Source organism: Candidatus Dependentiae bacterium (assembly GCA_016871815.1).
Lineage (GTDB): Bacteria > Babelota > Babeliae > Babelales.
Window position 1 is genome coordinate 1 of sequence record VHBT01000001.1, and the last position, 57,671, is coordinate 57,671.

The 57,671-nt window shown below is 38.4% G+C and carries 43 protein-coding genes and 4 tRNA genes (1 of these 47 running past the window's edge); 18 read left to right on the top strand and 29 right to left on the bottom strand.

Annotated elements, in window-relative coordinates; genetic code table 11:
* A partial coding sequence (locus FJ366_00005) for a tetratricopeptide repeat protein (protein MBM3893976.1) occupies positions 1–1,773 on the bottom strand: 1,773 nt, incomplete at its 3' end.
* Between the two features lie 139 nt (positions 1,774–1,912).
* Between FJ366_00005 and FJ366_00010 the strand changes: the two genes are divergently transcribed.
* The 5 genes from FJ366_00010 to FJ366_00030 all read left to right on the top strand — a co-directional run bounded on the left by FJ366_00010 (position 1,913) and on the right by FJ366_00030 (position 6,707).
* The gene (locus tag FJ366_00010) at positions 1,913–2,671 is read left to right on the top strand and encodes a hypothetical protein (GenBank protein ID MBM3893977.1); all 759 of its coding nucleotides are present in this window, start codon (positions 1,913–1,915) and stop codon (positions 2,669–2,671) included.
* A gap of 15 nt (positions 2,672–2,686) precedes the next feature.
* On the top strand, positions 2,687–3,889 hold the full coding sequence (locus FJ366_00015; protein ID MBM3893978.1) for a tyrosine--tRNA ligase: 1,203 nt from the start codon (positions 2,687–2,689) through the stop codon (positions 3,887–3,889).
* An 11-nt stretch (positions 3,890–3,900) separates the two neighbouring features.
* Positions 3,901–4,572, top strand: coding sequence for a hypothetical protein (locus tag FJ366_00020; protein MBM3893979.1), 672 nt, complete (start codon positions 3,901–3,903; stop codon positions 4,570–4,572).
* Between the two features lie 144 nt (positions 4,573–4,716).
* Complete coding sequence (locus tag FJ366_00025) at positions 4,717–5,859, top strand: hypothetical protein (protein MBM3893980.1); 1,143 nt, start codon at positions 4,717–4,719, stop codon at positions 5,857–5,859.
* On the top strand, positions 5,856–6,707 hold the full coding sequence (locus FJ366_00030; protein ID MBM3893981.1) for a hypothetical protein: 852 nt from the start codon (positions 5,856–5,858) through the stop codon (positions 6,705–6,707). The genes FJ366_00025 and FJ366_00030 overlap by 4 nt, the downstream gene beginning before the upstream one ends.
* 38 nt (positions 6,708–6,745) lie before the next feature.
* On the opposite strand, the gene FJ366_00035 is transcribed toward FJ366_00030, so the two are convergent.
* From FJ366_00035 to FJ366_00045, 3 genes are all read right to left on the bottom strand, one after another.
* Positions 6,746–6,823 (bottom strand) — tRNA-Asp (locus FJ366_00035).
* 1 nt (position 6,824) lies between these two features.
* Positions 6,825–6,900: transfer RNA gene (locus FJ366_00040), tRNA-Asn, on the bottom strand.
* 79 nt (positions 6,901–6,979) lie between these two features.
* Positions 6,980–7,055 (bottom strand) — tRNA-Val (locus FJ366_00045).
* A 210-nt stretch (positions 7,056–7,265) separates the two neighbouring features.
* Here FJ366_00045 and FJ366_00050 point away from each other — a divergent pair.
* From FJ366_00050 to ftsZ, 6 genes are all read left to right on the top strand, one after another.
* Positions 7,266–8,627 carry a hypothetical protein gene (locus tag FJ366_00050; GenBank protein MBM3893982.1) on the top strand — a complete coding sequence of 454 codons (1,362 nt, stop codon included), beginning with the start codon at positions 7,266–7,268 and terminating at the stop codon, positions 8,625–8,627.
* Between the two features lie 18 nt (positions 8,628–8,645).
* Positions 8,646–9,095, top strand: a complete 450-nt coding sequence (locus FJ366_00055; protein MBM3893983.1) for a hypothetical protein — start codon at positions 8,646–8,648, stop codon at positions 9,093–9,095.
* An 86-nt stretch (positions 9,096–9,181) separates the two neighbouring features.
* Entirely contained in the window at positions 9,182–9,925 is a 744-nt protein-coding gene (locus tag FJ366_00060) for an RNA methyltransferase (GenBank protein MBM3893984.1), read from the top strand.
* Between the two features lie 96 nt (positions 9,926–10,021).
* Complete coding sequence (locus tag FJ366_00065) at positions 10,022–10,744, top strand: hypothetical protein (GenBank protein MBM3893985.1); 723 nt, start codon at positions 10,022–10,024, stop codon at positions 10,742–10,744.
* Positions 10,741–11,997 (top strand): cell division protein FtsA, encoded by a 1,257-nt coding sequence (gene ftsA / locus FJ366_00070; protein ID MBM3893986.1) that lies wholly within the window; start codon positions 10,741–10,743, stop codon positions 11,995–11,997. Before FJ366_00065 ends, ftsA begins: the two co-directional genes overlap by 4 nt.
* A 29-nt stretch (positions 11,998–12,026) precedes the next feature.
* On the top strand, positions 12,027–13,181 hold the full coding sequence (gene ftsZ, locus FJ366_00075; protein ID MBM3893987.1) for a cell division protein FtsZ: 1,155 nt from the start codon (positions 12,027–12,029) through the stop codon (positions 13,179–13,181).
* A gap of 35 nt (positions 13,182–13,216) precedes the next feature.
* Here the strand turns inward: ftsZ and FJ366_00080 are convergent, their stop codons facing one another.
* The 8 genes from FJ366_00080 to FJ366_00115 form a co-directional block, all read right to left on the bottom strand.
* Entirely contained in the window at positions 13,217–14,251 is a 1,035-nt protein-coding gene (locus tag FJ366_00080; GenBank protein ID MBM3893988.1) for a hypothetical protein, read from the bottom strand.
* 20 nt (positions 14,252–14,271) lie between these two features.
* Positions 14,272–15,387 (bottom strand): hypothetical protein, encoded by a 1,116-nt coding sequence (locus FJ366_00085; protein ID MBM3893989.1) that lies wholly within the window; start codon positions 15,385–15,387, stop codon positions 14,272–14,274.
* 115 nt (positions 15,388–15,502) lie between these two features.
* Positions 15,503–16,363, bottom strand: coding sequence for a hypothetical protein (locus FJ366_00090; GenBank protein ID MBM3893990.1), 861 nt, complete (start codon positions 16,361–16,363; stop codon positions 15,503–15,505).
* A 119-nt stretch (positions 16,364–16,482) separates the two neighbouring features.
* Positions 16,483–17,544: a DNA double-strand break repair nuclease NurA gene (locus FJ366_00095; protein MBM3893991.1), complete on the bottom strand. Its 1,062-nt coding sequence runs from the start codon at positions 17,542–17,544 to the stop codon at positions 16,483–16,485.
* A gap of 12 nt (positions 17,545–17,556) precedes the next feature.
* The gene (locus tag FJ366_00100; GenBank protein ID MBM3893992.1) at positions 17,557–19,485 is read right to left on the bottom strand and encodes a hypothetical protein; all 1,929 of its coding nucleotides are present in this window, start codon (positions 19,483–19,485) and stop codon (positions 17,557–17,559) included.
* Positions 19,486–19,635: 150 nt separating this feature from the next.
* A complete protein-coding gene (locus FJ366_00105; GenBank protein MBM3893993.1) occupies positions 19,636–21,135 on the bottom strand; it encodes a leucyl aminopeptidase family protein in 1,500 nt (499 codons plus the stop codon).
* Positions 21,136–21,147: 12 nt separating this feature from the next.
* Positions 21,148–21,516: an iron-sulfur cluster assembly scaffold protein gene (locus tag FJ366_00110; GenBank protein MBM3893994.1), complete on the bottom strand. Its 369-nt coding sequence runs from the start codon at positions 21,514–21,516 to the stop codon at positions 21,148–21,150.
* Positions 21,516–22,742 (bottom strand): aminotransferase class V-fold PLP-dependent enzyme, encoded by a 1,227-nt coding sequence (locus FJ366_00115; GenBank protein ID MBM3893995.1) that lies wholly within the window; start codon positions 22,740–22,742, stop codon positions 21,516–21,518. The genes FJ366_00110 and FJ366_00115 overlap by 1 nt, the downstream gene beginning before the upstream one ends.
* Positions 22,743–23,060: 318 nt before the next feature.
* Here FJ366_00115 and FJ366_00120 point away from each other — a divergent pair, with 318 nt between their 5' ends.
* Positions 23,061–24,290 (top strand): alpha/beta hydrolase, encoded by a 1,230-nt coding sequence (locus tag FJ366_00120; protein ID MBM3893996.1) that lies wholly within the window; start codon positions 23,061–23,063, stop codon positions 24,288–24,290.
* A gap of 38 nt (positions 24,291–24,328) precedes the next feature.
* On the opposite strand, the gene metG is transcribed toward FJ366_00120, so the two are convergent.
* Positions 24,329–26,287 carry a methionine--tRNA ligase gene (gene metG / locus FJ366_00125; GenBank protein MBM3893997.1) on the bottom strand — a complete coding sequence of 653 codons (1,959 nt, stop codon included), beginning with the start codon at positions 26,285–26,287 and terminating at the stop codon, positions 24,329–24,331.
* Positions 26,288–26,457: 170 nt separating this feature from the next.
* Here metG and FJ366_00130 point away from each other — a divergent pair, with 170 nt between their 5' ends.
* Positions 26,458–28,635: a hypothetical protein gene (locus FJ366_00130; GenBank protein ID MBM3893998.1), complete on the top strand. Its 2,178-nt coding sequence runs from the start codon at positions 26,458–26,460 to the stop codon at positions 28,633–28,635.
* A 71-nt stretch (positions 28,636–28,706) separates the two neighbouring features.
* Positions 28,707–29,783, top strand: coding sequence for a tRNA 2-thiouridine(34) synthase MnmA (mnmA, locus tag FJ366_00135; protein ID MBM3893999.1), 1,077 nt, complete (start codon positions 28,707–28,709; stop codon positions 29,781–29,783).
* Here the strand turns inward: mnmA and FJ366_00140 are convergent.
* Entirely contained in the window at positions 29,714–30,853 is a 1,140-nt protein-coding gene (locus tag FJ366_00140; GenBank protein ID MBM3894000.1) for a glycosyltransferase family 4 protein, read from the bottom strand. The genes mnmA and FJ366_00140 overlap by 70 nt on opposite strands.
* An 85-nt stretch (positions 30,854–30,938) precedes the next feature.
* On the opposite strand from FJ366_00140, the gene FJ366_00145 reads away from it, so the two are divergent.
* A complete protein-coding gene (locus FJ366_00145) occupies positions 30,939–31,856 on the top strand; it encodes a hypothetical protein (GenBank protein ID MBM3894001.1) in 918 nt (305 codons plus the stop codon).
* A 45-nt stretch (positions 31,857–31,901) separates the two neighbouring features.
* Here the strand turns inward: FJ366_00145 and FJ366_00150 are convergent, their stop codons facing one another.
* Both FJ366_00150 and FJ366_00155 read right to left on the bottom strand, forming a co-directional pair.
* Positions 31,902–32,819, bottom strand: coding sequence for a DUF1732 domain-containing protein (locus tag FJ366_00150; GenBank protein ID MBM3894002.1), 918 nt, complete (start codon positions 32,817–32,819; stop codon positions 31,902–31,904).
* Between the two features lie 15 nt (positions 32,820–32,834).
* Positions 32,835–33,554, bottom strand: coding sequence for a YebC/PmpR family DNA-binding transcriptional regulator (locus FJ366_00155; GenBank protein ID MBM3894003.1), 720 nt, complete (start codon positions 33,552–33,554; stop codon positions 32,835–32,837).
* Positions 33,555–33,687: 133 nt separating this feature from the next.
* Here FJ366_00155 and FJ366_00160 point away from each other — a divergent pair, with 133 nt between their 5' ends.
* Positions 33,688–34,602: a hypothetical protein gene (locus tag FJ366_00160; protein MBM3894004.1), complete on the top strand. Its 915-nt coding sequence runs from the start codon at positions 33,688–33,690 to the stop codon at positions 34,600–34,602.
* 2 nt (positions 34,603–34,604) lie between these two features.
* Here the strand turns inward: FJ366_00160 and mutS are convergent, their stop codons facing one another.
* Positions 34,605–37,163, bottom strand: coding sequence for a DNA mismatch repair protein MutS (gene mutS / locus FJ366_00165; GenBank protein ID MBM3894005.1), 2,559 nt, complete (start codon positions 37,161–37,163; stop codon positions 34,605–34,607).
* Positions 37,164–37,543: 380 nt separating this feature from the next.
* Positions 37,544–37,852 (bottom strand): hypothetical protein, encoded by a 309-nt coding sequence (locus FJ366_00170; protein ID MBM3894006.1) that lies wholly within the window; start codon positions 37,850–37,852, stop codon positions 37,544–37,546.
* Between the two features lie 34 nt (positions 37,853–37,886).
* Between FJ366_00170 and FJ366_00175 the strand changes: the two genes are divergently transcribed.
* Positions 37,887–38,288 carry a hypothetical protein gene (locus FJ366_00175; GenBank protein ID MBM3894007.1) on the top strand — a complete coding sequence of 134 codons (402 nt, stop codon included), beginning with the start codon at positions 37,887–37,889 and terminating at the stop codon, positions 38,286–38,288.
* A 77-nt stretch (positions 38,289–38,365) separates the two neighbouring features.
* Positions 38,366–39,265: a hypothetical protein gene (locus tag FJ366_00180; GenBank protein ID MBM3894008.1), complete on the top strand. Its 900-nt coding sequence runs from the start codon at positions 38,366–38,368 to the stop codon at positions 39,263–39,265.
* A 24-nt stretch (positions 39,266–39,289) separates the two neighbouring features.
* Here FJ366_00180 and FJ366_00185 read toward each other — a convergent pair whose 3' ends face one another.
* From FJ366_00185 to secD, 11 genes are all read right to left on the bottom strand, one after another.
* On the bottom strand, positions 39,290–40,276 hold the full coding sequence (locus FJ366_00185) for a hypothetical protein (GenBank protein ID MBM3894009.1): 987 nt from the start codon (positions 40,274–40,276) through the stop codon (positions 39,290–39,292).
* Between the two features lie 10 nt (positions 40,277–40,286).
* On the bottom strand, positions 40,287–44,057 hold the full coding sequence (locus tag FJ366_00190) for a hypothetical protein (GenBank protein ID MBM3894010.1): 3,771 nt from the start codon (positions 44,055–44,057) through the stop codon (positions 40,287–40,289).
* 3 nt (positions 44,058–44,060) lie between these two features.
* Positions 44,061–44,906 (bottom strand): hypothetical protein, encoded by an 846-nt coding sequence (locus FJ366_00195; protein ID MBM3894011.1) that lies wholly within the window; start codon positions 44,904–44,906, stop codon positions 44,061–44,063.
* 13 nt (positions 44,907–44,919) lie between these two features.
* Positions 44,920–46,170 carry a hypothetical protein gene (locus FJ366_00200; protein MBM3894012.1) on the bottom strand — a complete coding sequence of 417 codons (1,251 nt, stop codon included), beginning with the start codon at positions 46,168–46,170 and terminating at the stop codon, positions 44,920–44,922.
* 137 nt (positions 46,171–46,307) lie between these two features.
* On the bottom strand, positions 46,308–48,848 hold the full coding sequence (gene uvrA, locus FJ366_00205; protein ID MBM3894013.1) for an excinuclease ABC subunit A: 2,541 nt from the start codon (positions 48,846–48,848) through the stop codon (positions 46,308–46,310).
* Between the two features lie 86 nt (positions 48,849–48,934).
* The gene (locus tag FJ366_00210; GenBank protein ID MBM3894014.1) at positions 48,935–50,467 is read right to left on the bottom strand and encodes a hypothetical protein; all 1,533 of its coding nucleotides are present in this window, start codon (positions 50,465–50,467) and stop codon (positions 48,935–48,937) included.
* Positions 50,468–50,550: 83 nt separating this feature from the next.
* Positions 50,551–54,315: a hypothetical protein gene (locus FJ366_00215; protein ID MBM3894015.1), complete on the bottom strand. Its 3,765-nt coding sequence runs from the start codon at positions 54,313–54,315 to the stop codon at positions 50,551–50,553.
* A 95-nt stretch (positions 54,316–54,410) separates the two neighbouring features.
* Positions 54,411–55,109, bottom strand: coding sequence for a peptidase E (locus FJ366_00220; protein ID MBM3894016.1), 699 nt, complete (start codon positions 55,107–55,109; stop codon positions 54,411–54,413).
* Positions 55,106–56,848, bottom strand: a complete 1,743-nt coding sequence (locus FJ366_00225) for an ATP-dependent DNA ligase (protein ID MBM3894017.1) — start codon at positions 56,846–56,848, stop codon at positions 55,106–55,108. Before FJ366_00225 ends, FJ366_00220 begins: the two co-directional genes overlap by 4 nt.
* A 21-nt stretch (positions 56,849–56,869) precedes the next feature.
* Positions 56,870–56,946: transfer RNA gene (locus FJ366_00230), tRNA-Met, on the bottom strand.
* Between the two features lie 9 nt (positions 56,947–56,955).
* Positions 56,956–57,671: the final stretch of a protein translocase subunit SecD gene (gene secD / locus FJ366_00235; GenBank protein ID MBM3894018.1), read on the bottom strand. Its footprint extends 931 nt past the window's final position; 716 of the gene's 1,647 nt are visible here — the last part of the coding sequence; the start codon falls outside the window, past its right edge — the gene reads right to left on this strand; its stop codon occupies positions 56,956–56,958.

Consider the following 57,671-nt stretch of genomic DNA (forward strand, 5'->3'; position numbering starts at 1 on the left):
CAGTATTGCATTTTTTAAATACATTTCAGACGCTTCATAATCTCCCTTATTAAGGCACAAAGAACCTAAATTATTATGTGCCTCGGCATACTCTGGATTGAGCTTAACCGCTTCCTTCAGACAACTAATCGCACGGTCATTATCGCCTTTAACAGAAAAAACAACCGCCGCATTGCTCCATGGATCAGAATAAAATTTATCAAGAGTAATCGCCTTAAAAAAATACGGCGACGCTTCTTCGTATCTGCCCGACTCTGAAAGCGCAACTCCCAAATTATTATGCCCCCGAGCTTTGTTGGGAGCGCGTTCAACAATATTCAACCAAAAAGAGACCGTCGATTCCCACACCAAATTACGAGAATATGCTGAAAATCCAAGCCCAATCATACACAAAAAACTAAATGCCATAGTTTGCGATCTGCGCGTAAAAACATTTGCAGAAAAAAGTTCATACTCACAAGCCAACTCATATAATTTGATAATCACAATGGCCATCCCAACAAAAATGCCAATCGACGCTAAGTATGATTTGTAATCACAAATCAATTCAGGAGATGGCATGATTGTGGAACGAGGAGCAACGGCTATCAAAAACCATGCCAAAGAAAAAGTATACATCGACAACTTATCTTTTACCCATCGATAAATCGCAAATGCAATCAACATCAATAATGCACACAAGGGCAAAATACAATCGGCCGAAAAAAAACTTTTAACCAGCACCCAATCATACTCAACACTCAACTTAAATGGGGCAAAATAAATAGCCAAATAATGTAAAATTACTTTAAATTCAGAAATCAAAAACTTCCACGGGGTAATCATCTGTGAATACGATCCACTCAGAACATTTCCACGATTATTTGCAACTGAAGCCTTCATGCCAACAATCTGCATAAAAAAATCAGGATTAATATATTTCATCAACGTGATTAAGACGACCAACCCAAGAACCAGATGAAAAAACCAATTTTTAAAAACTTTTTTCACATCACCTTTTGCAAAGAAAAACAAATCAACTAAAACAGAAAGAAGCGGCAAAACAATAACGATTTCTTTTGTTCCGCATGACACAAAGGCAACAAAAAGAGCGCACACTTGAAAAAAGTATTTTTTCCAAACAGTTTCTAGTTCAAAACTTTTAACCATTAACCATAAAACAACCAACACAAAAAGTGTCGCCATGCCTTCTAGTCGAGCTTGAATCACATATGAAACCGTTTGTGTTTGCACCGGATGCAATAAAAACAATCCCGTTGTTAACGCTGCTATCGCATCTGCATATTTTTTTAAAAATGATTTTTCAGACAATCGGCTAAACAACCGCCTAAATAAGACAAATACCATCAATCCTGTTGCGATATGCAAAAACACATTCACTAAGCGGTAATAAAAAGGATCAAAACCACCTCCACCATACCTGAAATACTCACCCATTTTATAATTCAAGCGATTCAAAACTTCCCCGACCCATCGTGAATACTTAAACAAATGATCGCCTAAATCAAAGAAACGAATTTCAAATTTTTTACTGATGTTTGCAAGGTCATCAAACTGAAATGGGTAGGAAAGCGAAGGATAATAAAACAAAAAAGTAAGCACCGAAAGAACTACCGGTGGAACAACACTCCAATACCACAATAAAGGGGTACCATTTTCTACAACTTTTTTTTGAGCCTGGTTGACTGAATTGTGTAAATCACTTTTTTTCATCTGCTGTTTACCGATATTCATTCTCGATCTCCATGCATCACGCAGTGTAAAACCCAACATTCAAAATTAATTGTTGGATGCCAATCGCGCATAATGTAATAAAAAATCACAAGAAGTAAACGATTACGCACTAATTGACCCTCTTTTAAAAGTCTTTTATGCTCAACGTATTCTTTTTAGCAATTATTAATGGTGTTTTATGAATCAAATTATTACCTTAATTGCGCTTATATTTCTTATTTCGTTTCCACACTATTTGCTTCTCTTCTCATTCAGCAATATGGTGAGCGCACTTATCGCAAAATTTTTTGGGGACAAAGAACCTGAACGCGAAGGTTTTTTAAGCTTTAATATTGATAATCATGTCAACATTGAAAACCTTGCTCTTTTTATTCTCATGATGTCTCTTGCAAGTAGCTTGCTCTACGGAGATGGCACTAATTCACTTGCGCGTTTTATGGTAATATTATTAAGCTCTTCGGCCGTATTTGAACCAAGAATAAACCCAGAAAACTATAAGAATAATTTTCATGCTGCACTTGCTATTTTAGGAAAACCACTTGGTCGTTTTTTCTATTCATTGATTTTGTTGATTATCATGCAGACTATTCCAATAAATATTGCCCTTGTTTCAACTTCTGGTACTTGGCAAAGCCTTATTTGGCTTTTTTTAGATCAAGGAGTTAATCTCAGCCTATATTTTGCGCTCGTAGAACTTCTCCCGTTTCCTCTTTTTGCTTCTGGAAAAATCATCGAAATGCTTATGACAGAAGAACAAAAAAAATCATTCGATTGGTTCTTTGAATATGGCAACATGGTATTTATGGCATTAATTATTCTTCCTGGTATTAGTTCTTTATATTTTATGTGGATGCACAAAAAAGCATTTATTATAAAACATCTTTTAAACAGTTTCATCATCGGAACCAGTAAAACAATCTCTCTTCTTTTTTCTTAATTTTGGCGAATAACTATGGAAAACAAAAAAATTTCTCCCCTTGAACAAGTAAAGCTTCTTTCAATCGGCGTCGATCGATTAGTTGACGCAGATTTATTATTAAAAAAATTACAAGAAAACCGTCCACTCAGAATTAAATTGGGATGCGATCCAACCGCTCCCGATCTTCACCTTGGCCACACAGTTGTTCTTTCCAAGCTTCGTCAATTTCAGGATCTTGGACATGAAGTAATTTTTTTGATTGGTGATTACACAACAAAAATCGGCGATCCTACCGGAAGGTCAAAAACTCGTCCTCAAATTTCAGACGAAGAAATTCGCTCAAACGCGACAACATACCTTGCTCAAGTTGCTCGCGTCTTGGATCCCAAAAAAACAACCGTCGTGTATAATTCTGAATGGCTATCAAAACTCACGTTTGCAGATGTCATTTCATTGTGTGGCAAAGTTACAGTTGCTCGCATGATTGAACGAGAAGATTTTAGAAAACGACTAGATGAACAACAACCAATCAGCATGCATGAATTACTCTACCCGCTCATGCAAGGATACGATTCAGTTGCACTTAATGCAGACGTTGAACTTGGCGGTACCGACCAAACATTTAACCTGCTTATGGGGCGACACCTCCAAAGTCACTACGGACAAGAAAGCCAAGTCATCATCACTCTTCCCCTCCTTGAAGGTCTTGATGGCGTACAAAAAATGTCAAAATCCTACGGGAATTATGTCGGATTATTCGAAACAGCAGAAAACGCTTTTGGCAAATTAATGTCGATTTCAGATGAATTGATGTTTAAGTACGCACAGCTCCTTTTACACACATCAAGCGAGATCCAAGAAAACCAAAAAGAATCAATTAAAAACGGATCATTGCACCCTATGAGGCTGAAAAAACAAATTGCCCATGACATCGTTGCGCGATTTTGGGGAGCATCAGAGGCTCAAAACGCGTTAAAGCAATTTGAAGAGCTTTTCCAGTCCAAAGATTATTCAAATGCGGAAGAAGTAGCTCTCTTAAAATCTAGTGAATATTGGATTGTCGATCTACTCAAAGAAATTGGGGCCATAAATTCATCATCAGATGCAAAACGAATGATAGAACAAGGTGCTGTAACGATTGATGGCGATGTTATTTCTGATTTTAAAGCAATTATCAACCCCACGTCTGGTATGATTATCAAAGTCGGTAAAAAGAAAATTATTAAAATAAAGTAGATGAGTTCTTTATGCGTATTTTAAATGTTTTAATTTTATTGTTATTTGCAGCAAACTGCTCGCTCGTGAAATGTATGGAGACTAAAGGCCCAACTCCGCCTTCTCGCAGGGCTGCTATCGCAGGAATCATAGCAGGTGCAGGCGCAAGCGCTGATACCGTTGCAACAACACCAGAAGTTACTGACAAAACTCCTACGATAATTACTTCATTCGGTGATATTTTTGCTAAAAAACTTTCATCGTGCGTGGTTCAACTGGGAGCTGCACTTTTTGAAGTTTCAGCACGAAACAAAGAGGATTGTCCGTATCCAGTCTCTCTTGCTTCATACGATTTTTACAGTTCATCTTTTTATGTACATGTAATTTGCAAAAATTATACAGAACTAACCCGTGACGAACAAAGACAATCATTACCTGTGCATAAAAATAGCGATGGTACATATTTTGTATTCGCAACTTTTACTATAAATGAATACGGGACTCTACTCGCAATAACACCCGATAAAATAGTTGTAAATCCTCAAAATCCAACCGGTCGACCTGATATTTATACTCACTCGAGAATCCCTACCGCCGAAGAGATTTGGGAAGAAATAAAAAGCACTGGTGCTTCATACACTATTCTGACTCATGCGTATTGGTCCCAACCAGAATCTGACATGCGTTATCATCGGCTTTGGTAAATGTTTTCAGCCTGGATATTAAAAATTCATATTTTCGTACTTTTTTGCTGTTTTTAGAGAAAACCAAAGGCATTTGATCGTCTTTGGTTTTTCCCGCTACTCTATGATTTATACAAACAAAACACGAATAAAGCTGACTTAAACATGAATATTTTTCCTAAGAACACTTATTTTTATTATTTTTTTATAGGAATGCTCAGCATTGCCACGCCTGTCTTTGGCGCTCCGGCAACAACCGCAACCGTTAGTGCATACAGCTTTGAAGTTAAGGTTCAAAAAACAACCAAGCTTCCTGTACCAAATAGCAAAATTTGGTTTGATGCAGACTTATTTTTATCTGATTTTGCAAAAACACAATCGTACGTTACTGTTCGTAGATTGGAAAACAATGAACTACAAAATTATTTAACTCACCTGCAAGAAACAGCCCGCGATTTGTTAAAAGTTAAAAACAACAGAAAAACAATCATTGACCAGACGGGAATCATCTTTTCTGGAGAAGAATCTTCTGCGGTGATAAAAACCATCCTAAGAAAATCAGATTCTCAACTACACGTTGCCATTACTGCGTACGTTCACACCGCAACTGATGCAGAAATAATCAAAGCAATTTGCAACTTATGTAACGCGCTATTTCCGCAGTTAACATTTATGCAAAAACACGGAGCTGTTGTGGGCACGTGTGCAGTTATCTGCCTTGGAGTTCTTGGCGTTAGTCAACGAAACGTAATAAGACGAAAAGCAGCTGAAATCAAACAGCACATGCCTCTCTATCGGCTTCTTGCAACTAAAAAATTAACAATACACAAAACCCCTAGCAATACCTTCTGCACAAAATGTAATACAAAAATATCTGGCTCATGTAGTTATAAAATTACTGGGGATTTTTATCCGGAAGATGCCTATTTTCACTCTTCATGCGCATTAGAGCTAATCCCTCTTATTAAAACTCTTATTAAAACTCTTATTAAAATAAAACAAGATAAATCAACCAGGTCAGAGTGCCCTATATGCACAGAAAGCGCTCCGTTATATCGTTTAAATAACAAAAACTGCGAAAAACACGATGGTTACCAATGCTTTAGTTGCTGGCTAACCCTGTATTTAAATTCTAAAAAACAAACCAATTATGAAATTGATTCAATTGATTCTAAAAATGGAAAGAAGCGCGGTTTTCTTCATACAGATGAAAATGGTTTGCCCGTAAGGGATGGGGATGGACAGCTAATAATTGATTGGATCATTCCATTTGCCTGCCCAATCTGCAGAGAAGAACCTTCAAAATGAACCTATCAAAACATCTTTTTACACTTATTCTTGTAATAACTTCACCATGTTTCCTTCACCCTCAAAAAAACTTCTCCGGAGTATACTCCCTTGAAGTTACACATAAAAAACTTACCAAGCTTCCAGAAACACCAGACCATTACACCCTTAGTTCGGCTACATTATTTGACCATTTTTCTGCTCCGCAGCCATCACAATCTTTGGTAAAGATCGATCCGGAAATCGAAAAATGCTCACAATTTTTTATAAAAGAATGCAAAAACTTGTTACTCGCCCGGCAAGTTCGCAGATCAATTATTGCAAGCGCAACACTTAACCTGCCTGATGAAAAAACGACACTTGGCATCAAGCTGGTTCTCAGAAAAGCTGACACTCAGCTGTTTGCCGCGATCACCATTTTAAGCACGGGGTCTGTCGACAAAAAAGTACTCACAGCAGTTGCCAATATGTGCAAATCACTGATTCCACAACTTTCATTTATGCAAAAACATTGGGGGAAAACACTCACGGGAGGCATAGCTACTATCGGCATAGCAAGTGCTATTATCTCTCGCTCAAAAACGTACCAAAAATGGTATCGAAGAAAATATTTAATAACCTTTAAAAAAACATCAACATCTGAAGACTCTTCAAATAAATGTCCAGTATGCCAAATGGAATTTGAAGAAAATGAAGAACAATGGTCAACCAAGGGATGTACATGCAAAAATAGCTACTGTCATAAAGAATGTATCTTACAAGCTGTTTTATCACAGGAAGACAACGTATGGGAAGTACAAACGACTGATGGCACAGCACGAATACCAAAACCAATCGACAATCCAAGATGTCCCGTGTGCAGAAATTAATCGTATAAAAAAGTACAAAAAAACCCGCCAGCGAAAACTGGCGGGGCTGACGGGGCTCGAACCCGCGACCTTCCGCGTGACAGGCGGACGCTCTAACCAAACTGAGCTACAGCCCCATGGCTCCCCGGGCAGGACTCGAACCTGCGACCCAACGATTAACAGTCGTTTGCTCTGCCGACTGAGCTACCGAGGAATACCGTAAAACCTGCGGCTATAAAAACCACAAGAATACGAACCAAAATTGCATTGCGAAATAAAAACGTGCTAAAAAATGGTGGGCGAAACAGGGCTCGAACCTGTGACCTCCTGCTTGTAAGGCAGATGCTCTACCAACTGAGCTATTCGCCCCCGGCCATCCAGCAACGGAATATGCTTTGAATGTTACGTCATTTTATGAAACAAGTCAAAAAGAAATCTAACTTATTTTAAAAAAGATTGTTTTTTTCATATCTTTCATAAAAAAGCAATTCAGCGTACTGCTTTTTTGTTCTCTTGCAACAACTGGCTTTAACATTTTAGATTCTGCCAAGAACAGCAAACCATCTCTCAGAAAAAAATATGAAAAAAATAATTCTTCTTTTTTTATTAATCTCTCATTCAATCCTTCCATTCATAAATATTCAAAAACCTAAATACAATTCAGCAAAAGAAGCACTGAGCGAAAAACTAATCAAACGACTCTCTCCGTTAGACTTCAACTCGCTCCTGCTGTCAAATATTCCAGAGCAAATCATAGAGCAAGCACAAAGCGTTCACCCAGTTGATGAGACATCAACCCCCGATGATTTTTTAAAAATATGGCCAATTAATGGAAAGACAGCATTTACCATCTTTTTGGATGAGCAAAACCTTGGTGAACATATCAAAAAATTTAGAAATAAATTCTTAGCTCCATTTTGGAATATTTTACAGCTCTCTCACCTCATGAAAACAGAACCTAAAGTTGGAAAAAAAAGCTCACGATACAAAACTCAACTTAACGAGCTACGGGCAATCTGGAATCAAATTCTTAAAGTAGTAAGCGAAGAAGAATTAACAAAAAAAATAGAATTTGCAAAAAAAGCCAATGACCTTTTATGTAAATTATACGCAGCACGAGTAACTTCATTTCTTTCAACACTCCCACCACTTACAAAAACACAACGGCTTATTCGCAAGCTTGATATCGTAGATTTTTTAAATAACTACAACATGGATCTTGTTTTTTCTCATCCAATACTTATTCGCATGAATGTTGTCGATCCAGAATCTGCTGAAAAAATACTTCTTCCGATCTACAAAGATATTAAAGATCTCTGGTTTTTACGGAGCATGAAAGCTCATTTTTGGCCTGCTCAAATACCGCTACGCGACGACTATCGCTTGCGCTTAAACGCCGCGTTCAAAGCACTTGATGTTCACTCCCATATCAAACAAATTATTAAACAAATGCGCGGCTTGACGATCAGATCGGCGCAAGAAGCTCTTGAACAAATTGTTTCAAGCGTAACCATTATCCCTGAAACAATTAATGATGTGACTCAAAAAGTCGGTCCATTCAAAGTACAATCAGACGAACTTACCAGTGCCGCTGAACCTATCTTGAAAAAACTTAATGAGCTCAAAGGAAGCGTTCACGCATTTGTTGAAAAAATGGAAGGACAGGCAGAACCCGTCAGCTCAAGCGCAAGTACTGTTGATGCTAGCATCCTAAAAGGACCCGCGCCCCTTCCGGTAACAACTGGAAATGCTCAATTCACGATGGGACAACCCGTTACGACATCTCCCCAAGACGAATCTATCACAGCACCAGTCCCCGCTCCTGTTCTAGCGCCAGCAGTATCACCAGAACCACAAACAACGAGCACGCCGCCAGAAAGTCCATTACCCGCAAAAATACTTCCCTCAACCCCTCAACCCATGAAACTTGTAGTAAAATAAAAAAAAGAAAGGTTTTTTATGAAAAACGTATTTGGTATTATCGCTCTTTGCGCATCAATGACTTTAATTACTGCACAACCAGCAGTAAGCGCTGAAACTCTCATTTCACAGGGAAAAAACATCATCAACAATTTTGCTGAACCAAAAGCAATTTTAGACGCTCTCAACCAGCTCAAGGCAGGAATCTCGTTTAACACCCCATCTATGACTGAAATTCTTAACAAATTAAAAATCAGCTCGTCAGAATCTGCTGAAGCTGTTTTAGAGACTCCATACCTTAATGACAACAAAACAAACTCTATTGTAAACTGGAGCCGAAGATATGAAGAAAACAAGGCTGAATACACACAAGCAGAAGAATCGTCAGCGCTTGCTCAAATTATGACCCAACTCAAAACAATCAGCGATACACAAGATGAGGCTGCAGACCTTTCAGCAAGACTAAAAACCGCATTTGATTCAAAATAATCGCGATTTTAACAATAATTTTTACAAAAAATCACAGTTAAAGTATCATTAAAAAATCTTGTTTTTCTTAAAAAACTGAGCTTTTTGTGAAAATAACCAAACAAAAAAAAACTACCGAAAAAACTGGTGAGCTCCTTTTTGGAGCTCATTCCATTATCGAAGCCCTCAAGGCAAAACGTCGTAAACTTATTTCTATTTACACCACAGATCCAACCCCGAAATCATGGGATAGAATTAAACCATTCTTGCCAAAATCCGTACCAAACATCCAATACGTAAATACAAACGTGCTCAGCAGTATGGCAGAAGGTGGAAAACACATGGGCGTTGTTGCTTGGTTTTCACCATTTCCATACAGATCAAAAATGTTCTCACCAGAAACACATCCTTTTATCGTGATTCTTGATGGCGTTCAAGACGTTCAAAACCTTGGGGCTATTCTTCGATCAGCTCATTGTGTTGGCGTTAATGGTGTGATTTTAAGTGCAACGCACTCAGCTCCCCTCACCGGTGGGGCACACAAAGCTTCCGCAGGGCTTGCAGAACACGTAGAAATTAAAATTGCACCTTCAGCAAAACAAGCAATCGCCGAAGCAAAACAAGCTGGCTACACCATTTGCCTTGCTGTGGTAAACGGTGGAAAAAATGCGATGGAAGTTTCATACCAAAAACCAATCTGCTTGGTTATCGGAAACGAAGAACTCGGTATTTCACAAGACTTGCGGAATGAGGGATTAAAAATTTCTCTCCCTCAAAAAAGCTCCGACATTTCATTCAACGCTTCGGTTGCTGCTGGAATTTTGATGTTTGTTATTCAAAACAAACAATAATTAAATCCTACATCACATTAAGATTATTGCCCCTCTTGCGGTAAATTCACTACGGTCAAAGTAGTAGAAAAAACCATCATGAGGGGCGTTACTTTTATGAGTAGACATAATTTTGAAAAAAAAAAACAAACACTTTCCGCACTACTCAAGGGTCAGGCTCTTAAACGAATTGTACGATCTGTACAACTACCTCTTTTTTTTCTATCGTTCTGTTTTCTCGCTTTAAAATCTATCCCTTTTTTTGAATCTGCCTTTGAATCTGTCTCAAATGCTATTTCCATTCACAATCCAGGATACGAATGTTCATTCATAAATTTAGAATCACCTGAGACAATTGCTTCGATTAATGAAGAAATAACAAAACAAACAGATTCTTTTTCTCTTTTCACCGGAACTGAAAGGCTCTCTAAAAACCTGCTAAAAAAAATACCTCTCATTGAAACAATTACCTGTTCTCTTGACAGACACAATAAACTTCATTTCGTAATTACGGGCAAAGGAGAGAAGGCGTTGCCTGTTGATCACACAACAGCTCAACCTATACAGGAATTAATGCCTATGCAGGTGCCACAGCACCATACCACTCTGATAAAAAACAATAAAAAGTCATCCAAAGATTTTTTATCTGTTTTTGATGAGATGGATACATTTTTACGCTCAACGTGCGCTATTCATACTTATCCACAAAGCACACCCTTTAAAGACCATTATATTGACGCTCTTGCACCTTTTTCAGACAAAAAAAATTCTTCTTTTTTGCAACCATTTCAAAATGAGGTGAAGTCAGAGCTTATTTCACGCCAAGGAGAACTTGTATGAAAAATCTTATCACAGGAAAGGTTTTTACCGCTATTGATATTGGCACCACCAAGATTTGTGTTGTTATTTGCACGGTAAATGAAGCCCTCCAACTAGAAATTCTTGGAATTGGAACCCACCCTTCGTATGGGATTAAAAAAGGAATTATTGTTAATATCAATATGACTGCCCATGCTATAAAAAAAGCGGTTGATGAAGCATGCACTCAAGCTGGCTTTTCAATTGATGGAGCAACGGTTGGGATCTCTGGATGCCACATCCAATCGTTTAACTCTATTGGTGTAATTCAAGTTCAAAATAATGAAGTATCTCAAGAAGATATCGATCGCGTAATTGCTATAGCCAAAGACATTCCTCTTTCTGAAGACCGTGAAATTATTCACATTATTCCTCAATATTTTAGAGTTGATGGACAAGAAGTTGTTGAAGAATCTCACGGAATGCATGGATCTAGACTAGAAGCACAAATTCACATCGTTACCGGATCGATTTCTTCTGTAAAAAATATTATTAAAGCATGTGAACTTGCTGGAATAACCGCGAATGACATCACCCTGGAACCAATCGCCTCAGCAGAAGCTGTTCTTTCACCCTCAGAAAAAGAACTGGGTGTTGGAATCTTAGACATTGGCGGCGGAACTGCCGACTTTGCAGTCTATAAAAATGGAAAAATAACTCATTCAAAAATAATTCCAATCGCTGGTAGCCACTTTACCAACGATCTTGCTATCGGGCTTGAAGTACCAATTCATGTTGCTGAAAAAATTAAACAAGAGCATGGCTGCGTATTTTCGGCCGCTCCATTGCTTCTTCAAACTGATATCGAAATTGTTGATGATGCTGAACATATCAAAAAAACCGTTTCCTTAGAAAAAATTTATACCATTTTAAATGCTCGCGCGGCAGAAATGTACGACCTTCTCACCGATGAAATATTAAAGCACAATCTTCGTCCACAGCTTGCATCTGGAATTGTTATCACCGGAGGAGGAGCACTCCTCAAAGGCATGCGAGAACTTGCAGTAGACCAAATGCGTCTTCCTGTGCGCGTCGGACGACCCCATATTTATTATGGATCTCCACTCAGAGGAAAATTACCAGAAGCTCTGCAAACTCCTATCCATTCAACGGTGTATGGAATTATCATGTGTGCAATTCAAGAAAACAATTCACACTTTGAACGACATGCAAACGACACTCTTTCATCGAGAATCTTCAAACAAATGAAGAGCTGGTTGTACGATTTCCTATGAACAAGCTTCTTTCATGAAAAGGATTTTTTATGTCGATTGATAACAACAATAACCTAAAACTGAGCGCAACGCTCAAAGTTATCGGTGTTGGCGGTGCTGGTTGCAACGCTGTAAACAGCATGATTTCAGATAGTGATTGCACGGAAGTTGAGTTCATTGTTACAAACACTGACGCACAAGCACTGGAACTTTCAAAAGCTCCTATAAAAATCCAGATCGGAACAAAAATTAGTAAAGGCCTTGGCGCTGGATCTAATCCAGAAATTGGACGCAGGGCTGCCGAAGAAGATCTTGATGCTATTTTAAAATGCCTTGAAGGCACTGAAATGGTATTTATCACCGCAGGACTTGGTGGCGGAACTGGATCTGGGGCTGCTTCAGTTATTGCTCAAGCAGCAAAAGAACGTGGCATTCTAACTCTGGCAATTGTTACAAAACCCTTCGCGTTTGAAGGCCGCAGAAGAATGAAGCAAGCAGAAGACGCTGCAAGCATCCTCAAGGATTCCGTTGATACTCTTTTGATTGTTCCTAATCAAAAATTGTTAGAATTTGTTGATCCAAAAATCTCCATGCTTGATGCTTTTGCATTCTCAAACAGCATTCTCAAACAAGCGATCAAAGGAATTAGTGACATCATCAAAAAACCCGGCTTAATCAACGTAGATTTTGCGGACGTAAGAACTGTCATGAAAGATATGGGAATGGCCGTCATGGGCACAGGAAGAGCTTCTGGCGAAGGAAGAGCACGAAATGCTGCTATGCAAGCGATTAGCTCACCAATCCTTGAAAACGGAAGTATTGAAGGCGCTCGTGGCATCTTGCTCAATATCACAGGAAACAATTCTTTGGGGCTACAGGAAATTCATGAAGCTGCAAGTATTGTTCATGATTTGGTAAGCGAAGATGCTAATATTATTCTTGGTTCAGTCATCGATGAAGAAGTTGGTGATGATATTATTGTTACCGTTATTGCAACCGGATTTGACGAAGAAGCAATGAAAATTCAACAACCATACAATCGTCAAATGCACTCAGCTATCAACCCTCCGCACCGAACTCCGCTACAACAAAAACCAATGCCTCAGCCTATTCATCGACAAACCGACACTCAAAATTCACCATTCTCTGGAACAGACAACCTAGATACCCCAACATTTATGAGAAAAAAAGAATTCGAACAATAAATCACAAAAGGGGCTGCATTTAGCAGCCCCTTTTATTACACGATATATTTTCTTACAAAAGCAGCAATTGCTTTCTGAAATCGCATTCGGTCAACTCTTTGTAAATATGTTAAGTACTTACAATGCTTCAATCCCAATCTGAATGTTAGCTTTTTACTTTTTATATTTTTTCGCACCTGTGTATTTTTATGTACAACAGAACGCTTCCAAGCCCAATTGTGGCCACCGGTTTCCATATCTAAAAACTGCACCGTTTTTGAATATTTTTTTTGCTGACCAAATGCTTGAGCTAGCAATTCCCTGTTTTTAAAATAAACAACTCTATCATTCCGATTCGAAACAATTAAGGTCGGCAATGTAGATGCAAAATCTCCATTTTTCACCTGCTGCAAGGGTGATGATCCAAACGGGTTATACGAAGGAGCATACAATAAGTTAAATCCAATTCGAGCAAATAAATCTCCTGCCCAACGACCAACTTTTGCCATCGTAGAAACTGCGCTCAAATCAGCGTATGGGGCCAATAAAACTAACCCCCTTACGTTGTAAGCTAAATTTTTGTGATAGGAAAATAATGATAATAATGTTGCACTTCCATTCGAATGGCCAACACATAAAATCGGTAATCCCGAAACAGCATGTCCTTGAAGTGTTTTGGATACACCCTTCCCCTGAACCTTATCAATCAAAAATTCCAAATGCAAACGAGCTTGATAGACATCACTTTCCTGTGAAAACGTTTGAACATCTTTTGTTTGAATAAATCCAGGATGATATACCAAATAACTCATTCCACGCAAACCAGGAGCCATCCGATGAACAAATTCATTCCAAGAATCTTGACCTGAAAATGAATTAAATCCCAAAAAACCATGTGCAAAAAAAACAACAAATTGCGGCGCCATTCCATCTGGCCCAACTTTATGCACAACAGCTTTTTGTTCAATTTGATTCTCAACATACACTTTTATTTTTTGATATTGCCTGTGCGAAACGCCAAGAAATCGTCCCCATAAAAATACTATCCCCACAAGAACTGCGAGCACTAAAATAAATCGCAAATAATTCATCGTATCACCACAATATTTCCTTAGTAATCAATAACAGCAGAAGACAATGAACCAAACAATCCTAACTGTGCAGAACGCGGCTTAAGCAAGTGCTCCGACACAAAATGAGTTACATCTTGCCTCAGTTTTTCGCGATCTTCTTTTTTCGACTTTACACTAAAAGATCCATGTGCCCCCAAATCAAAAGGATGCGCATGAAACAAACTGCCAAATTCATGCTCTTTAAAAAGAGACTCAAAGGCTACATAATTTTGATCAAACGAAATAACTGGATCATTTTTTGCATGAATAAGAAACACTGGCATCCGAGGAAACAAACCCTCTTTGAGATAATCAATTGGAGCTCGCTTTGAACCATCATATCGCGTACCAATTACAAGCGGGACTCTATCAACAAGGGCTGAGGATCCCCCTTGCAAAGAAACCTTATGAATCATATTTGTTTTTCTAATATCGGCATATGGCGCATACAACAGCGCCCCAAAAATCTTTTTACTTAATTCTGGATAAGATCCCAAAAGACTTATGATTGTTGCAGCACCATTTGAATGCCCCGCAATGATCACAGGCAACCCAAAAAACGTTGATTGTGGATTTGCAACTCTTTCAAGCACCTTATCCAAATGCAGCTTGATCTGATTAATATCACTTTCCTGAGCAAACGATGTATACAAAGGCCCAACTTTTAATAATGGATGAACGGCAACATATTTAAAAGCTTCTAAAAAAGGAGCTACATGTCGAGAAAACCTATCACTTGCATATCTTTTTGTTGGTAGATACGGACGATATCCATGCGCAAAAAAAACAATAAACTGTGGTCGTTCATTTGTTGTCATATTTTTATAGGAGTATAAAAAACGATCATCGTAACCAGCTTCCCACTGATGCAACGCAAAAGCTTTTATTTCTTCTGCTGTATTTGCATGAATTTTTTTTATTTTTTGAGATACAGCATCCCTTAGAATCCTTGCGCGACTAGATGCTGCAGTACCTAGCGCGCCAGCTTTTTTGATAAATCGATTACTGGAATTTTCAATTAACTCAACGCCAGCAGCGCTTACAGTCAAAAAATAGTTATTAAACACCGCAGAAACAAACATAAAAAAAATAATGTTTTTTAATTTTTTATTCACAAAAAAACCCTTGCGATCCAGAGATATCAGTTCTAGGATAGCGCTTTGCAGGGCGCAGCTTCAAGTTCAACGGTTTTTCATGGAATCAAAAAGGCTTTTGATAAATTTTATAAAATCATTCAACATTCAAAGCTTTTTGGCTAAGAGCATCATAAAAAAGACAAAATTCGATTAATGCTTGCTTGAATGCTTTATTATCAATTGTATTATCAGCCCCCACGTATGGATTTTCAGATAAAAACACCTTAAAGTTCTGATATTTTTGTACAATCTCAGGATCGAACAATTCAGAACCCCACTCAAGCAAATAATCACAATTCTTAAGGATTTGATCAAATTTTTTAATATAATCTTTTTTCATGATTCTGAATGAATATGCCCCCAAAAGAGCCCCTACCAATGCCCCTGTCAGAAAACCATTTCTTTTTAGATGAAAAGAACTCGGTTGCTGAGCGACAAAACCAAAACCAATTACCCCAAACATCAAAGGTATAAATCCAAAACACGCCAAGTAGTCAGTAACAGCAATACCAAAAAAGGCCTGAAATATATCATTTGGCGTCCATACGGTATAAGATTCGATAGTATCAAAATCACTCAGTACAAAAACTACATAATTAATATTTCTGTATAAAAACAAATGGATCAACACGTCACGCTCTTGATCGGTAACATTTGCAAAACATATCATCAAATATTGTGTAAGCCTTGAACTTGGATGGTTTATTGAAGTCATTCCATTTCTTGCTAAAAACGAATTGCTCAAACGATCTTCATAAATCTTATCTGAATTCAAAACAGCTTTAACTTCCTCAAAACAAAGTCCTTTTATCCCAGTGCGACCATATAAACGCATATTTTCCGCCACATCATCTTGACCAGATGAGGTTGTTGAAGCATAAAGGGCACCTTTTTTGCCTACAGTAGAAGAAAAAACGGCAAATAAGAGTATAAATAAGAAAAAATTACGATTCATCAGAAAACACGATAAAAATAGGCTTTTTTATAATAAAAACATAATTTTTAAAAAATAACACCGCCCTATAATCAGAGGGCATTGTTACGCATTTTTATCAATTTTTTATAAAAATAACATTACACAGGGATAATTTTTTTTCTAAAATTTTTGTTCTTAGTTGAATTATACCCTTTTTCTTGTTCGGCTAACGCAAAAATTAATTGACGATCATTTTCTGTGACCACAACATGCATGTGAGCCTCGGTAAGAGCCACAGGATACCCAAACCCCTTTTTCACCTGATCGGATAAACTGAAAAAAAGCCGTTCAAAAAGGTCCTTATGCTCAAAGATCCATAAAGGAAACTCCAATTTTACAACATCTTCTCCCATCTTGAGATATACAAAAACCGGCATATCTAAACCAGAAAGCTCGTGTCCAAATAACTCATTTTTTTTATACCCAAGAACCGGGGAAATCTCACCTTGGCTCATACTCTGAGACAACAAATCAACATCTGTTCCCTCAGAAAACTCAACCGCAGTTGCCCACAAAAGAGACCGTGGACTGCTCGTGTACCAACACACAGGAATGCTCTTTTCACGAATTATTTTTAACAGTTCCACGTATTTTTTCATAACAAATTGCTGAACTGCAGCGTTTTTAAGCATTAACCCCTGGGGAACCATCGAGCCATCAAACAACAAAAAACCAAATAAAGCCCCTGGTTTTTGCAAAAAACGACCTACGCCACACTCTATTTCACGTAAAAAGCGGATACAATCGATTATTTCTGGACCAAAAACAAGATTCGGAGCCTGGTTGCAAAACTCTTCTTGAACAATAAACTCAGTTGTTATAAATAAATCCGCAAACCCGTTGTCTTTTTCATATAAAAGCTGAATACCTCCAACATTAATAATGGCGGTATCTCCCCCAAATAACTGCGGATCTGGATATACCTGAGAGCCATCAACGCCCCAGACTAAATATTCTTCAACCGATTTATTTTTTAATGATGAAAAAGAAGATCCTTCTGCAATCACGCAATACTGAGAACCAATAAAATCACCAACCTGCAAGCCGGCAAAAAGTTTTTGCAAGGCTGGAACAAAAAAACGACGTACAGATTGTTCGCGTTGTCGCAAACCACCTGTACGTCGAATAATTTCTTGAGCTATTTTTTTATGATCGAGCACATTTTTCCTAAATTAAAAATCATACCCCATTCGCACATACAATCCATATGCAGGATCTCGACCCAATCCATTATTAGTTACGACAACAGATTGAGACGGAACGCCACTGGTTGATTGTACAAATTGGTTTTTAACAACTGCCGAGTTAATATTTGGTTTACCAGCAGTATCACCATACAATGTTCCAGGGAAAAATGCACCCGCACGAACACTCAATTCGCAATCGCGAGTCACTTTATAATTAACAACCATATCAAGCTCTACACCCAAGAAAGAACTTGCTCGAGTTGTTTCTTGCCATCCAACAATTCCAGTGGAAGACGCTGAAGCTCGAATAGAGTCATTATCTCCAACAAATCCAGGCTGAGCTGCTGTTTTATTCCATTTCAACGGCGGACGAGGCATACCACAGAAAAACATTGCGGTTGCAACTGAAAGTTTTTCTTTCTGTGCAAGAGGACGCCATGTTCCCCCAAATCCAAACAACATTAAATTTGTTGCACAATCACTGTCGTTATACGTTGTTAAACCATTCAAATCAAAATCTACAGGACGCGGAATTACTCCAGCACTAAACATAACTAACGGACTACACCACATACCCCTGTATCCCCAATCTCGCAAAGGTAAAAAACCTTTAAAGACTTTGTCTTTTCGACCATCTGTTGCAGTTTGTGCTTCACGCAGCGTTGCAAAATCACCCATCTGTGCATGATACTGACCAACGGTGTCGTTATACGGATAATCTCCTCCAGAGAAATAAGCAATCGCCATCGCAGGTTCTAACGAATATTCTTCCATCTGATATTTCATATCAAACATGAACATGCTTCCACCAAGCTTAATTTTGTACCCAGGATGATATTCTGTGACCGTTGTTCGCGTATCAATCCATGGTAAAACATCTTGATATCCATGCTGCGTTGCCATTTCTAAATTGCAACTGAGCTGTCCCACGGCAACATCAATCATCGTTCCAAAAGTTGTAAAACTTATAGGCGAATCAGAAGGCGATTCGACTGTTTGACGTTGCGATTTATAGTAGACCATATATGGCTCTAATCGAACGCTAGAATCTTTTGCAGGCTCGGTTAAATAGGCCATAGAAAATGAAAACAAATGTCTACCATGCGCACCCTTATCATCCATATCAACAATATGTTGATTACGACTTACATCCTGAACATACACAGATGCATTTTCGCTCACAAATGGACTGTAATAAAAATCCCACGAAAGATGCTGTGATGGAATTTCAGCATGCAGCAAAACACCTGGAGCATATTTAGGCATATAATTTTGAACATTTTGTCGCGAAAAACCCATGTAGGTAACACCGCCATAGGAGCGATCACCCATCGAAATACCACGACCAACACAATACGGGAAGAATCCAGCCTTAACCGACACTGGCATCGTATCAAAAGCCGATGTAAGCGTTTCTAAGTTAAACTTAAACCATGCTTCATCAATGGCTAAAGTCACCGGAGGATTAATAAAATCTTGCTTCATTGGGGCATCATAAATACCAAACTTTTTTGTAAAAACTGAACGCCAAAACAATGTTGCGCCAGCAATTAACGATGCTTCTGCAATTGGAGTTCCATTGAATTCTTTTTTTCCAAAATTTGATTGCACTCCCAACTTTATTCTTTGACGCCATTGATTAACCTGATCATCAATATTTTTTGTCAAACGAACTCCATTGCGCACTTTATACATGTCAATTTTAGTGTTTCCGCCAACATACAATTCCATGTCTTTTTCTTGGATCGGAACCAGGAGCTTGAATGTATCATTTTTCTGAAAATTACTTACTAAATCAAACGCATTTCCAACCGAAGAATTTTTTTCATCAGCCGTAACTGGACTAGCCTGCACCACTCCCAAAAAAACAACTGCTGCACCAAGCAACACACCTTTTTTTATTATTCGAATCATTTTCTATCCTTGCTGCAGTTTGTTTTTGTATCAAAACAAACATAATTGCATCTACCACCACAACAACGCGGTAAATATCACAATCTTTAAATGCTACGCAAGAAAAAAGCCCCGATTTTAATCGAGGCTTTTAAAAAGATCTTAAATAATTTATCCAGCTATTTGCTTAATAAATTCGACAAACAATCGAACACCTGCTCCGGTTGCTCCAGATCCAACATAGCTGACGCCAGGAACACCATCTGCAACACCAGCAATATCCAAGTGTGCCCATCGCGCATTTTTTACAAAATGACGTAAATAAACACCGCCAATAATAGTACCTGCGTAATAATTTTTCTTACCACTATTTGCAATGTCTGCAACATCAGATTTTACACCTTCGTTGTACACTTCATCAAACGGTAAGCGCCAAACTTTATCACCAACAAATTTACCAATCTTAAAAAGTTGATCCGCCAAAGCATCATCATCGGTCATCATACCTGCATAAAAAGTACCCAACGCATGTGAGCATGCTCCTGTTAATGTTGCAATATCAATCATAAAATCTGGCTTGAAAAACTGTTCTGCATAACAAAGTGCATCACCAAGAATCAATCGACCTTCAGCATCTGTATTTTCGATTTCTGAAGTCACGCCGTTCATATGAACAATAATATCATCTTGTCGTGATGCAGCACCATCCGGCATATTTTCCGTTAATGGAGTAATACCAACAACATTCACCGCAGGTTTTAGTTGCGCAATAATTTGCATCGCCCCAAAAACCGCAGCCGCTCCTGACATGTCATATTTCATTCCAGTCATGTAGTTTGCTGGTTTTAAACTGACACCACCAGTATCAAACGTAATTCCCTTGCCGACCAATGCGATTGTTTGTGTAGCACCAGGAGCAGAGTATTCCATCGTTACAAACTTAAATGGTTGAGCAGAGCCAGCACCTACAGCCAACAGTCCACCCATCCCAAGCTCTAGTGCTCGCTCTTTTCCAAAACAGGTATATGAAAGACCATACTGATCTGCTATTTTACGAGCTTCTTCAGCTAAATAAGTTGGCGTTGCAATATTTGCAGGAGCATCTGCATATCGACGAATTTTGTTGATCGCTTGAGCAATAATTGTACCATCAGAAATTGCTTGCGACTCATCAAATCCACAGAATACAAATTGAACGTTCCATGATTTTTTTTCTTTTTTAATGTCTTTGTAATCATCGAAAACATATGTTGCCATTGTTGCAACAATTGTTGCTTGTTGCGCTACCTGCGCAGATGTCATACCAAAATCACTTCCACCAGAAAGACCAAGTGAAACAATTTTTGCATCAATTTTTTTTGCAAATTTTACAACATTACCAAGCGCATTTCGAAATACTTCAAAATCAAGCAATCCTGAACTATTTTTTTTACCAAGTCCAACAAGAACCATATAAAAAGGTTGATCCGCAGACACTGTTGAAAGTGAAACAAAATCACCCTTTTTTCCAGTAAATTTATGTGCATTCAAAAGAACTTCAGGATTTTTGAAATGTTCATTCAACTGCGCCTGAAAACGACTTTCTATCGATGCATTTTCTGCAACAAAAAGAACTTTAACATCCGCAGCAACATCTGCCACATTTTTAACAGACCCCACACATGAAATCATATATCATCCTCTCTAACTAGAGCCAAGCATTGCTTGCACTGCCTCAAAACCCAACATCGCACATCGACGCCGACCATGCGATATCTCTCTTGACTCAAGCATATCCAAAAGATTTTCTTCCGTTAATGCCAAAACATTCAAGACCTGCATGCCTTTTATATTGCACAAAAAAATCGATGTTGCCGCACGACACAGCATACAACCTTCTGCACTAAATCCAACTGCAGAAATAATACCATCGACAAGATGCAAAGAAACTGTCACAGCATCACCACATGACATATTTTTTATTGTTTTTTGATGTGATGGAGAATGTAATAACTCGTAAAATCGAGGATTTTTGGCATGATCCACGAGCAATCTATTATCTATAAGCGCCATTACAATTCTCGCAATCGCGCAATTGCGTCTGCAATTTCTGAACACAACTGTACAACCTCATGTTCAGTTGTATACCAATACATACTCACCCGTAACGCAGCACTACAATTTAAATAATCAAACAATGGATGAGCACACATTTTCCCAGCTCGAACGTAGACTTTTTTTGCACTCAATATCTCTGCAATATCATGCGCATGAAGCCCATCTACAAGAAAAGAAACCAAATGGCCGTCGGATTGTAACAACGCTTCATTTCCTAAAACAGTAACACCTGGAATTGTTTTTAAAAAAATAATGAATTGAGCCATAAGACGAACTATACGCTTATACTCAATATCAACATCAATAGTGGGTATTACTTTTTTTAAAACCTCTCCGAATGAAATAATAGCAGCAACTGGAGGAGTTCCAGATTCTAGGAAAAAGGGCATCTTTTTATACATCGGTGTATCATTAAAAAAATAATCTAATGCACCGCCACCAACAAACGCTGGTGAAAGCTGAGAATGAATACGCTTGTTTACAAACAAAACACCAACACCCTGTGGCCCAAGCATTTTATGAGCAGAGAATGCATAAAAATCAGCATCCATTTTTTTTAGATCTATTGAATAAAAAGGCGCTTGCTGAGCTCCATCAACAACAACGATAATTCCAAGCGAATGAGCCCTTGATATCAAATCATACAATTCCTGTTGATCTTTCCAAATCGGACCAAGAACATTTGAATACGCAGAAACAACAAGAACCTTTGTTTTTGGAGTAAAAACAAAATCTTTTTGATCGAACAAATATGTTTCTTTATCAAATTTTGCCCACGAAATAGTTGCCGTTTTTCGTCTTGCGGCCTCTATCCATGGTAAACAACTTGAATGATGCTCTGCGATTGAGATGATAATTTCATCTCCTTCTTTCAGATTCTTTTCTGCCCAAGAGAGCGCTGCGATATTAAATCCAGCTGTTGCGCCAGAAGTAAAAACAATTTCAGATCTATCAGCATTCATTTTTTTCGCGATAAATTGTCTAACATTTTCAAAATTTTGAGTCGCCTGACTTCCGGCAAAATGAGAACTTCTATGAACAATATCAGTTGCAAAGGATGCTATTTTTTGCTCAGTTGCAGCAAGCAAATCTGGCTTTAAAGAAGTTGCCGCACTATCAAAAAAAAGCTCTTTATCATTTTTTGAAAAAAAAGAAAAAAAATGACGAATCAGTTCGCTCACAAAATCCCCTCACCATTACATTTTACTATTTCACCAGTAAAAAACCCTTATAAAAAAATAATATCATCAAAAGTCTCAAATCCAAAATTCAACCCATAGAATAAAGAAAACCTAAAAAAGACTAAAAATGCTTAAAAACCGCCCTCTTTAAAAATTTCTAACCGACTCAAACTCTTTTCCATTTGACACAAGTCATGCAAAAAAGGCTTTTTTTAATAAAATTTATCTTTTTTTACACAATATCCCCATCAATCGGCAAACTCCTTTAAACTAGGGGTAAGAGAGTAAAAAATTATTAATACGAATATTGAATCAAAAATGAAAAATTTTAGGTATTTATACTTATTTTTAGCATTTGCTGCGATTTTTGCCCCGGGCGAAAGTCGATGCGATGATATAAAAATAATTCCTATTCCTAAAAATCAAGTTTGCCTCAAGACAGTTCAAAATGGTTACTCGCCAATCGAAAAAACTGTATTAAAAGCTATTTTTGAAGAATACGATCTTCTAGAAAACCTTAATAAAACACTTTTTAATACAGCTATTTTAAAAAAACCAGAAGACACCCGGGTGATCTTGGATCAACTCCCAATGCACCTTGGATCTGGTTCTCGCGGCGCTGTCTTACTTAAAAGTGATCCTCGGAAAAAAATTCCCTACACCTATTTCAACCGCGGCAGCAATGAGCTTGTTGTAATCGGAGGCGGTTTTGCAAATCCCCGCGAAATGCTTGCCCCACTGTTAGGGATCTTTGTCGACTATGACGTTGTTATTTTTGATCACATTGGACACGGACTAGACTATAGCACATCGTATATTCCTGGCTGGATACTCAAAAAAATGCTTGATATTGATTTCACCGCACTTGAGGGCGGACAGCAGGAAGAAGATGAAATTTTAAGTATTACTGAATACTTTAAAACTAAAAAAACATATAAAAACGTCTATGGCGTGGGATTTTGTTATTCAACGGGATTATTTATTCGAACTGCTGCCAACAATCCAGGATTATTTAAAAAATTAATTCTTGATGGTGCCTGGGAAAATGGCCAGGCTCTTATGAATAGATTTGCTGAAAAGCCAGAGCTTTTTTATGACCCACAAAGAGGAAATCCATCAGAAACAACAATGTCTTGGCGAACATATCTTTTATACCGTGCGTATATGTACCTCAGTAAAACAACACTTATGCAACGACATATTCGAGGAAGTGCTGCAAACCTAAACCATAACCAAGAAGCACTCAAAAAATTAGAAAACACGCCTATTTTGTATGTTCATGGATCAAATGATTTGGTTATTTCTAGCAAACAATTTAATGGCGTTTGGGAACATAAAGCCGGAAAAAAAACCGCAATCATAACAGATGCAAGGCACCTACAAAATCACATTAAATACAAGCAACTTTTTTCCTGGTCCGCAAATTGCTTTCTAGATCTTGGACCAGATGCACTTGAATACTCCTTGCAATCACCAGAAAAACTTAAACAAACATATTCGCTTCTTGAGCAGGTAAAAGAAAATAAGCAGCTCAGTAAAAAAAGATAATTTACCAAACTGCTTATTTATAAAAAACGATCAATTATTTATTTTACACGCGCGCCATTTGGCATCTTGCAAGAAAGAAGAAGTGTCGAAAACCGTGTATCACTATCATCAACCCCCACAAGCATACCTTGCGATAGTTCTCCACCCATCTTACGTTCGGGTAAATTACATACAAAAACAGCCTGCAACCCAATGAGTTCTTCCGGCTTTAAATACTGAGCTATCCCAGAAACAATCTGACGTTTTCCTCTTGGACCAAAATCAACCTGTAATTTTAATAATTTTTTTGAATTTACCATCGCAACGCATTCAAGAATGGTTCCAACAAGCATTTCAACTTTTGCAAAATCATCAATAGTGATGGCACTCGCCTCAGCAACTACCGGAGCCACCACCGCTGTTTGAGCAGATGCAACGGGCTGAGCAACTTCTGGCTGTGCTGGTTGAGCAACTTCAATTCGAGGGAACAATGTTGATGAAAGCATTGTCAATTTAAATGTCTTATTCCATGTCATCTTGCGTAATTGTTCTGTAGCATCAGACCCAACCAGAATCGGTTGATTAATACCCAATGCCGCAAAAACTAATTTCATTTTTTCAGGCATAACTGGCCACAACAAGGTCGAAACAACCTGTAAACCATGACACGTCATTGAGATAATTTCAAAAAAACGTTTTGTATCTGTTTTTACAATTTTCCATGGCTGCTGCTCGTGAAGATATGCATTGAGCTCTGCAATAAATTTCCAAATTGCAGCCATTGCCAAATGATAGTTATAGTGAGCCATCTCATCACAAACCGACGCGATACACTCATGAGCCTTCTCTCGTAAAACAACCCCATCATTTTCCAGGCTTTCCATTCCTGGGACAACAGCCCCATTGTTAGCAAGCGCGAGAGATAAAACACGATTAACCAAATTACCAAAACTATTTGATAAATCTGCATTAACAACAGTTAACAATTGATCCAGGCTCACATTTGCATCTTGAGCAAATGACGTATATCGCATCAAAAAGTACCGTATCGCTTCAGCGCCATAGGTATCTGCAAGCACCATTGGATCGAGTACATTGCCACGCGATTTTGACATCTTTGTATCACCCACCAAAATGTATGAATGTACAAGTAATTTTTTTGGACAAGGTAAATTTACTGCCATCAAGAAGGCTGGCCAATATACCGCATGAAACCTAACAATATCTTTTCCCATGATATGCAAGTCTGCAGGCCACCATTTTACAAGCAATTCTGAATCCTCAGCAGAGTTACCACCAAAACCAACCGCACTTATATAATTTGTCAGTGCGTCACCCCAAACATACACGGTATGCTGAGAATCTCCTGGAAATGGAATCCCCCAGGTAACGGTTTTTCGTGAAATACTTAAATCCTTAAGCCCACCTTTAACAAACTCTATGACCTCATTAAATTTTTCTTTTGGTTGAATAAAATTTGGATTTGCCGCATAAAACTCAAGCAACTTATCGGCATATGCCGAAAGTCTAAAAAAGTAATTCTCTTCTTGAACCACCTGCAATGATCGTCCGCACGATGGGCATAACGGCGCCTGACCATCAACATCTCCAGCAACAAAGGTTTCATCTGGAACGCAATAAAATCCTTGGTACGTTGATTTATAAACATCATCTGATGCCATTAAACGCTCAATCAATTCTACAACAGCTTTTTCATGAGCCTTGTCTGTTGTTCGAATAAACTTTGTATACTCAATTCCATACCGCTGCCATGCCGCCTTAAACGGAGGAATCATCGAATCAACAAACTGCTGGGGTTTTTGACCTAACTGTTCTGCTTTTTCAGCAATCTTTTGACCATGCTCATCTGTTCCTGTCAAAAAAAAGACCTCTTTTCCGCGAAGAGCATTCCATCGGCACGCAACATCTGCAATAACCGTTGTGTACAAGGTTCCCAAATGAGGCGCTGCATTCACATAATAAATCGGAGTCGTACAATAAAATTTATTTTTAGCCATGTCAGAATTCTTAATTTGATAAAAAACAATCGATATTACAAAGTTTATAACAAATCCCTACTCTATCAAGACTCTACACTCATCGTTTCTTGCACAATCAAAACGGTTCCTGGCATTTTGTTTGCATAAGCCTAACCCTTGTATGCAAAAATTATGGGAGACAATTTCACATGCCAAAAATGTCCCAAGTCGCCTGCGGCGTGATAGCTGCAATATTTACTTTCAATATATTTTTTCTTAAATCTTATGGGACCGATGCTTATGGGCAAGTGCTCACATCTCCTTACTCATCACCAGCCTACGCGACAGGATCACCTCAATACGGCACATCAACAGGATATCAACAAGATCTTATGGCCGATGAGCTCGCGATGCTTCGCGCAACTGCTGCTGCTGTTGGAAGTACAGGAATGTCTTACCAAGCAACACCTCCCTCTGGACTTTCAACGTATCCTAGCTCGTACGGAACAATGGCTGGGGGATACTCTATGCAAAGCCCCGGAATGGGAGCTTTCCCTGCGGGAAGAATGCCTACTTCATCAATGACACCGCCCTACTCCATGACAAATTCAACGGGAATGCAACCATCATATGGTGTTACTCCAGTTAGTATCGCAGAGGCAGAAAGTGCATTTGACGATGCTGCATTAATAACCCTCAGAACTCCAAAAGAAGATATTGTCAGCACCTGCCTTAAATTAGAAAAAGTGTTTAAAGGGTGTAATTTTGCAGCAACTGCAGCTTCAACCGAAACCGGAGCGTCAACCTCTGCGCTTATCAACAAAGCTGTTTCAGGCATTCAAAAGCTCATGAACGCAGTGAGCCCCGGATATAAAAGGGTTATCAGAAAAGTATCCAAAAAAGTTTCTGGCGACATTACACCTCTCCCAGAAGACGCGGCAGAACAAGAAAAATTTATTGCTATGGCATATATGATAACTGCCGCAGAACGTAATCCATCATTCAAAAAAGGACTTACGTCTCACACCGTAACTCCTTCTGCTAGAATATTTTGGCAAATTCACCAACAAATTTTTTATGTTCAACCAGTTTGTCTCAGAACAACAGCCCCAGATGGAACATTTACTGAAAACCAGATAGAAAAAAACTATATTGATAAATTATTTCAAATCGAAGGCATTCTTTCAGAAGCTCGCTCTCCTGATGTTGAATTGCTAGAAGAACGAGCATTTATACGAGGTACTCGTATGCTCAGCTCACTTATTGTAGATCCTACATTTATTCAACAAACATCAATGGGACTGAAAACCTTTGCGTTTCTTCTTTTTAAAGATGGCATTCTCAGGTGGCTCAACGGCCTAAAAGGCAGTGAGCGATCGCATGATGAATTGTGGATTGTTGCCGCAGAAACATTCAACTTAATGTACAACGCGATTGTCGGAGGACAACTTATTCGACCAACAAATCTTAATAGCCTTGGAGTCAACAGGGCAAATGCATTTGCAACAGACCATCTTTTATGCAGCCCAACAAAAGGATCGGTAATGTATGAACTGCAAACAACAACCCTTGGTATGTACACCAAAGATCTTACTGCTATTGCCAATTATTTTACAAAACGAACCACAGATGTTGCATCTCAAGCTGGATTTCTTGCAAAAAACGATTCTGATCTTCTGCTTATTTGCCTTGCAGCAGAAGCATGCGAATATATGATGGAAGAATCAACCGCCGCTGATGGAGCAAACTTGATTGGATACTTCTTTGAAAAGGGCTACATGATGAACAACCGCCCTGTAAACTGGAATAGCGCATCAAATTCCATTGCAAACTTTCCATGCATTGTTTTAGACCGTTTATTTCAAAAAACTGCTACGTCTTTTTTATCCTCTGTAAAACTTATTGGCTCAAAGTCTGGCTCAAGCAGCACATTTGGTGGCGACTACACCGCAGATTCTGTTTTACAAGCACTGTTGCTCAACACCACAATCGCTATCGAGTCAGCAGGTAAAAGTCCTGTTTTAGCAACAAAAGCTAGCAAAAGTCTGGCTATTTTAAGAAAAAATAAGGCTTCTTTAGTTAAAAATTCAAAACTTAAAGGATTTAAACTACGACCACGAAATTTTGCAAACTCTCCAATGCAAATGCCGTTACTTCCCGCTCCATCGATGGCTCGACCTGGAAGTATGATGGACGGAACAGGAACAATGATGACAGGAGCTGGAACTGTACCTGGACTCAGACCTCAAGCTCCCTACATGCAACCACAACAACGGGGCATGGTTCCTGGAATGGCAGGAAGAATGCCAATGACAAGCTCACAATACCCACAGCAAATGAGGGGACGCCCTCAAGCGGGATACCCAACAACAAGAATGGGATATTAATCGCATTTTTATAAAGCATGTTTTATTGATATACTCAATAGTATCAACCGTGTTATTTGTATCATTATCACATGAAAATTGCTGTTTTAGTTTCTGGAGGAGTTGATAGCTCCGTATCTTTGGCGTTGCTCAAACACGCTGGCTACGATGTTACTGCTTTTTATTTAAAAATTTGGCTTGAAGATGAACTTTCTTTCCTTGGCGAATGCCCATGGGAAGAAGATCTTTTATTTGTAAAAGAGACCTGTGCTTTTCTTGACGTTCCCCTTGAAATAATCTCTCTTCAACAAGAATATTGGGATGCTGTTGTCTCATACACCGTCAAAGAAGCCAAAGAAGGCAGAACCCCCAATCCAGATGTTTTGTGCAATCAATATGTTAAATTCGATGCTTTTTTTAAAAAAATCTCTCTTGAGTATGAAAAAGTAGCAACAGGTCACTATGCCCAAACAGTTACAAATGATGACGGAACAGTCGATTTACTCTGTTCGCCAGACACCGTTAAAGATCAAACCTATTTTCTCTCTCACCTAAGCCAATCACAATTAAAAAGAGCACTATTCCCCATCGGAAAATACACGAAAGAAGAAGTACGTAAACTCGCTGATTCATTTAACCTACCAACCGCAAAGCGCAAAGACAGCTATGGCATTTGTTTTTTAGGCAAAATTAGCTTTGATGAATTTCTAAAACACCATCTAGACACAAAAACAGGTGATTTAATTGAGTTTGAAACAGGAAAAAAACTAGGAACGCATAACGGCTTTTGGTTTTACACCATAGGACAAAGAAAGGGACTTGGTCTTTCTGGTGGTCCATGGTACGTCGTCACAAAAGATCCTACCAAAAATATCGTTTACATATCATGCAAATATCATGCTCCAGAGATGGAACGTAAAGAATTTTTAGTTGAACGACTGCACTGGATCAATAAACCACCAACAACTAATGCGCTCTCTGTAAAATTACGCCATGGACCAGAACAAAATCCGTGCTCAATAACCATAAACGGAAACAATGCTATTGTTTGTTTACAAAATAATGATCAAGGAATTGCACCGGGTCAATTTGCCGTTTTTTACGATAAAGAAACATGTCTTGGGTGCGGCGTTATCTCACTGCCAACAGCTCCAACTTTTTCATCATAATCAACAAGCCAACCAACCGTTTTATTGTGAATAATTGGAACCCCAACCGCCATATATTCTAAAGCTTTTGTTGGACGAGAAACCCAATTAACCACATGTGTAAGCCGTAAAAGTAAACCAAAATCAAACGTACTTATCATGGGAAGCAAATCTTTTTGCGGAACATATTTTACAATCAGCCGAGTATTTGAAATTTTTAATTCAGAAATAAGAGCTTCAAACTCTATAACATCGGTTGTAACTATCAATCCATATGTATTTTGATTTTCTGCAATTTTATCTGCAAGAAAAAATAAGGTTTCGCGCGCGCACTGCCATTTCTTGCATGAACCACTATACCCATAGACCACGGCATCTGCTGGAATTTTTAGATAACCCCTAAAATCTTCTCGCCACTGCTGCACCAATTCTCTTGAGACAGGCTCTGTAATATCAAGCTCTTCCAGAACGACAAAATCCTTGTTCGCTCCAAACGAACTCACCAAATAATCTTTTAAGGCTTCACTCACTGCTGTAATCTTCATCGGTACTTTCCAAGATTTTTTTTGATATACAGCTTGCTCAATTGCGGTCAACGTTGAAACTCTTAATGAAAAGAGCTTTTTTAAAAACCATGACCGCGAAGATTTTGCATTAAACGTGAATAACGCTTCTTGAGCAGCCAAACCTCTGGCTTGAATAGTCACAGGAACTGACCACGTCGAATCAAGAACTCGTATAAACCAATGAATTGCAACATTCAAAACATATGCAGCAAGAGGTCCTCTCACCAAAATTTCATCATACCACTGACTCCAAATGAATCTTGCTAAAACAGGCGCATGAATCCACAATGTCGGTTTTGTAACAACACTCATTCGACAATACAAAATAATCGACAACCCTGCAGGAAGATCAAAGGTGTCTACTTTCCCGAGAGCCGAAGAATAATCTGACTCGAATGAAACTATATCAACCTTAGAATACAATCCCAACGACAAATATTTTTTGGCTGGCGCAAGAACCATACTTTCAAAAACAGAGTTTTCTACTCCATCATAAATCAAAAACAATAAGCGTTTTTTTTTCAAATCAAACCCCCGGGTGTCATAAATTACCTATTATTTTGGCAAGGTTAGACGAACAACTCAATCCAGTCTATTATTTATACGATAGATAACAATAACTGTAGGCAAAATCGTGATTTTTAAATTTTTAAGCGAAAAACTAGTAAGAGACAAAACTGTTGAACGATATGAGTCGGAAAACGGTTCACTTTCGTACCGAATCCTAACCGAAAACGCTGATTTCGAACGTGAATTGTATAAAAAATTACTCGAAGAAGCCAAAGAAGTAATAACAGCAAAAGACTCCGATGAACTCATCTCGGAACTTGCAGATATTTACGACGTGCTCTCTGCAATAGCAACTCACAAACAAATATCTACAGAATCGATTGAAAAAGCCCGAAAAGAACGCCTTGAATTACGCGGCGGATTTTCAAAAAAAATCTACAGTCTTATTGGAACTATCCCAGAAACCTCAGCTTTTGCATCTTTTATAAAAGCAAGTCCCGAAAAATATTTGCAAATCAAAGAATTTGCTCCTCAAAAAAAACTATCCACCGACTCGTCATCATATAAATATTTATTTGGACAATTAAAAACAGAACTTTTTGACGCCCTTGCTCGTCAATTGATCACCATTCAGCATATTGGTTCAACTAGCGTAAAAAATGCACCCGCTCAACCAGCAATAGATCTACTAGCCACAACAACATCTCTGCTCGATTTTGATATTAACGCAGAAAATCTCCTGCACCTAGGATGGATCAAACTCGGAGAACACGGAATCGAAAATAGACGTCTTTTTGTAAAAACAGCTGCACACAACAACACTCCAATTGCATATCTTCATATTTTCGAAAAAGACAATCCTGTCGCGAAAAAATTTTATGCTACAACAAAAAAGATTTTTGCCGACCAAAATCTTTTAGCTGAATTTACTCAAATCAGAGAAGATGCCTTAAACGCTCCTGAACTAACCGCAGACTCTTATGCAGCAGCGAAAAATCGTTTTTTCGAAAAAATGTAAATAAAAAAGGCCGCATTTCGCGGCCCTGCAAAATATAACTGCGATTTAAACAACATTCTGAATTTGTTCACGCATTTTATCTAGCTCGCACTTAATATCGATACCAGCTGAACTAATAGCAGCTACTACAGATTTTGCCATCATCGTATTTACTTCACGATTAAGCTCTTGCAAGATAAATTCGAGTCGACGACCTTTTTCTTCTGACGAAGAATCAGAAATCAATTTTGAAAAAGAAGCACAATGTGTTTTAAACCTAACAATTTCTTCATGAATATCACCCTTGTGTACAACCGAAAAAAGCTCATCCAATTTCAATTTTAAACCAGGATCTTGCATAACTTTTTCTTGATCGGAACACAATTCTTTTTGCACTGCAAGCTCTTTTTTCTTCTGCTCAAAAAAAGACGCAAACGATTCTTCAATTATTCCTAACCGATGAATACAAATCTTTGCGCGCTCTTGCAAATCCAAAAACAACGCATGCCCTTCTCGTCTTCGCGAAACCTGCAGCTCATTACAAACATTTTTAAACGCATCAAAAAATGCTTCCTCCTGAGCCTCTGACATTTCTAATGCCGTAGGAACAAACGCACCTGGAGCAGTCAAAACTTGGGCAACCGAGAGATCATTTTGTAATCCATAGCGCTGGGCAGACTCTTGCGCAAAAGCAACATACCCTTTTATAACGTCATGAACCGGCTGATACGACTCGAGTATTTCTTGTGATTTTGCCGATTTTATAGAGCAAAAAACACGTCCACGAATAAGTTGCTTTTTAAGCAACGAATTAAGTTCAAGCTCGAATCGAGCAACAGAGGACGGCACGCGAAACGATGCCTCAAAATAGCGTGAATTAAGGCTTTTAAGCTCAATCAGAAGATCAATTCTTTTTTCAGTTTGTGCATCTGTGAATGAAATTTCACATGTACGAGTTGCAAAACCTGTCATACTTTCGATCATATCATTAGCCCTTTTTTAGCCCAGGTTATCAAATACCGCCTGAACGTCATCAATATCTTCAAGTCCATCAATAAAAGTTGCAACACCTTCTGCCTGCTCATCTGTTAACGATGAAGCAACATCTTTCGCCTTCCAGATCATTTCTGCAGAAAGCACCTTAAACCCTGCATTTTCGGCGGCATGCCTCACAGAATCAAGACTCGAAACTGGCCCAAGAACCTTAAAACCATCTTCATCTTCAAAAACTTCATCAATATCGTATTCCATAAGCTTTTCTAAAAGCGCATCTTCTGTCGCTCCATCTTTTGCCACGGTTACTTGTCCCTTGTGTGCAAACATCCAAGAAACAGAGCCATCTGCCGCAAGACGTCCACCATGCTTATTAAAGTAATGTCTAACATCAGCAACCGTTCTATTTTTATTGTCACTCAATGTTTCAACAATCAAAGCTACGCCATTTGTTGCATAACCTTCATAGCGATGAAATTCATAATGCGCACCATCAACCGCTCCAGTTCCACGCTTTATTGCACGATCAATATTATCTGCAGGCATATTTGCTGCCTTTGCTTTATCAATCAATAATCGAAGTCGCGGATTGAATGAAGGATCCCCTCCCCCGTCACGAGCAACGACAGAAATTTCTTTTCCCAGCCTAGTAAAAATTCTTCCGCGCTTTGAATCTAGGGCTGCTTTTTTACGCTTAATCGTTGCCCACTTAGAATGACCTGACATTTTTAAATCTCCCCTTGAATGCTTAGAAAACTATTTAAAAACATATCTATTTTTAAAAAAACTGTCTAAGCCAAAAATAATTTTTATAAAATGAGACCACTTCATGCAATCATCACATAAGGTTTTTTAATCTATGAAAAAAACTCATCTGTATTTACTTCTTTTTTGCACAACAACAACTCTTTTTGGTCAACCAAACGCTACTTCTTCTGATTCTAACACTGAAAAAGAAGCCTGGTATAAATTCGATTCAAAACGGGTTTTACAAACATTAATAATTAGTGCGCTCACCGTTTTTGGCGGCTGCGCATTAAAAACCATGCGAAATCGCTGCACAGCTCGAAGAATAAGAAAAAAAGTCAACCAAATGAATATCCCAAGAATACTCAATTACTTAAAAGAAAAATCAAAAGCTTATATAAAACAATCTTTGCATTCAGAAGCTGAATTTAGAGAACTTGGAGACACCAGCGATTCATCATCATGTGCTGGAAAATATGTTATCGCTCAAGGTTCTAAAGCTCTTGGACTACTCGGGCTGGACGCCGCAACAATTGATACCTTAAAACAATCTCGTGGCGTTATTTTACTTGCAACATTCAGCAGACATCCAAGTCATTATGCATCATGCAGCAACGATGAAATTGATGTAAATTCGCTGAGTGAAATATTAAAAATGCTTTGCGACAACCACATACCGCACGTAACAATCAACCTAGTCGAGGCCGCTGTTTTAGTTGGTCCTGGAAATTGTAGTGGCAAGGCAATAATCCCACAATTCTCTCTGGTAACCATGATTGTTCCTGGAACCTCTCCTGCTGAAAAATCTCTTCTTCAGGTCACTCGATCATACAGCGCAAAAGCGCTCGAGCCAGAAATTGATAAAATAATTTCCTACAAAGTAAGTCGCTGGATCTTAGAAACAACCAGTCATCATGAATCAAAAACAATAGATCAGACCTACAACCAAACACAGTGCCAGCATCAACGAAGAAAACTTATTTCACTTCTTCCCTTTTCAGACACAACAACCATCAACTTCACGTAAATCTATAAAATTTCATTTTTTAGTTGATACAACACGTCAAGAGCCTGGCGAGCAGAAAGTCCTTCAATATCAAGGTCTTTAATAAATTTTCTGCACGGATCCTCTTGAATTTTCAATTCAGAAGTCAGTTTTTCTGCTCCATAAAAAGCATTTGTCGCTTGATTTTGAGTATGAGCAACCTTCAAAAAAGCTCGCGCATCGTCAACAATTTTTTTAGGAATTCCTGCCTGGCGAGCGATCTCAACACCAAGGCTTTCTCTTGTTGCTTGTGGAATAATTTTATGCAAAAAAACAACCCCATGTGCCGTTGCTCGACACTGCATGGAATAATTTTTTATGACACTAAACTCATCTGCCAATGAACACAATTCATGATAATGCGTTGCAAAGAGGCCAGAAACTTTAAGCTCTTGAGTTAGATAAATTAAAATCGCATGAGCGAGTGCCATACCATCATACGTGCTCGTGCCTCGACCAACTTCATCCAAAATCACTAAGCTTTTTTCTGTTGCTTGCTGACAAATAATCGCCGTCTCTTCCATTTCAACAAAAAACGTACTCTTGCCACCAGCCAAATCATCACCAGAGCCGATACGCGTAAATACACGATCAAGAATACTAATATTTGCATGCGCAGCAGGAACAAAAGACCCAACGTGCGCAAGAATAGAAATCAATGCAACTTGACGAAGATAAGTCGATTTACCACCCATGTTTGGACCAGTGACAATATGCATCAACGAATCAGAAGCTAACCGCGTATCATTTGGTACAAACATACTGTGAATAACAGATTCAACCACCGGATGACGACCGCCAACAATTTCAATAAGGCCGTGTTCGTTTATCTCTGGCCGTGAATATCGACGATCAAACGCAAGCTGCGCAAAGCCAATCAAAACATCTAACACTGCAACTGCTTGCGCAGAAATGCGCAACGCAGAAATATGTGGCACAACCTCTGAAATTACTCGTTGATAAACGGCAAGTTCAACCTCTGCTGTACGCTGTCGCGCATCTAAAATCTCACTTTCAAGCTCTTTAAGCTCAGTGGTCACATATCTGGTTCGATTCGAAAGTGTTTGTTGCGGAATAAAATCTGCAGGAACCTGTCCATAATTTGCCTTGGTAATTTCGATCCCAAATCCAAAAACATCGGTATATCGAATTTTTAAGCTGCCAATTCCTGTTCGTTCAATCTCACGATTTTCAAGCTTTAAAATTTCATTGTTACCATTTTCTGCTCGGTGTTTAAGCTGATCCAATTCAAAGTCAAACCCTGGTTTTATAAGCGACGCTGCTCCTAATTCTTCACTCAAGCTCGCTTCTAAATAAGACAAAAACGCATCATTAACATACAATTGCGAATGTAACTGCTGAACCATCTCAACAGCACATGCAACAGGAAACAAGAGCGTAGAAATACGTGGCGATACCTGCAAAAACTTTTTTATACCCAAAAAATCAGATTTTGTAGCTCGCCCCATAACCACGCGCGAAACAATACGCTCAAGATCGGATAGCTCTTGCAGCAGCTGACTCGCTTCATACAACAAAGAAGGGTTATCCAAGAAAGCTTGTACAACTTGCTGGCGTTGAACAATTTGCTTTTTATTCACCAGGGGACGCACTAACCATTTTTTAAGCAAGCGAGCTCCCATGGGTGTTTTTGTTCTATCAACAACCGAAAGCAACGTTGCGTCATTGCCTCCGCGTTGCGCATTAACCAATAAATCTAAATTTTTTTGCGTTGGGGCATCAAGCATCAAATAATCTGTGTTTTGGTAAAAATGAACTTGCCGAAGAGCATCAAAAGCTACTGGATTATTTTTGTTCAAATACCTGACCAAGACATCAAGAGCGTCAAATAAAACTCGTTTTTTAAAAAATTCTTGTGAGGTTTCTGGTCCAAATGTCTTTCCGCACCATTCATCAGAACATCCCAAAGAAAAAATGTCTTCATCGATATGATGAGCGATATATCCATTTTTCTTGAAAGACTTCTGCAGATGAATTGCTGAATCACTTTTTTTTACAATCACTTCATCGGGAAAGAACTTTGTTAACTCAGCGTCGATCGATCGCTCATCGCCCGAAGAAAGAGTTGTTGCAAACAGCTGCCCCGTTGCAAGCTCTGCAAAAATCATTCCTACCAAATCGCCGCGCTGCGCACACGAAAGCAAGTAAGAAGAATTTTTGTCATCAAGCAATCCTTCATCAACCAATGTTCCAGGAGTCAAAACCCGAGTAACCGCACGCTTAACAACCTGACCGGGAACAGGCTTTGTTACCTGATCGCAAATTGCAACCGAAAATCCAGCTTTAACCAATTTTGCAACATAATGAGACAGTACATGAACGGGAATTCCACACAGCGGAATATCTTCACCCTGATATTTACCACGTTTGGTAAGCGTAAGCGCCAATGTTGACGAAACAATACGCGCGTCATCAAAAAAAAGCTCGTAAAAGTCCCCAACCTGAAACAACAACAAAGCATGCGGATGCTCTTTGCGAATCGCAAAATACTGGGACATTAATGGCGTAACTTCGCTAGACATATACCGTGAAAATGGGTTGTATTAATTTTTTGCATATCAACCAGGATACAAAGCCCTCAGCACACGTCAAATTAATAATCAAAACTCAATCTTCAAGAAACGGCTTACTTGATTGATATAACTAATTAACCCTAAAAATTCATCTCCGCGGCCTAAAGTTACAGAGAGAATAGAAAAAAAAGAATTTTGTATGTATTTTTACGTTTTTAGCCCAAACCTACAGCCATAAAACACTTTTTTGAGAACAAAGTATGATAAAAAGGTATACAAGATTTTTTATATCAAAAATGGATTTATATGAAACTTTTAGCTTTTTTTACCTTTTTATAAGCAGCTCTGGGAATTACAGCTGGCCAAGATGCCCATGAATGGACATTTGTTCAACCTAGCAACAATTTATCAGGATGGTACGAAAAACACTCTGAAAGCGGTTCGATTGCGTTTGCCGAAAAAAATCGCCTTGAAAATTCTTCCGTCAAACAAGTCATAATCAAGCCAGGAAACACCAACACCCAAGCAACGACAAATATTACAATTGATTTTTCTACTCCGGAAAAAGAATTTTTCACGAAAGAACATTTTGTAAATGATGAAAACCCAACTCTAAGATTTGATCTTTCAGAAAAAATAATTAACGAACTTCCATCTGGAGAATTGTTTGGGTTTTTTGAATCAAAAATTAAATACATCCTATCACAAGGCTCTGACGAAACTATTACCCTTTTGATTAAAACCTTTGATAAAACATACTCTCTTTCAATCACCCTTACCATCGATGAAAAAGATGGCCTAATAGTTGCAAAAATAACAGCTCCTCAAGATTTTATGGAATCTGAATATTCATATCTTATCTATGCCATTACATCCCATTTATTCCAAGTAAATAAAAAACCTCTTCTTAGATTTGCAACCGCAGGAATAGCATTTTTTCATGGAATTATGGGATCTTTTATGATGAAGTACCAGCTTAAAAAAACTACAATAAGTAGATTATTTATGATGGTTACGATGGCATTTGGGTGTTATGTTGGGTCAGAGTTTTATTCAGGAATATTTCCTAAGCTCGAAGACTGTGATTCAGACGAAAATATCATCACTCCAAACGTACCTGAAGCTTTTATTTAAACTAACTTGATGTAGACCTTAATCAAATAAAAGAATACATTTTAATTAATGTTTTTAGTAAAAAAAAAGCTTTAATTATGTCCAAATTAACAAAAGTTGCTCTATTTGCAGTTATTCTCTTCTTGCTTACTCCGGCCTTCTGTCCTCGAGAGCTTATTATTGAAGGCAAAGATAAATCAGAAAATCTAACCACAAATCTTTGGACTCCCCAAGATTTTACAGACAGTGACATCGGAGAAATCGAAGAACTTGAATGGATGCAAGAAATAACAAACAAAGATCTTGAACGTATTCATACCTCACTCAAAAAAATCTGGAGCGAGGTATCGACAACGTCTTTATCAATTCAAAAAGATGAAAGTTCGCCAAGAATTGACGTTTTACCAGTATTTTTGAAAAATGCGATATCTCCCATCTGTTCAAATATCTCCACACCAATTTCTGCCGAAGAGCTGTTAATTCTTGTAAAAAAAACATTCGATTCAATTGATGCTCTCGAAAAAAGCGATTTGTTAAAGCCCTTCTACTTAACTCAAAAATCAAATTTATTCAGCTTATCGTCTTCTCATCACATAACAAAAGCTTTAATGCCTTCTGGATTATCAGAAGGCTTATCAGAACGGTATGTTACTGCTGCTTGTGAGTATTTTTGCAATTCGTACAAACCCTCTGTTGCCCTTTCCTGCGCAACAAATCTTTTAAAAATATTTCAAATTCTTTTATTTTTTTCAATCGCTCAAAATGGTTTTTCCAAGATCCACAAAGAAATTTCCCTAAATATATTAAAATTTCATTTATCATATTTAACAAACGAAATGTATATCACCCTTCTGGTCCATTTAACAAAAACTGAATTCGAACTAATGTTAAAATTAAATTACTCCGAAATAAAAGACGTCACAAAGAAGATAGAATTTAACAAAACAGTAATACGGTTCATCATCGAAGACTACTTGAAAAAAGCACATTTTTCGTAATTTATTTGTTTTTTAAATCAAAACTCAATCTTCAAGAAGCGGCTTACTTGATTGATATAACTGATTAAGACCAAGCAAAGACCCCAAAAGACAAATCCCAGACGTCGCTGCAATAATTTGATTTATTTTAACATCATGACCATAGAACGGATTTTGAGGATCTCCCGGCGCTCCAAGATGAACAAACCCAAGGTTCAAGCCGCCAGGACGCAACAACAATCGTAAAATCACCGAAAAAGAAGTTCCTAGCAGATAAATACAACCCACAGCCCACAAATATCCCATTCTATTTTTTTCGATCTCAAACAACATTGAGGTTAATCCATAGATAATGTGTGAATACTTTTCGATAAACCCTTTTTCAACAGAAAGATTCACCACATACGCGCAATCAATAGCATCAAATTCACACGCACATCGTACAAAAAGTTCTTGACCTTCGATCGTTTTAACCAAAAGCGTGAATGATCCATCAAGATATAATTTATTCATTATTTTTACGGAAATCGGATGACTTCGCAGAGAATTCGGAAAAAACAAATGCAACTCATGAAGAAACTTGTAGAAAGATCCCAATTGTTTGTTTTTTAACTTAGCCATTTGATGAATCAGTGTTGAATACATTGATTGTGCGTCTTCCCCCGCAGGGATAACACTCCCTTTTGTTGCACCAAGCGTTCTCAACACAGGATCTCCACACGGACAAAAAGTTTGTAGAAAAGTTTCGTTTGCATCATCATCAGACAAATCGATAATTGCATCGGGCGTTTTGCCACTTGGTTCATAATCTTCCCGAAGAACAACTCGCTTAACAATACCTCCAAAAAACCTATGTCTTTCTGCAAACGCCTTTCCGCCATGCGGTAAATCTTTCTCATACCAACCAGCACCAGTCGATTCGGGCCTTACAAGCTCAAATGTACTTGAAGATTCATCTGCCAAGGTAACATCTGGACCAGCACAAGAACCGGCGAACGATAAAAACGATACTAATAAAATAACAAAAAACATTTTTCTCTCCTTACTTAAGGCCCGAACAGGATTCGTTCAGCTCAAAATTTTCATATAATTTTTCTTGGCTTACAACGCCAAAATATTGTGGTAAAACAACTTCTTCCAAAAGCATCAGCGCTACTTTGATATCGTTTTTATTATTTTTTCGGACCACCAAGGTTGCTTCTGGGTCACGCACAACTTGCTCCATGCGTGTGATTAATTTTAAAAACATCTTTACGCCAGGATACTCATGATCATCCAAACTTCTCAGTTCATTATTTCCCATCTCATCAAGGCTATCTGCTTTTTCTTCATCAGCTCCCAAGCGCCCTTCCTTCTGATCTTTTCCTCTTTTTTTATCACCAGCACGAACAAGGTCGTCTATTTTTTTGAGCAATGATTTTGTTTTGAGCTCTCCAATTCGTCGCTCAGCTTTTTCCAAAAACAACACATCGGCCGAACCGCGCGCTTGAACAAACTCTGAAATCAATTTTGTTGTAACAAATCTGCTCACCTGAGGCGCATTTACCGATTCACTTAAACGCTCTTCGTTTCCAAACGAATATTCTCTAAATGAAGTATTTAAGGGCCTTTTTTCATTATACAAGTCAATATCCAGAGCCAAGAGACGATTGTTAATTTGTGCCCACTGAGTTGTTTCTGTGTTCACAAACTGTGCAAATGCAGGGTCTTTTTCGGCGATATCTTTATCTACTTCACCTTCATAATTACTAATGTTTGGCTGAACAATATAAATAAATCCATTAGTTCCAAACCTCACAGACCATGGCGCCAACAAGGTTGGTTGGTTTATTTTGAACTTACCATCTCGCAAATGAGTTGATGTAATAAATTGATAGCAGGCGTTATACCACACTGCTCGCAAAATACGAAAAATAGGTACCAAAGTTAATTTGTTTCGATCTTGAGGATCAATAACCCACCGAACTCGAACTTTATCCAATTTTGTGGTCAATAAAACGCGATCACACTCCCCTGGAACCACAACCGATTCGCTCTCAACCACATCACCACCAAAACTTCCCCACAATCTTCGCGATGCTCGATCGGTCACCAAATTAGTAAATACCGATTCCAATTCCTTGGCATAAGAAACAACGCTATCCCAAGAAAACTGCTGTACGTTAACAAAATCTTTATTTTCACCATAGACAAGCTCAACTTCTTCTGATGCTTTAAGCAATTTTTTTTCAACAGCTTCATCAATTAGCGATTTAAAATCAGCAGATAATTCTTCAAATAATTCTGAAATTCGCTTTGTACTTCGCTCAAAGTTAATATAGCTCAGGGTTTGAACTTTCCATTCATCCAACAATGCATTCAATGCCCAACGAACAAGCGTTTCTCTTTTTATATTTTCTTTTAATCGATCAAACCATGGCCGCTGGTACAACAATGCCAACATTTCGCAATTATCTGTAATTTCGCGGTATACCGTATCTCGCTGATCAAAGTCAGCGTACAACAGCGCCATTTGCTGCATAACATAATTTACCCGAACCGTTTCGCGTGGTGTGCGTGGATACATACTTAAAAAGTCTACAAAAACAACCTTTTTGATCCCTTTTTCTTTACACCGACTCGTCAAATCGTCCAAAAATGATTGATATTCCAACGGTAAGGTAATGCCATCAAAGAAAAACATCTGATCCGCTTGAATATTTTTAAGCCCGGAAGACTGCCCTTCTTTAAATGGCTTGAAAAGCCTCACTTCACCAGAATCAGAAAAATCAACCAAATACGGCTGCCCTTCATATTCACAAGGAATCCAGGTATTTAACGAAACTCGCTTGAGCAAATGTAAATTTTTCATAAACGCGTCAATTGGGCGCTTCTTATCGTTTAATTCTGGTGCATGCCATCCTTTTTCTGAAATTAACACCGAAACTTCCTGCAAGCGCTTTTGGTAAGCTTCGACAAGATCTTTTTTGTGTTCAGAGAAATATTTCATAACTTCTTTTGATTTATTTTCAAGCCCTTTAACCGATGCTACATCAACAAACACGTATCCATCGGGTTTATAGGTAAAATGACTAATTTGAGCTGGCAAATCTGCAACAAATACATCTTTTGAAAATTCAAAAATATCAGCCAATTGAGATGAACTGTTATCTGCTGCTTCGTACTTAGCCATATCTGGACCGTATTTCATCCAGTTTTTGATATTCCCTAAAAGAGTTGTTTTTCCCACACCATCCACAAAACTATTAAAGACATACACCGTTGAATCGCCATCACGCGGAACAAGTTGTTTTACAAATTTTTTGACAAACTCCTGAGCGTTATATGTGGCTTTTTCACTATGTCGCTTGGTCAAATCAATCGGATAAGTAATATCTGCACCAGTGTAGAACTTCAGCGTTGAAACGGGTGATTTTGCAAGTTTTTGAATTTGTTTTTGATTAAACAAAATGTCTTGAGTTGCGATTGAAGCAACAGTATCACCATCATTAATCATCAAGTTTTTTTCATACAAATGACCAAGAAATTCTTGAACCCCTTCAAGGGCACCAGGAACATCATCATTCATCATGCAATCACGAATGTAATTTTCATGAGACTGAACAAATCCATACAACTGCCTAAAAGAATCTCTCTGTAATAAATCCAAAAACCTGTTGTATAGTTCTACACTATTTTCGTGAACGTGCTCAAAACGACCTTCATGGCCCTCAACTCGATTTGCATCACGAAACGCATATCCGGTCAAAAACCCAAAATAATTTGCCGGCGGCTTACTCCAGCCCGCGTTACCCTTGAGCGAAGTCTCATCACACAGTGAATCGCCAAGCAAATCTTTATAATTCGGAAAATATGATTCAAATGCTGCACCTTCGTACCCCATAATCATAATCCGCCCATGCAAATCAAGACCCGCATCAACAACCGATTGTTCTAATTTGGTATACGATTGAGCCGTTTCATCAAGCAAATATTCATGATATTCATGACCACTTCGCTCATCTCGACCAATCCCATATAACGATAAAAAGCTTTCAGAAAATCGCCCTAAAGACTTGTTCGCCATTTCGGGAAGATCGCAAATTCCATAGTAATCTGTAACACGCGGAACAGAGGCTACGATTCCCGTAAAAAGTTCGCCTGCTTTTTCTGTTTTTCGCAGCAAAAGACGCTTACGCATCGCATTGATAAATTCTATTTTTTTCTTAGCCTGCCGTTCATATTTTTGTTTAAACTTATCAATCCCATCAAAAAGTCGTACACATTTATTAAGCGCAGCTAAAGAACCAATTAAATCACGATCGGTATATAAAATATCAGCATCAACCGTTTCCCAGGCAAAATTAGCCATAGCCTGAATAGTAATTGCATTATAATCAAAATAAATTCCAAAAAATTTTACATAGGAATCTTGATAGTTTAACTTCCACCACTCCAAAAAAAGCTTTGCTTGCTGTGGCGGTTTTTCTTTACTTGTTCCCGTAAAAAGAACATCATAGTCATCAACAACGTAGAGTTTTTCCATTCCAAAAACATACTGCTGTAAATTTCTAAGAATTTCACCCCACCCAATTTTATTAATATCTCGTGGCTCTTGGCTTAATTGATCAGAAATACTATCCAAACAAGCAACCAAATCATGTGGCTTTTGCAATGATGCAAAATGACTTACCACTTTACTCCCAAACATTGAACGCAACTTGGTAAAAAGCGCAACAACATCTGCTCTATTTTCTGCTAAAAAAACATCTCCCGCTGACAAGAAACCAACAAAAAGAAAAACAAAACTCACTAGTAATCTGTTCGTTTTCACAGCCTACGCCTCCTGATCCATAGGATCTGCAGCACGCGAGAAAGAATAAAAAATATCCTCTAAGCGATATACTGTTTCTCTCGTCCGTGAAAACATTTTTTTTGCAGAAATTTCATTGCCCTCAACACTTTCTGCATATTTTCCAGCCAGGCAATCAGCAGTCAACAATGCAATATCACGCTCAAGCTGAGAAAGTAATTGAAGAACTTCTCCTTCAACGACGATTCCAGCATCAGAAGATTTTTTTATAATCATTGCAGACAGCTCAACGACATAACGTTGAATTGCGATCAAATGTGAATTGTATTTAGATTTGATTTGCTGATCCAATAGAGAAAAGCAAAAATTCTTGCGAAGCAATGTACTTTCCAAAGAAACAAGCGAGGCATTCATAAGAATCTTAAACAAGCGGACATTGTCCTGCCCTTTCCAGATCGAATATACAAAATCACGTACACCAGGAAACACATCCGTCGTCAAAAAGGTTGCAAACACCGAAGCTATGGTAAATGCAAAAATCGTTGAAAATTGATCTTTAATTTTTCCGAAAATGGTAAGTTGAGGATGCGTTGCTGTTGCTCCATTATCAGCAGCCACAGGCACAGAACTTGTCTGTGATCTATACAGTTTCCATGCGATAATAATTGCCAAAATCCCAGCCCCTGCAGCTATCAAATTTCTTTTTTGAACACGCGCAGATATCTGCTCCACACGATCTGCAATCGCAAGCATCATATGGTCAGAAGAAACTGTCACCAGAGAATTATCCACCAATACTAAATCACGAGAGGCTTGTGGCAATGCAAGCAAACTTGCAGAAAGAAAAAAGCTTAAAAATAATCGGTTCATAACCGTCATCTAACTAGTCGCCAAGCAAGCGATTATTGCGCGATGATCGAGCTGGAGAACTTTTTGGCTCCGGAGAAGAAGTATCTTTATTGCTGTTTAAAATATCACACAACCAGTCCAAACTCGAAATAACGTGATCACACTGTGCGAGTAAGCTATTTTTTACTTTTTGAGTAAGAACAAGTTCATTATTTTCATAAAAAGAAGCTTGAATCATCAAATTAATCTCATCCAACATCTTTAAAGATTCATTAATCAGCAAACGCTGATCTGAATATGAAACATCAATCGACTGGACAACATCAGACAATTGACTTCTCAAAAGCATTGTAACCGATTCAGTAATAGTTACATGCGCAGGAATTGATCTCATTGCATAAGCTTTCACCGGATTAAGTAGAGCAACTCCTTTTGCTGCAGAATCAAGATCGACAACAGAATCTTTTGCGGATTCTTTTGCCCCAAGAAGTCCTTTTTCTACTTTACTTGCATTTCGCTGCGCAAACGTATTTGCAAAAGAGGAATCCTGAGCAGAACTACTGCTTAATTTATCCATCGATGCACGATATTTTTCTAACGCCCTGATCCATGAAGATACCTGCTCGGTTGAAAGCGGAGAAATAAAACCCATTTGAGCAAAAAACACACGAGCCATACGCGATGCACGCTTCATAAAACTTGTTGATGCTGATTCCAACTCTTTATCAAAAGCACGACCCCACGCATTTAAAGCAGGTACGATAATTGCATATCCAATTTTTCCATACCACGTTGAAGCATAGACTGACGACTGAGGACCCACAAATACTCGAAGCATTTCATTGCCCATCGAATCGTAACTTGAAAGAGCCAACTCACTCTCACGACACCAGTTTTTATATTCAGTAATTTTATCAATTTCATCCTGCTTAACATCAGATGCATTTGCAATACACGAGTATGCAACAGCAAGCGCATCTGAATATTCTTTGTCCTGATCTTTCTTCTCTAGCAAAGCATCAATAGCTGCCCTTTTATCTCCAAGAGTACTAAGAACTCTCAAAAGATCATCTACCGCTCTAAGCCGATTTGCATACCGCGCAGCTTCTTTACGAATAAATTCTTGCTGCTTTAATCGGGATACAACCCCAGATTGCTTATGCGAATGACCGCCGATCCAAACCTGATTTCCGTCTTCATCATAGTCATATGGACAAAAAACCATTGAAGTGGCAAAAGAGATTGCCAATAATGCAAAAAAACTCAAATTACGCATAAATTTCATAAATTCAATCCCTGAAAAAATCTTACCCAAGAGGGCTTTCATGTATACGTTAAAACGTACAAAAAAGAATGTAGTTGCACAAAAGGTATCTGATATTTATCAAAAAATTCACACAATTTATCGTTTTTTGAAATTTTTTATTGATTTAATGCCTGAGCAAGATATTTGTAGGTATATCCCTGAGCTGATTTTGCGACAACCTCGGGAGTACCCTGAGCCACAATAAATCCACCCATTTTGCCACCCTCCGGACCAATATCAATAATCCAATCCGCGCACTTAAGAACGTCAATATTATGCTCAATAACCAAAACAGTATTACCACGATCAACCAACCGATTGAGCACAACAAGAAGCTTTTCAACGTCAGAACTATGAAGACCGGTAGTTGGCTCATCCAGAATATACAATGTATTGGCCCCACGCTTTGCTAGCTCATTGACCAATTTAATTCGTTGCGCTTCTCCGCCAGAAAGGGTTGTTGAAGGCTGTCCAAGCTTAATATAATCAAGCCCCACATCACACAATAAATCCAGTCTTTTTACAATTCCCTTAAAAGAATCAAAAAAATCTCGCGCTTCTAGAACCGACATTTCCAAAATATCCGCAATATTTTTACCTTTGTATAAAATTTCAAGCGTTTGCGGATTAAATCGTTTTCCACGACAGCCTTTACACTGGATAACCACATCTTCTAAAAAGTGCATAGAAATCTTAATATTTCCATCGCCCCCACAGTCAAAGCATCGTCCTTCAGGAACGTTGAAGCTAAACCGACCAGGACCATACCCACGGGCATTGCTCTCGGGTAAGCCGGCAAAAAGAGCCCTAATTTCATCAAAAAAGCCTAAATACGTTGAAGGATTTGACCGAGGAGTTCTTCCGATTGGGGTTTGATCAACCAACACCACAGAACGAATATGTTCAATTCCTTCAAGATCATCAAATCCCACCGTTCCATAATAGCCAGATGAAAAATAATGGCGTAATGCCGGGGCTAATGTTTGCATCACCAAACTACTTTTGCCAGAACCAGAGACGCCAGAAACCGCACAAAAAACACCCAACGGGATCCTGAAATCAATTTTTTTAAGATTATTTGTTGTTACCTGGGTAATACTCAAGTGATTTTGAAAGGTTCGTCGCTTTTTTGGAACAAGAATCGCTCGCTCCCCCGACAAAAATTTACCGGTCAAAGAATTGGGGTTTTTCGTAAGTTGCGCAGGAGATCCAACCGCTGTCACCCTTCCACCCAAAATTCCAGCCGCAGGTCCAATATCAATAATAAAATCTGAAGCAAGCATGGTATCAATGTCATGCTCAACTACGACTACCGTATTTCCCAAATCACGTAATTTTTTGAGCGTTAAAATAAGTCTGTCATTATCTCGTTGATGCAAACCAATACTTGGTTCATCCAAAATATATAAAACCCCAGTTAGAGCAGAACCAATTTGTGTCGCAAGACGAATACGTTGTCCCTCTCCACCAGAAAGCGTTCTTACAGGACGAGCAAGAGTTAAATATGCAAGACCAACATCAATCAAAAAATTAAGGCGTTGAACAATTTCACGCACTAACGGCGCAGAAATTAACTCTTGATCCGCAGGAAGCGAAAGAAGCTGCATAAAAGAAACCAAATCATCCAGCGCCAATGAACAAACTTCAAAAATATTTTTATCACAAATTTTTACACCCAATGCTTCAGGCTTAAGTCGCGCGCCATGACAAGAATAACATTCCTGTAAAGCACTTTCTCCATCAGGATCGTTGAGTAATGTTTGATATTCAAATCCGATTCCATTACAAAATCGGCACGCTCCCAATGGTGAGTTGAATGAAAACAATCGAGGCTCAAGCTCTGGTCCAGATTTTGCACATTTCAAACATGCGTGCAATGAAGAAAAAAGTTGGTATCCATCTTTTTCCGTTACTTTTTCTGGATCAATAACAGCACAAATGCCAGACGACATTTTTATCGCTTTTTCTACAGCTTCAGACAATCGAACATGATCCTCTGACCCAATTTCAAGTCGATCAACAAGAGTAAAAACGGTGTGCTTATTATTTTTTTTAAGATCAATTTTTAAGATATCTTGTTCAGAGTCAATGCGATGCAAAACACCATCAACAATAAATCTGAAAAATCCTTTTTTAAATGCTATCGCTATTTCTGTTTTAAACTCACCTTTTTTATCAATACCCAGAGGACTTGCGATGATAACATCTTTTTGCTGATAGTTTACCAAGACCATTTGCATGATGCTCTCAGGAGATGACGATTGAATTGGTTGTTTACACAACGCACAATGCGCAACGCCAATTCGAGCAAAAAGAACTCGTAAATAATCATAAATTTCTGTAATCGTTCCAACGGTAGAACGAGGATTGAATCCAACCGTTTTTTGGTCAATTGCAATAGCAGGGCAAAGACCATCAATCTTATCTACATCAGGTCGCTTAGAGACTCCCAAAAATTGCCGGGCATAAGAGGAAAGAGATTCAACATATCTACGCTTTCCCTCTGCGTACAAAGTGTCTAAGGCCAATGAACTTTTGCCAGAACCCGAAGGACCAGTGATCACCGTTAATGTGTTTTTTGGAATTTCAACAGTAATTGATTTCAAATTATGTTCACGCGCGCCAATAACGGTAATGCAATCTTTTTTCATACACAGCCTCTCCGGAACTTTAAAGTCATCCGGACAACAGTATCACAAAAATAATTTTTTTTTAGTCTTAAAAGCACTCTCATCAAAAAAAGCTAAAACACACCCAAAATACCAACCGTGAATTCTTGTTCTTTCAAGCATCGTCGACCAGCAAAAACAGAACTGCTACCTGCAAAAAATTTAATTGAATCATTATAGCGATAATTCAAACGAGCCAGAGCTGCATGACTAATACTCAGTGTGTCTTTGGTAATTAAATCACGTGCATATCCATAATCCCCATTTGGAGCGCCAATTACATCATTCGATTTAAAATTAAAACGATACATAATATCTAATGACAAATCCTTAGAAAATAAATTATTAAAGCAATTACCAACCTGCATGCCAAACTCTGGACCATATCGCATACGCGTTGAAACATATCCATCTGACAATTCTGTAGCTGTTGAATCCGGCTGATAAACGTTTGAATAATTTCTAAATCTTATTGCTCGAGAAGCAAGTGGAACCGTTAAATAGACATCTGCATCTGTACCCGAAATCATAGGACCTTCACCCTCACTCACTTTTCGATCAATAAAGCGTGGAACTCGACGCATCACAAGTGATTCAAACGAATAATTTGCATGTGTATAAAAATGAAAATTAAATAAATCTGAATACGGAACAACAAATCCAAGCGAAGCTCCAACTGTGGGACCTCGATACGGCTTTCCTGCAAATGCTTGAATTATTTTTTTAGAATTAAATTGCTGCTGAGCACCTAAAATCACATACATGGAAAACGCTCCCAATCGACGATTTTCGTAACTCAAAGGAAAATTAATAAAAAACTTTGAATCTCCAATAGTAAAAGTTTCATCATTTCGATCTTGAGCAAAATTTTTAAGTAACATCAATCGATCAAAAATTGATTGCAAGCCATTTGGATACTCAAGCGGAAAATCTGATGTTGCAGTATTATATCTATTTGTTTGCTTATCACTGGCGACTAAACTTGCTTCAGATGGTGAAAAAACAGAAACCATCTCCAAGTCCTGCCTCACGCGACAAAGATTAAACTCAAACCCCAAATAAAACATTTCATTCCAACAAGCACTTGCATAATTAAACAAAAAAGATTGCTTATTAGTTTTTGTTTTAAACTCAAAATCCCTTCCTGCTAGATATCGCAAGAAATGGCGTTGAGTAGATCTTGCTGCAACATCTTTAGTAACCTCTGCAGGCTGTAACCCAAAAACATTAACAGGAATAAGACCGTCATATACTATTTCATTTTGCTCCATCAAAGCCGACAGCGCACAAAAGTCCCTTAACGATAGAGGATTTTTTTTGAGCCAATAACCTGCACTGTCAGAAACTTCTCCAACATTAGAATACGCTTCAGATGCCTGCACATGCGAAAACCCAGAAAAAATTTCTGTAGCATTTTTAAAAACTTTACCACTAAAATTCCACCCTGGATCAACAACATGCTGCATCAACAAACGATCTTCAGAATCAGAAAAAGCATATCGATCTTTAAATCTAGATGGAGCATTATACGAAACTAAAGATTCATGCGCGCCACACATTCCTATAAAAAAAGCTATCACATTCAATACAAGTAAGTGACGATCCATTCTTAAGCCCACACACTAATTACCCAACACCTTTAATCGAACGGTACAAAGATATACTCAGAAATGTCTGTCTATACAAGAAATTAGCTTGTTGTACGAAGCCCTCCTGGTGTTATATTAAACTGAGAAGTACCAAAAACACCACTGACAACGCCTGTTGTAGGATCCTCTGCTCGAATAATATCTCCAAAATTCAAAGAAACCCTTGTCCCTGATGGAAACTCCAAATAATAGTTGCCATCGGGCAGATAGTAATCGATTGCTCTTCTCAGAAGAGATGTATATTTAGATAAATTTCGCACAATTTGATATCCAGAACTTTCTGACGTTGCAAAAAACGCTCGCTGCAATACCGCTTGAAATAACGTACGACCGCCTGAAACAGACCCATCTACCGCTCGAACAAGTCCACCTCCATAAATCTCTCCAGCCTGATTATCCCACTTCATTGGCAATATTAAATTATCTAAGCCAGCTGGAGCATAATAATTTTGACCAAACACAAGTGCTCCTCCCTCTGAAATATCAAGAACGGCCTGTGACTTAAAATAAAACTCATTAATAAATCCACGCGTTGATTCGTTATAATTCAATCCAAGCTCGACAACTCCGCGATCCCCAATTTTTAATGTACCTTTATCACTAAAATTCAAATTAAAAAATCCATGATTAAAAGAGCAACGCGCTTCCATAGAATATGCATCTGCTATTTTTTGACGAGGAACACTCACCCCAATACTTCCTGCTCTAAAAACTTTAAAATCAAAAAAGTCTGCATCTGTCATACCAATTGTTAACAATCCATCTCCAACATTGAGCGAACCATTTGTTGCAATATTTACCTTGCCACGTCCTTTTATAACAAGGCGATGGTGATCGGAAACATCAAGCAAAGCAAAATCACTAATAACCAGCTCTGGACGGTTATCATCATAATTTCTTGGATTTTCGATAGAAATTGTTTCAACAAACGTTGAACCCTCAAAAATAATTTGTGAACCATCAGAAAAGCGAACCGTTCCATTACCACGAAACCGCAACGTAGAGTTTTTTGGCAAACGTAAATCATACCCCTGAGGAGTTCCTGTACCCCAACGAGGAATAAATCCTTCATTGTAATGACCAAATGTTAAAATTGCGCCATTTGCCAAATCAAAAATAAGCTCAGCATCTTCATCGATTTCAAGATCCCCAAGAATATTAAAGTTACTATTAATTGTCATGATATTCTGCCCCTTAGTTACGTACAAGACGTCTGTCTCTTTGAGCCCCGCAAACGTTCCTTGTGATGGCGTTTGCAATGAAGCAGGATCTCTAAGCGGAATCGGCGTATATGGACGAACACGATTTTGCTCCAGCTTTGATCCTCCCGTTAAACTTGCACTAAAAGGAATCCAATTATCTGGCAAAAATCTATGTACAGAACCACCACCAGTCAGCGCAACAGCTCCAACAGCACGAGACAAGGCAAGACGACCCATCACCCGAACGGTAGGCGCAGGAACAGAAATTCTTCTTCTTGTTTCAAGAGAACGAGTGAAAACGGTTTCATCCAAATATGCTGAATAATCTCGTTCTGCTTTTTCCCGAATATTTTCAAATTCTTTTAAATGATACGCAGTCCACAAATCACCCATCAAATCAGAAAAAAGCGAAGGCGAGCGACTCGTTATAACATCAATTGGGTTTTCAATTCCACTTGAAGATAAATCGGTTCCCTGCCGAATAGAAAATTGTGTTGAAGCAACACGAATTGGACTTGTGGTAACAATAATATTTTTTCCAGAAATAAATGAACGCTCGCCCGCGATAATCGATTTATCTTTCAACAAATCCAAAGTAACTTGGTCATTAATAAAGTTAATACCAGCATTTCCACCAACAGAAGTTAACGTACAAAAACCATCCCCAAGAGTTACTCGCGGAAGATCTGAGCCCGTTTGCAATGCAAACATAATATTTAAAATATTTTCAGGAGCTAACCCAAAAAGAACACTTCCACTTAACGTTAAATTATTGTTAAGTAGAACAAGTCCAGAATCCCTACCGTTAACCATCAAGCTCATATTTGTATCTCGAGTAATATCGATAACTGAAACACCATCTAACCCTACAACACCAACAATTCGATTGTCATAGGCATCTGTTGTAAACGAATACTGAATATGCTCAATACCAATTAATTCAACGTCTTCAAGCATTAAGGTGTTTGATCTAATGTTAAATTGAAACCCTTCATCAGCCGGAGCCAATATTAATTTTTTTCGTCCACCATTTCCGCGAATTCTTAAAATATCCGTACGACCAATCATCGTAAAAATACCCGTAGAAAGAGTCGTGTTTTGATCTAACTCAATTAAAACGTCATTTGATATATTAAGACGAGCTCCTGTCGGCACATTTAACACCCCATTTGTGATCCGCATTAAATTCAAATTTCTAATCGTTAACGTAACTCCAGAAGGAACATTTAACTGACCAACTGAACCACGAGCAAACAAAATAGATGTTCCACTTCCGTCAAGAACCGCACTTCCCCCATACGTAATAAATTGATTTGTTCGAAGACTTAGGTTTTCAGTCAAAACAATATCGTCAAGAACATCACCATTTAACAATCGACGAGATGCTCCAGAGGTAACCTTATCCATATCTGTCATAACACGTAACAATCCTTGATTGTATTTTTTTACAAACAACGAATCGTTCCCTTGAAAAAGGGTCAATCCCGTTGTATCTGATGAATCTAGCCATAATGTGCAGGCATCAACCATCAATCTTCCTTGAGTGCTTACAAACAACTCATTTTCTTTTATTGAAAAAACAGAATCTGAATTTACATACCACGTACCCGACGTAAGTGTAATAGTTTCTGCAAGGCTTAAGGTTGAGTCTGAAAAAAAAGCCGTTGAAGTTGGAGTAAGACTCAGGGTGTTTTGCTTCATATTTCCAATTTTTACACCATTCATTTTAACAACAGCGCCCGTACGAAGATTTAAAATCCCCAAGGCTCTTGTATCAAGAAGACACCCTCCGCCTATAATGTTTGTTTCGCCCTCAAAATTCCAGGTTCCCGTAAGCTTTGTCGACCCAGAAAGCTCAAGCGTATGAACATTTTTAAATGTTAAACCCGTATTCCATTGATCAGCTGTCCCCGAAAACCTCAAAGAGCCTGCTCCTTGTCCATCGACAGTTCCCGGCCCAACCAAATATCCTTCATATCCAAAGGAAAGGTCTGAGTCCAAAATTAATGTTCCACCATTCAAATAAATTGGTTTACTTATAACAGTTCCAACAGCCAGCGTAAGAACCGCAGAAGAATTTTCAAGAGTTACCGATTGCTGAAAATACGCATTTCCCTCAATTCGATTATTTTGATTTCTAACCAAAACAGCACCTGAAATCGGACCAAATGTTGCAGACATCCGAGTATTTCCACCCAAAACAAATTCACCTGATGTTAATTGAGTAAAATTACCATACAGCCCAACAGCAGTCGTTCCTGATTCATGAACATATCTACCATCTTCCGTAACTCGAATTTCACCATAAACAGTCGCTCCTTCTTCTTGCGTAACCGTTCCTCCAACAACCTCAAACACCCCTGAATTTAGAAATAATTTTGATCCTGCATTTAAATTCATCGTTGAATAGGGCGAGGAAAAGTTAAAAGGCTTTGCGGTAGGCTTATTATTAAAAACCTTATTCAAAAGATCTTCCATCGCAAGATGAGAAGGCGAAGGCAACGCGTGCGATGAGGTATAAAATGGCTTACGCGAAAAATACGCCCCAGAATCTCCACTCAAAAAAATAAGTCCAACCCACAGTAATACTAAGTAAACACGCATACAAATTCCCCTCTCAACGCGAAAATTGTGCTCGACAGCACACGCAGAGAGTACGAATATGACTAAAAATCAGTCAATAATTGAGGTAGGGGAAACTATTCCAGCAATCCTGGTTCTATCTGAGATTCAAGAATTGAACCATTTAAACACTTTACGTCATACGCCCGTTGAGAAAATTTTGTTGAAACAACTTTATATAAACTTGTTTCTCTGTAATGAAGCAGCACTGATTGATCCTGAGCAACACCAGAACAAATCTCTCCAGACAAAAGATATTCATGATACAACGGCCTTCGATCACTCTCATCGTTGTAATGAGGACAATTACTTCCCGGTAAAAAACCAAGGCATTCTAAAACAGTTAATTTATGAGGAAGCGAATCTGTTATTCCTTGTTCAAACCAACACAATGATCCAGCACTCGTTCCAGAAAGAACAATTCCTTTTTCCCAGGCCTTACGTAAAATAAGATCCAATCCCCACATGCGCCACAACGCAAGCATGTTTTTAGTATTTCCACCACCAACATAAATAAGATCATGCTCCAACACAAAACGTTCTAAGTCTATGTTTTTTGGCAAGCTAAACAACGATAAATGTCGAGGAATACAAGGCAACTGATTAAACGTTTCATAAAAAAGAGTTATATAATACGGTCCATCGCCAGATGCCGTTGGAATAAAAAGAACTTTAGGATTTTGCTTACCAGTTTGCTCAAGTAAATAACGCTCTACTGCAAATCCTACACGCGAAAAACCAGCACCACCAATTGCTATAATTGTTTTTGTACTCATTTATTCCTCTGCAATTCAAATAATCGCTTAATTTCATCAACTGTTGTTACATCAATCGCTTGCTTATCATCTCGCGTTTGCATAATACGCGGAAATCGTAATGCATAGCCCAATTCGGTATCTGTTTTTCCCGCCTTGTGTAACGGCGAAATAGTAATTTCATCTGCCCTGACAACAACAACTATTTCTGGAACCACCCAAACATCAGGAGCGTGCTCACGGGAAACCAAAACATTTCCTGGTTTATGGTCAAAAGAAAAACGATCACAGAGTTCTTTAAGCCCTGCCCATTCAAGCTCCGTTGGACCACTGCCACATCGCGCAATCGACTCAAAAAGACACGAAGTCTGATTATACACACCCAAAAGAACAGCCCCAATGCCCAAAAGACTTCGGCTGCCCTTGCCGAAATAATAGCCCAACACAACTGCATCAACAGTATCTGCAAGCTCTCCGGTTTCTTTTCGTTTTAATTTTATCCAATTAAAATTTCGCTTTCCCGGGGTGTATGGCGTATCATTTCGCTTTACAACAATTCCTTCTAGCCCTTCAGAAATCGCATGCAAAAAAGATGCATCAACGTGTGCTCCAGACGAACAAACAACTTGCGATATCGGAGCAATCACATCTCCAGCTGGAATAACTTTTTCAAGAACTGCTCGTCGCTCATAATTTGGAAGGTCTATTAAACTTTTACCCTGAGCCCACAAAATATCAAAAACAAAAAATTTTAGCGGATGTGACTGCACAACATCTTCATCCAAATGCTTCCTGCCTCGCTTTGCCGTTTCCTGAAAAGGCAAAAAGCTTCCCGTATTAACGTCATAACAAATTGCTTCTCCCTCTGCAATTAAAGTTTGCTCTGGAATGGCTAAAACCGCTTGAGTAAGCTCTGGAAAGACATCTGATTTTTCTTGCAAATTTCGTGAAAAAAATTTCACAACAACTTCACCAGTAACATCTACAAATTTATGTACCTGCAAACGAAATCCATCTAACTTTGGCTGCGAAACACATTCTCCCAATTTATTAAAAATAGCTTCAGGATCTGACATGCGCTCAGCAGCTGCGGGTCTTACTGGAATGCCAGGGGTGATAACAATCGTATCCAATCCCTGAATGCCAAATAATTTTAATTGATACGTAATCAAACCAATGTCTGCACAAACATTAAACGCATCTTCTATTTTTTGAGAATATTTTTTCGATCCACACAGCATCCACGAAAGCGCATCAATAAAAGTCATCTCAGAAAAACCAAGTCGCAAAACCCCTAAAATAATTCTTATAATAACTTTTGATTCTTGCGCCGAACTCTCATCCAATAAGGATTTTAACAATGCAGCTTTTTTTTCCTTTGATGCAGATCCAGTTGTTTTTTCTATCGCAACAAGTGCATCATAAATCATCAAAATCGAACGCCCAGGCAAAGGCTCAATCCTTTTATGCGAAACACTAAAAGCCTCTGCCAAGTCCTTAGACGAACCAACTTTCAATCGCCACTCATTCGCATCAAGCACTAGCCATTCTGCAAACAACGGAGACAGCGTTTTTTCTGCCAAATTAAATGCGGTAGATTGATATACTGGATACAACATCCCTGAAATAAGGTATGAAACAAAACGAGCTTCTTGCGCGTCTAATGACACAAGAAGCCCTGAGAGAATCTTTGTTATTTCTGTTCTTCCGCTTTGGCTTTCTATTTTTTCAAACACTGCCACAAGATCAGAAAACAACATTAAATAACTCCGAAATAGATTTGGTAGCGACGCAGGGACTCGAACCCCGGACCTACAGATTATGATTCTGCCGCTCTAACCAGCTGAGCTACGTCGCCAAAAATTATTTAAAAACGAATCCAACAAGAATCGCGCTTATCAACAAGATAAGTAAACGCCGACTTCAAGAAAAGAACGCCTGATAACATGGTAGAAATTATACCAATAATTAAAGTAACTGCAAATCCTTTTATGCTTGGAGAGCCAAATTTTAACAAAATTAATGCTGTTAACATTGTAGCACCACTCGATTCGAAGATAACCTTCAACGCGCCAGAAAATCCACGAGTAACTGCATCATTAAAAGTAACCCCAGAAGCGAGCAATTCTTTAATTCGTTCGTAAATCAAAACCGAAGAGTCAATCGCCATACCAACACCAAGAACCATACCAACAATACCAGGAAGCGTGAGCGTTGCATTAAACGCAGACAACATCGTCAATGTAAGAAGGAAATTATAAACCAATGCAGAGAAAGCTAAAAGACCTGCATATCCATAATAAAAAAGACCAAAAACAAACAGCATGAACATAGAAAGCAGACAAGCAAACAGCCCCATTCTTAAAGCGTCTTCACCAAGTTCTGCACCAACCACGCTCTCTTGCTCCATCTTTAATGGTGCTAACAACGCACCAGATTTAAGTAAAAGCGAAAATTTTGCAATATGATCAAGCGTAAAGTTTCCAGTAATTCTATTATTCGCGCCAAGTTCCCCTTGAATACGAACGACAGAAATAACACGATTATCAATAATAATAGCAACGTCTTTACCAATGTTATCTC

What these genes read in the sequence shown, in the direction of transcription:
- FJ366_00090 (MBM3893990.1), bottom strand. Translation starts at nt 16,363, where the DNA reads ATGAATCGTAATTTTTTCTTATTTATACTCTTATTTGCCGTTTTTTCT.
- FJ366_00065 (MBM3893985.1), top strand. Translation starts at nt 10,022, where the DNA reads ATGAGTAGACATAATTTTGAAAAAAAAAAACAAACACTTTCCGCACTA.
- FJ366_00180 (MBM3894008.1), top strand. Translation starts at nt 38,366, where the DNA reads ATGTCCAAATTAACAAAAGTTGCTCTATTTGCAGTTATTCTCTTCTTG.
- FJ366_00195 (MBM3894011.1), bottom strand. Translation starts at nt 44,906, where the DNA reads ATGAACCGATTATTTTTAAGCTTTTTTCTTTCTGCAAGTTTGCTTGCA.
- FJ366_00200 (MBM3894012.1), bottom strand. Translation starts at nt 46,170, where the DNA reads ATGAAATTTATGCGTAATTTGAGTTTTTTTGCATTATTGGCAATCTCT.
- FJ366_00105 (MBM3893993.1), bottom strand. Translation starts at nt 21,135, where the DNA reads ATGATTTCATGTGTGGGGTCTGTTAAAAATGTGGCAGATGTTGCTGCG.
- FJ366_00020 (MBM3893979.1), top strand. Translation starts at nt 3,901, where the DNA reads ATGCGTATTTTAAATGTTTTAATTTTATTGTTATTTGCAGCAAACTGC.
- FJ366_00220 (MBM3894016.1), bottom strand. Translation starts at nt 55,109, where the DNA reads ATGAGTACAAAAACAATTATAGCAATTGGTGGTGCTGGTTTTTCGCGT.
- FJ366_00100 (MBM3893992.1), bottom strand. Translation starts at nt 19,485, where the DNA reads ATGATTCGAATAATAAAAAAAGGTGTGTTGCTTGGTGCAGCAGTTGTT.
- FJ366_00030 (MBM3893981.1), top strand. Translation starts at nt 5,856, where the DNA reads ATGAACCTATCAAAACATCTTTTTACACTTATTCTTGTAATAACTTCA.
- FJ366_00055 (MBM3893983.1), top strand. Translation starts at nt 8,646, where the DNA reads ATGAAAAACGTATTTGGTATTATCGCTCTTTGCGCATCAATGACTTTA.
- FJ366_00155 (MBM3894003.1), bottom strand. Translation starts at nt 33,554, where the DNA reads ATGTCAGGTCATTCTAAGTGGGCAACGATTAAGCGTAAAAAAGCAGCC.
- FJ366_00015 (MBM3893978.1), top strand. Translation starts at nt 2,687, where the DNA reads ATGGAAAACAAAAAAATTTCTCCCCTTGAACAAGTAAAGCTTCTTTCA.
- FJ366_00150 (MBM3894002.1), bottom strand. Translation starts at nt 32,819, where the DNA reads ATGATCGAAAGTATGACAGGTTTTGCAACTCGTACATGTGAAATTTCA.
- FJ366_00080 (MBM3893988.1), bottom strand. Translation starts at nt 14,251, where the DNA reads ATGAATTATTTGCGATTTATTTTAGTGCTCGCAGTTCTTGTGGGGATA.
- FJ366_00010 (MBM3893977.1), top strand. Translation starts at nt 1,913, where the DNA reads ATGAATCAAATTATTACCTTAATTGCGCTTATATTTCTTATTTCGTTT.
- ftsZ (MBM3893987.1), top strand. Translation starts at nt 12,027, where the DNA reads ATGTCGATTGATAACAACAATAACCTAAAACTGAGCGCAACGCTCAAA.
- FJ366_00225 (MBM3894017.1), bottom strand. Translation starts at nt 56,848, where the DNA reads ATGTTGTTTTCTGATCTTGTGGCAGTGTTTGAAAAAATAGAAAGCCAA.
- FJ366_00110 (MBM3893994.1), bottom strand. Translation starts at nt 21,516, where the DNA reads ATGGCGCTTATAGATAATAGATTGCTCGTGGATCATGCCAAAAATCCT.
- FJ366_00210 (MBM3894014.1), bottom strand. Translation starts at nt 50,467, where the DNA reads ATGGATCGTCACTTACTTGTATTGAATGTGATAGCTTTTTTTATAGGA.
- FJ366_00025 (MBM3893980.1), top strand. Translation starts at nt 4,717, where the DNA reads ATGAATATTTTTCCTAAGAACACTTATTTTTATTATTTTTTTATAGGA.
- mutS (MBM3894005.1), bottom strand. Translation starts at nt 37,163, where the DNA reads ATGTCTAGCGAAGTTACGCCATTAATGTCCCAGTATTTTGCGATTCGC.
- ftsA (MBM3893986.1), top strand. Translation starts at nt 10,741, where the DNA reads ATGAAAAATCTTATCACAGGAAAGGTTTTTACCGCTATTGATATTGGC.
- FJ366_00130 (MBM3893998.1), top strand. Translation starts at nt 26,458, where the DNA reads ATGCCAAAAATGTCCCAAGTCGCCTGCGGCGTGATAGCTGCAATATTT.
- FJ366_00185 (MBM3894009.1), bottom strand. Translation starts at nt 40,276, where the DNA reads ATGTTTTTTGTTATTTTATTAGTATCGTTTTTATCGTTCGCCGGTTCT.
- FJ366_00170 (MBM3894006.1), bottom strand. Translation starts at nt 37,852, where the DNA reads ATGTATTTAATTTTTGATTCAAAAAACCCAAACAATTCTCCAGATGGA.
- mnmA (MBM3893999.1), top strand. Translation starts at nt 28,707, where the DNA reads ATGAAAATTGCTGTTTTAGTTTCTGGAGGAGTTGATAGCTCCGTATCT.
- FJ366_00120 (MBM3893996.1), top strand. Translation starts at nt 23,061, where the DNA reads ATGAAAAATTTTAGGTATTTATACTTATTTTTAGCATTTGCTGCGATT.
- metG (MBM3893997.1), bottom strand. Translation starts at nt 26,287, where the DNA reads ATGGCTAAAAATAAATTTTATTGTACGACTCCGATTTATTATGTGAAT.
- FJ366_00215 (MBM3894015.1), bottom strand. Translation starts at nt 54,315, where the DNA reads ATGCGTGTTTACTTAGTATTACTGTGGGTTGGACTTATTTTTTTGAGT.
- FJ366_00160 (MBM3894004.1), top strand. Translation starts at nt 33,688, where the DNA reads ATGAAAAAAACTCATCTGTATTTACTTCTTTTTTGCACAACAACAACT.
- FJ366_00050 (MBM3893982.1), top strand. Translation starts at nt 7,266, where the DNA reads ATGAAAAAAATAATTCTTCTTTTTTTATTAATCTCTCATTCAATCCTT.